Raw genomic sequence first — 56,174 nt, 5'->3', positions numbered from 1 at the left:
TTGGACATTGGGGCTTGGTCATTGGTCATTAAACGTTTCCGCTCTGCACTCCCGAGTCTATGCCCGACCCCTCTCCCCGCCGCGCCCTCATCACCGGGATCACCGGTCAGGACGGCTCGTACCTTGCCGAGCTGCTGTTAGAGAAGGGCTACGAAGTCTGGGGCATGATCCGACGCAGTTCTTCGTTCAACACGGGCCGCATCGACCACCTTTATCAAGACCCGCACGAGCCCGGCCGCCGGCTCAAGCTCGTCTACGGCGACCTCACCGACACGCCCTCGATTCACAAGGCGCTCGCCGAGTCGCAACCGCACGAGGTCTACAACCTCGGCGCGCAGTCGCATGTGAAGGTCTCGTTCGAGACGCCCGAGTACACGACGGACGTCGTCGGCATCGGCGTTGTGCGGCTGTTGTCGGTGATACGCGAACTGGGCCTCGACTGCCGCTTCTATCAGGCGTCGTCGTCGGAGATGTACGGCCGCGTTGTCGAGTCGCCGCAGAGCGAGACAACGCCGTTCTGGCCGCGCAGCCCCTACGCGGCCGCCAAGGCGTTTGCGTTCTACGTCACGCGCAACGTCCGCGAAGCGTACGGCCTCTTCGCGGTTAACGGCATCCTCTTCAACCACGAGTCGCCCCGCCGCGGCGAGACGTTTGTCACCCGCAAGATCAGCCGCGCGGCGGCCCGCATCTCGCGGGGCAAGCAAGAGAGGCTCTACCTCGGCAACCTCGACGCGGCGCGCGACTGGGGCTTCGCCGGCGACTATGTCGACGCCATGTGGCGGATGCTCCAAGTCGAGGAGCCCGACGACTACGTCATCGCAACAGGCGAGACCTGCACGGTGCGCGAATTCTGCGATGTCTGCTTCACCGAAGCGGGCCTGCCACTCACTTGGCAAGGCGAAGGCCTCACCGAGCGCGGCGTCGACGCCCAAGGCCGCGTACTCGTCGAAGTCGATCCCAACTACTTCCGCCCCACCGAAGTGGACCGTCTCTGCGGCGACGCATCGAAAGCGAAGCAATTGCTCGGTTGGGAGCCCAAGGTCTACGCGCCGGAGCTTGCGCGGATGATGACGCAGGCGGACATGCAGTCGCTGTAATGAGACGCTTGAAGGCAAAGGGCTGGCGGTACGCTTGGATTCTCTGAAGGCGATCAAGATTGGTCGCAGGCATCTGGCTCCTTGAGTAGACTGGGGGCTCCCTCAGCAAACGGTGGTCGCATGCGGTATCTTCTCGCCCTGGTCCTTTCGCTTTCGTCCGCACCTCTCTGCACGGCGGCTTCTTACTCCGTGACGCGCAGCGCCGCCGTCATATTTCCGTCAGGGGCGATGGCGCCAGAGCCCCAAGCTAGCCTGTTCGTTCCGCGCTTCGACCCAGCCCTCGGCGAGTTGACGGACATCAAAGTGCAAATCGGCGTCGAAATCAACGCGGACGTGTTGGTTCGTCCAAAGAATAGCGAGACCGAATTGCCCGCCGACGGAATTGTCTACCTGGCCATGCAGTACACCGTTGCGAGTAGTTTTGGAGAGCTCATCTCAGGCCAAGAGCCAGGAATGCTGGTAATTCAAGACAATGTGACTCTCCATGAAGGTGATGACTCGGCTGTCGGAGTTCTCGGAGGCGCCGACACGACGGCCTACAACTTCCCACCCGTGCCCTACGCCATCGAGCAGCAACAGGTAGAGGGATTGTGGTTTGAGCTTAGGGTTCCTTACTGGGACCTCTATGCCTTCGAACCTTCCGGAGTTGTGCCGATGGATGTCATTCTGTCCCTTCCCGAGAACCAATGGACTTTTGCGGTATCGGTGACCTACGGATACTCCATCCCGGAACCGGCGAGTTCATTGCTGGCAGCATTCGGATGCATACTCTCTTGCGATCGTCGTCGATCGGCGGACGTCCGCAACGCCGCACTGTCGGGCGGCGTCGATTGACATTGATTCCGCTTCGCTCACGCGGCGCCGCCCCTACCACCGGAGTCTTCGGCGCCTACTCCTGGTGATCTCGAAGCTCATGACGTCTCGGCGTTTTACGTCGGGGACTAGACTAGCAGCATGGCCAAACGCCCCCTGATTCTCGTCATCTCGCAGGTCTACCCGCCCGACCCAACCTCGGTAGGCCAGCACCTCGCCGACGCCGCCGAGGGCCTCGTCGCCCGCGGGTACGACGTGCGCGTCATCACCTCGGCGCGGGGCTTCGACGACCCGACGAAGAAGTACCCGCTGCATGAGATGCGCGGCGGCGCCGAAGTCGTCCGCATGCCTCTGGCGTCCTTCGGCAAGAAGACGATCGCCCACCGCCTCGCCGGCATGGTGGTGTTCCTCGCCCAAGCGCTGTTCCGCGGGCTGTTCACACCGCGCGTGGCGGGGATCCTCGTGAGCACGTCGCCGCCGCTGGCGTCGTTCGTCGCGGTGATCATCAGCGTGCTCCGCGGCGCGCCGATCACTTACTGGGCGATGGACCTCAACCCCGACCAGATGATCCAGCTCGGTAAGATCAAAGAGACGGCTCTGTCGGCCCGGGTCTTCGACTGGTTCAACCGCCGCATCCTCCGCCGCGCCGCCGCGGTGGTGGCGCTCGACCGCTTCATGGCCGACCGGCTCAACCGTAAGACGAACATCGACGGCAAGCTGACCGTGATGCCCCCGTGGCCGCACGGCGAGAGCGACCGCCCGCTGCCGCACGACGAGAACCCCTTCCGCCGCGAGCACCACCTCGCTGGCAAATTCGTCGTCATGTACAGCGGCAACCACGCGCTCACCAACCCGATCGAGACAATCCTTGACGCGGCCGTGCGGATGCAGGACCGCGAAGACCTGGTGTTCATGTTCATCGGCGGCGGCGTGCGGAAGAAATCCGTCGAAGAGACGATCGCCAAACACAAGCCGACGAACATCGTCAGCCTGCCGTACCAGCCGCTGGAGACGATCCGCTACTCGCTCTCCGCGGCGGACGTGCACCTGGTGACGCTCGGCCAAGAGGTGGTCGGCTGCGTTCACCCGTGCAAGGTTTACGGCGCGTTGGCGCTTGGCCGCCCGATCCTCTATGCGGGGCCGCGGCCCAGTCACGTCACGGACCTGTTGAACGAGGACGACCCCGCGCAACGCGTCGGCTGGAGCATCGAACACGGCGACATCGACGCCGCGATCCGGGCGATCGACGAGATCCGCGCCCAGCCACAGGCGGAGCTAGCCGCCATGGGTGAGCGCGCCGCCGCGCTAGTGCGAGAGCGCTTCGACACGAAGCAGATGATCGACCGCTTCTGCGACGTGATCGAGGGGACTCTGAAGAAGCCCCAATGACCAAATCCCAATGACCAGTGGGGTGCTGCCGCACTGGCGATGTAGCACCAGTCATTGGTCATTGGGTCTTGGTCATTGGTCATTTAGAATTTCTTCATGGACCAGCATTGGCGGATCGGCGTGGACGAAGCGGGGTACGGGCCCAACTTGGGGCCGCTCGTCGTCGCGGCGACGGCGTGGCGGGCGCCGGTGGGGTGCGATCTTTACGAGTTGTTCGCTGAGGCGATCACGGCGGCTTCGACGCCGGGCGATGCGAGGCTGTTCATCGCTGACTCGAAAGCCGTTTACGCGCCGGGCGGTGGACTCGCGCTGCTAGAGCGAGGCGTGTACGCGGTCCACGACGTGCCGAGTTGTTGGTTGGACTTTGTCGAATCGTTGGGCGCGGACGGCGATGGTTGGATGTCGCGGCTAGCTTGGCACGATGGCTTCAACCCGAAGTTGCCCCTGGATGCCTGTAGCGAGAACATCGCGTCAGCCGCTCGTCGGCTTAGCGGCATGATCGCGGCGCATCGTGTCGGCGCGACGCGGATCGCGGCGCGGATGGTGCATCCCGCCGAGTTCAATCGCCTCGTCGCCGAACACGGGACCAAGGGCGCGGCGCTGTCGCACCTCTCGATCGGCCTCGCGCGCCGGCTCTCTGAGCAAGTCGCGAAGGACGAGGATCCCGTCGCGTTCACCTTCGACAAACACGGCGGACGCAATCGCTACGGCGCCTTGCTGCAAGAACACTTCCCCGAGGGCTGGATCGAGACCCGCGACGAAGCCCGCGCGGTGAGCCGCTATCGGCAGGGCGAACGCTTCTCGTTCACGTTCCGCACCAAGGGGGAGGCCGAGCTGCCGGTCGCGCTGGCGTCGATGACGGCCAAGCTGCTGCGTGAGCTGTCGATGAAAGCCTTCAACGCCTACTGGGCAACGCACGTCCCAGGAATCAAACCGACGGCGGGCTATCCGCTCGACGCCCGGCGCTTCAAAGCGGCGATCGCGGCGAAGCAAGCCGAACTCGGGATCGACGACGATGTTCTTTGGCGGAGCCGGTAGGTGGGAGAATGACCAATGAACAAGCCCCAATGACCAATGACAGGTTATGCTTCGCACTGGTGCGGTGGCGCCTCATTGGTCCTTGGGACTTGGACATTGGTCATTCTCTGTAATGCTTATCTACATCGCGCGTCACGCTTGGGCTGGGAATTATGGCGATCCCAACTGGCCCGATGACTCCGAGCGGCCGCTGACCGCCGAGGGGATCGAGCGTTACCGCGACGTTGTCGCCGCGCTCGCCGCGCGGGACTTCGCGCCCGAGCGCATCGCGACGAGCCCCTACGTCCGCTGTGTGCAGACGGCGGAACTGATCGCGACGGGGCTTGAGCACTCGCCGGCGATTGATGAACTCGAGGACCTAGCCGTTGGCGCCGAGTTAGAGCCGCTCCTCGAATGGTCCATTGCAACGGGCGCCGAGAGTGTTTGCTGGGTGGGGCACAATCCCGATGTCGAGCGGATGACCGCGTCGTTGATAGGCGAGGGGTATGCGTCGGTGCGATTCGCGAAGGGCTCCGTAGCGGCGATCCGATTCGATGAAGAGACGCCCCGCGCCGGCGAGGGGACACTCCTTTGGCACGCGACGGCGAAGCTACTGGGGGTGTGATGGCTGCAACATCACCTGTGGAAGCGGTAACTGTGGGAGGGGTCTCCTGACCCCGATTACGGTATCCATGCCGATTCGCATTGGTGCGCGTAATCGGGGTCTGGAGACCCCTCCCACAACTATCAACCCATAGTGTTCGCTCTTGAGTCCGCCATCCGCCCTCGGCTACCGTCGCTAACCATGCACAACCCCGCTGCTAGCGACGACGCCGAGGGCCCCGTGACGCTGCCGATGTCGCGGCTGCGGGCGGCGTTTGCGCGGATGCTCGACAACCCGTCGGCGACGGTCGCCACGCCCGACCCCGACGCGGTGACCCCCGAGGGGATCGTCGAAGCGATTCTGTTCGTCGGGCGGGCCGACGACAGGGCGATCACAGCCGAGGAGATCGCCGCCGTCATTCGCGACGTTTCGGCCGACGAAGTCGCGGGGCTGGTGGATCGCTTGAACCAACGATACGAGGACGACGGCGGCGCCTGCCGGATCGAGCAGAACGAGCAGGGCTTTCGACTGGCGATTATCGAAGAGCACGACGGGGTCGTTCAGCGCCTGGGCGGCAAGGCCCGGGCGGCCCGGCTGTCGTCAGCGGCCCTGGAATGCCTGGCGGTGGTGGCCTACCGCCAGCCGATCGCCGCCGTGGCCATCGACGCCCTCCGTGGGGCCCCCAGCGGCCCCACGCTGCGACGTTTAGAACGCCGCGGCCTGATACGTGCCGACGCCTCGCAAGACGCGCCAGAGGGCCCTTTGTACGCCACAACGGCCCGTTTCCTGGAAGTCCTTGGACTCGCCAACCTCCGGCAGCTTCCTAGGGTTGAAGAGTTGGATGACTGAACGCGGTAGTTAGCTCCGTCTACTGAGCGGAGCGTCAGGCGTCCCCCTCCCCTTGGTGGAGAGTGGAGCCAGGGCGTGCGGCATACCGCACCTCGGGGCTTGCTTCCGGGCCTCTCGCATGACACAACGGGAGCCGATTTTGGCGCGTTCGCCGTCGTGGCGTCGCGCTGTGCCTCCGTTGGTTCGGTCGGCTGGTTCGGTCGGCGTACGAGCGCCGACTCGTCATCGTCGCATTTCTGTCGTCAAGGTTTCGTCGCGATGCCCGGGCCAACGAACGCCGCGGAACTGCGTCGGCTCACCCTGCGTAACGGCGTGGCGGTGGCGCCATCAGTGCTAGCGTGCGACTTCGGCCATTTGGCCGACGAGATTGCGGCGATCGAAGCTGCTGGCGCCACGGTGCTGCATCTCGACATCATGGACGGGCACTTTGTGCCCAACCTGTCGATCGGTGTCCCCGTGGTCCAGGCGATCCGCCGACTTACCGACCTGCCGCTCGATGTGCACCTGATGCTCGACAACCCGGCGGACTACGTCGAACCCTTCCGCAAGGCGGGCGCCGACAACCTGACGGTCCACGCCGAGGTGCTGCCCGACCCGCGGCCGCTGCTCGATCGGATCCGGTCGCTCGGCGCCACCGCGGGGCTGTCGATCAACCCGCCGACGCCGGTCGAAGTTCTCGAACCTGTAATCGAAGCGGCCGATCTGGTGCTCATTATGAGTGTCATGCCCGGTTTCGGCGGGCAGGCGTTCGACCCCGTGGCGCTCGATAAGCTGCGTTGGCTTAGCGACCACCCGCGTTGCGAAGCCGTGCTCGAAGTCGATGGCGGCGTCAACGAAGAGACGATCGCCGCGTGCGCCAAGGCAGGCGCGGAATTGTTGGTAGCGGGCACGGCGGTGTTCGGCGCCGAAGACTATGCCGAGCGGATGGCCGAGCTCGCGCGACTGGCGGAAGCCGGCGCCGACGGGGCGTGATATCCGTCCTTTTGCAAAGCGTTGTATGCTCACGTTGCTACTAGTTCGTCCGGGCGCCACCGAGTTCGACCAGCAGGGTCGGATCCAGGGGACCCTCGATTTGCCGCTGTGCGACAACGGCCGGCGCCAGACCGAAGAGGCCCTCCCCGGCATCGCCGCTCACAAGCCGACGGTCGTTTACACCGCGCCGTGCCAGGCCGCGCGCGAGGCAGGCGAGATGATCGCCGAGGCCACCGGCGCCAAGCAGAAGACGATCGACAAGCTCTGCAACCTTAACCACGGCCTCTGGCAGGGCATGCTCGTCGAGGAGGTCCGCACCAAGCAGCCGAAGGTCTACCGCCAATGGCAAGACCAGCCGCACACGGTCTGCCCCCCCGGCGGCGAGACGCTGCTGCAAGTGAAGGCGCGCGTCGCCGACTCGCTGCGGAAGGTGCTCAAGAAGCACAAAGAAGGGACGATCGCCCTGGTGGCGCCCGAGCCGCTGGCGAGCGTCATCCGCCACGTGCTGCACCAAGACGAAGTGACCGGACTCTGGAAGGGCTCGGAGCGCTGCGGCGTCTGGGAGACGATCGAGGTGCCCGATGAAGTCGGCGCGACCGTGGCGTGAGGGGAGTGGGCGGTTAGCGGTCAGCTCAATCGAGACGACTCTTTAGTCGTGCCTGTCAGCAGGCGCAGCGGCACGCGATCAACAAAGCCGCGTAGCCATGGGCGCAAGCCCCTGAAGCATTCGACGCGAGAATAAAAAGCCCCGGAGGGGTGACAGAAACTCTGCGAGTCGAATTGCTGTCGTCCATTCCGGGTATCGTTCTCTTATGTGAAACGTGGACTTCTCGCATGCAGCCCGGCTATCACAACACTAGACGCGTTAAGCAGGATAGGGGCCTGCGCGAATCTAGTGTACAGTGGGTGATTTGCTTACAAGCATAAAATGATTGTTTCGTCCGTCGACAATCAGTATCGATGCAGTAACCACTTTCCCATCGATACTCGCCTCAAAAGAATAAGTGTCTGCTGCTCTTATCTCGATGACGAAATCTGTATCGACAGCTATTTCTACCTTTTGCCTCCCATCACCCGATGCAACTATCTGACTTTCCTTGGTAGCATCCCGACTATACAACTCGCAGCGCGAGATCGTTACGGCTTTTCCCTCTCCGTGCTGCTCGACGTGATGCCCTTTCTCAATTACGAGGCCTGATGTGTCTTGCACGTCGAACGTAATGCCGCCATCGAGCTTCGGCGCTGACACTATCACTACAGTCTCCGGCGTCGGGCTCGTCTTAGTGCATCCAGTCAGGCCCATTGTTCCGAAAATAATACCAACGATAGCAAGTCTGCATACCACGTTAGATCCCCGCATTTTCCAGAGCATCGCGAATGGAAGCGGAAGTCTTGCTAGTACATAGTTCATGTGACCGCGGCAGATCCTCATTTCCATCCTCTTGATAGACCGTTACATAAACAGCAACCAACTCGCTCTACTCCCTGGGACGCGAACACGTCTCGCCTCGGCGGCGAAAAGCTTGCACAGCAAGGGCTCGCAGCAATCGGGAGCAGGTGTTGCTTCAAAGGCAACATGGGGCATGCGTCTGAGTAACTGCTGTAGACCCTAGTGCTCTAAAGAAATTGCTGACCGCTCTCTCCCTCACGCCGCCGCGTACGCCTCCGCGTAATCCAGCACCCAGCGATCGATCAGCGACTTGAAGTCGTCTTCGTCGAAGTCGGCGATCGGTTTGTGGTGGGTGCGGCTGAAACTTTCTTTGTTGCGGATCGCGCCCTTGGCGGTGGCGTCGATCACGTGGAACTCGTTGAAAGCGCCGACAAGGATCTGCAAGCGGCTGTAAAAGTTCCGGCGCTTGCCGCGGACGACGACGAGGTCGTCGCGGTGGATGCCGCCGCCCCAGCCGCGTTCCTCAACGAGGTTCTGGTACTTGAAGCCCGGCAGGTTGTCGGCGAGCTCGCGCAGCCGCATCTCGACGTGGTCGGTCAGCGCGAGCCGGTGCTGCGAGTGCAGCCGGCGCTGCTCCTCTTCGGTGAGCGCGTCGGCGGCGGCCTCGAGTTCCTTCTCGGCCCGGGCGCTGTGGCCGCGCTGCGTGGCGCGTTTGAGTCGTTCGCTGAAGTCCATGCGTTATTCGTGTTCGGGGGGATCGAAAACGATCCTGCGATAAAGGTCCTTTAGCCGTATGCGAGCTTCGGTTGTAACGAGCTGGACTTCGCCGTCGAGTCCTTCAACGGGATTGAACCGCCAAGCGCCATCGTCGAGTCTCACGAAGTGCTCTACGGCTGGAGCATCTTGTGAGACCAGGACGTACTCCCGCAGTGAGGGGAGGTTGCGATAGCTGGTGAACTTCTCGCCACTGCCGTAAGCCGCCGTCGTTTTGCTCAGGACCTCGAAGATAGCGTTTGGGTTGAGCAACGTATCGAAAATGCCGTCCTCGAACTCGGGGCCACCGCAGACCACACTTGCATCGGGATAGGTGTAGACACCGTTGGCGGCAATCTTGACCCGCATGTCAACGATATACGCTTCGCAGCGGCGGTCATGGAGCTCGTCGTGAAGGATGCTTGCTAGATTGAACACGATGAGGTTGTGTTCGCGCGAGGCGCCGCTCATCAGACGGATTTCGCCGTTGACGAGTTCATGCCGTTCCTCGCTCTCGCGCTCGAAGGCGAGGTACTCGGCAGCGGTCGATTTGGGGATGGGCTGGGTGCTCATCGCTACGTCCTCGGAAGTGGGTGCGTGCTTCCATCGTAGCACGATAGGCGCCCCGGGGGGTACGCTGCTCCGATGGCCCACGACGCCGCGACTTTCGACGTTCTCATCCTCGGACAAGGCCTTGCCGGCTCGACGCTGGCATGGCGGTTGGCGGAGCGGGGCCTCTCGGCAGCGGTGATCGATCGCGGCGGCGTTGACGGGGTCAGTCACCCCAGCGCGTCGCGCGTCGCCGCGGGTTTGATCACGCCGGTGACGGGCAAGCGGCTTGCGGTCGCCGACGAGTTTGACGAGCTGTGGCGTTCGGCTCAGGCGTTCTATTGCGGCGTTGAGAGTCGTTGCGGCGAGTCACTGCTTGAGGTCGCGCCCGCGGTGCGGGTCTTTGCCGACGCCGACGAGCGTCGCGCGTTTCTCGACCGGCTCGAATCGGGCAAGCTCGGTGGTCACGCCCGCCTTGCCGACGACAACGAACTGCCTCGCGACCTGGCGGCCGCGCATGGCGCCTTGGTGATGCCCGCTGCCGCTCGGCTGCGTGTCGCGGCGTACCTCGATACAACCCGGCAATGGCTCGAGGCCGAAGGCCGTTACACGGAGGCTAACGTCGATCCCGATAGCGACATCGAACACACTCCCGACGGCGTTGGCTTACCAAGGCTCGGCGTCTCGGCCAAGCGCCTCGTCCTCTGTCAGGGCTTTACGCCGTGTCCGCCACGGTGGCTGATGGGCGTGAAGTTTCGACCCGCCAAGGGAGAGGTCCTGACGATCGAGTCGCCGAGTTACTGTGAGCGTCGCGTCGTGCACCACGGCGTTTGGCTGGCGCCAGAAGACGCCGCTGCCGGGCGCTATCGAGTGGGATCGACAACCGAGTGGAGCCAACTCGATTCCGCGCCAACGGATGCCGGTAAGAGCGAACTACTCCAGCGGTTGGCCCAAGCCGGCGTCAGCTCCGCCCGCGTCGTGGAGCATCTCGCCGCCGTGCGACCCGCGACAATCGACCGCCAGCCGGCGCTCGGTTTCAGCAGCGAGGCGCCTGCCATCGGCTGGCTGAATGGCCTCGGCGCCAAGGGCTCGCTGGGGGCGCCGTTCTACGCCGACGAGATGGCGGACTGTGTCGTCGCTTCGCTTCGCTAAACCACCGCGAAAAGCGTCATGTGAGCCCCGCGACGTCAGTCCGGGGAGGAACGATCCGTTTCATTAGCAACAGGGGGCGCTACACTCCCCGGACTGACGTCGCGGGGCTCGCAAGTGACGGTTTCGGAAGTCGCGGTTTCAGGGAGTTTTGCACGGCTATTGGTCGCTGGGTTTCCGGCCCCAAAACGGGTAAACTGCGGGGCTCACCGAGACCCCGCTTCGGGACGCTTTCCGGCGCCCCGCCGGGGGCCCGAAAAAGCAGCAGCGACACGACCAAGGAACCCGCCGCGTGGCCGACGACGACCTGCCCAACGACGACACGCCCAACGAAGGGCAAGACGACGCCTTCATCCCGCCGTCCGATGGACTTCCGGGCGAAGGGCAGCCAAACGACGGCCCGCCCGAGGGCGGCCAGCCGGCGGGCATTCCCATGGCGGATCGCCAGCCCGGCTTCGACCCCGTGACCGAGGCGATCGCCCTGCGCCTCGTGGACCTGCCGATCGAGGACGAGCTCAAGCAGTCGTACCTGACGTACGCGATGAGCGTCATCGTCAGCCGCGCGCTGCCCGACGTGCGCGACGGGCTCAAGCCCTCGCAACGTCGCATCCTCGTGGCGATGAACGACCTGGGCCTCGGCCCGGGAGGCAGCACCAGCAAGTGCGCCGGTATCGTCGGCGAGACGATGAAGCGTTACCACCCGCACGGCGACGGCGCGATCTATCCGACGCTCACACGCATGGCGCAGTGGTGGTCGACGCGCAACTTGCTGATCGACCCGCAGGGGAACTTCGGTTCGCTCGCCGGCCTCCCCCCGGCGGCCATGCGTTATACCGAGGCGCGGTTGTCGAACGTCGCCGCGATGATGCTTGAGGACATCAAGCTCGACACGGTCGATTATATCCCGACCTACGACGAGAAGCAGACCGAGCCGACGGTGCTGCCGTCGAAGTTCCCCAACCTGATCGTCAACGGGTCGGGCGGCATCGCGGTGGGCATGGCCACCAGCATCCCGCCGCACAACCTGGGCGAGGTCTGCCGCGGCGTCATCGCGTTGCTCGAGAACCCCGAGATCACCGTCCTGGAGTTGATGGAGCACATCCCGGGGCCCGACTTCCCGACCGGCGGCGTCATCTGCGGCCGCAGCGCCATCCTCCGCGGCTACCAGACGGGCCGGAGCACGATCGTCCTCCGCGCGAAGGTGACGATCGAAGAGGACAAGAAGAAAAAGCGGATCATCGTCAACGAGCTGCCCTATCAGCAGACCCGCGACGCGATGGTCCTGAAGATCGCCTCGCTGGTGAACGATGGGAGGATCGCCGGCATCAGCGCCGTCAACGACGAGTCGGACCTGAACGAGCCCGCGCGGATCGCGATCGACATCAAGCGCGACGCCGACCCCGAAGTGGTGCTCAACCAGCTCTACAAGTTCTCGCCGCTGCAAGACTCGCAGAGCGTCATCTTCCTGGCGTTGGTGGACGGCAAGCCGCGGGTGCTGAACCTCAAGGAAATGCTGCAAGAGTTCGTCCGCCACCGCGTGACGGTGATCCGTCGGCGGACCCAGTTCCTCTTGTCGCGCGCCCGCAAGCGGAAGCACACGGTGCAGGGCCTGTTGCTAGCGCATGCGAACATCGACGAGGTGATCCGCGTCATCCGCGCCAGCAAGACGCAGCCCGAGGCGAAGATCGCCTTGATGCAGATCAAGACGCCCGGCGCCCTGCTCAAGCGCGCCCTGGGCGACGACGGTTACGGGCAGTTCCAGAGCGAGCGTGGCGTCGCCGAGGAGTACTCGCTCACGCCGGTGCAGGCCGACGCGATCCTCAAGATGACGCTCGGTCAGCTGGTGAACCTCGAGCAAGAGAAGCTCGCCGACGAGCACGCCCAACTGTTGATCGAGATCGGCGACTACCTCGACATCCTCGCCAACGAGTCCCGCATCTTCGGGATCATCCGCGCGGATATGGAGGAGCTGCTGCGGAGCCGGCTGATTGACGAGCGGCGCACGCGCATCGAGCGCGACGAGGCCGCCGACGTCGGCATGGAGGACCTGATCGAGGAAGAGACGATGGTCGTCTCGATCACCCACAACGGCTACGTCAAACGCACCGCGGCGAGCACCTACCAGGCGCAGAAGCGGGGCGGCAAGGGGATCAAGGGCGCGAAGACCGACGAGGACGATCCCATCGAGCACGTCTTCGTCACCAGCACGCACGACTACCTGATGTTCTTCACGAACCAGGGGCGGGTCTACTGGCAGAAGGTCTACAACCTGCCGGAGCTGGCGCGCGACGCGAAGGGCCGGGCGCTCGTGAACCTGCTCAGCCTGTCGGAGGGCGAGCGGATCGCCGGCTGCGTGGCGGTGCGCGACTTCAAGCTGCCCGACCACTACCTGATGATGGCGACTCGCAACGGCCTCGTGAAGAAGACCGACCTCGTTGCGTACAGCCGGCCGCAGAAGAACGGCATCATCGCCATCGCGCTCCGAGAGGGCGACGAGCTAGTGGCGGTCGAGATCGTCGAGAAGGGGGACGAGGTGCTGCTCGCCACCACCGAAGGCATGGCGATCCGCTTCAATGAGTCCGACGTCCGCTCGGTCGGCCGTCAGGCCTTCGGTGTGAAGGGGATCCGCTTCAAGAAGAAGGGGGACTCGCTCGTCGGCATGGTCGTCGCCGACCCCGACGCCACGCTCCTCACCGCCACCGAGAATGGCTACGGAAAGCGGACCCCCTTCGGCCCCAACGCGGCGCCGGGCGAAGTGACCGACACGGAAGAAAACGGCGAGAACGGCGACGACGGCGAAGCCCTCACCGCAACGGACGCCGCAACCACCGACAGCCCCTCTGCCGACGACGCGACCGCCGGCGTCGAGGCGTCGGACGACTCCACTTCCGACCGGAATTCCGGTTTGCGCTACCGCACGCAGAGCCGCGGCGGCGGCGGCGTCTTCGACATCAAGACCAGCGCGCGCAACGGCCGTGTGATCGGCGTGGCGAGCGTCACCGACGCCGACGAGCTGCTGCTGATGACCTCCCGCGGCAAGCTGCAACGCATCCGCGCGGCGGACGTCAGCACGATCAGCCGCAACACGCAGGGCGTGAAGATCATGACGCTCACCGAGGGCGACACGCTGATGGCGATCGTGCGGTTGCCGCTGGAGGAGACGGATGACGTGGAAGGCGAGGAGGTCGAGGGCTAAGACACGTTGACGGCGAGCCGGCGACGCAAGTCGTCGGAGGTGAAGTCGGCGCCCGCTTCCCTCCCACGACTCGCGTAATGGGCTCTCCCTCGGTCGTGACGAGTCTTGGCTAGACGATCGACTCTTTCTCGAAGGCTTCCTTCTCAAACGGGTTGTCGAGATACGCCCGGCCGCCGGCGAGCCAGACGACGATCGACGCGCCCACGTACGCCGGACCCATCAGCGGGCCCCAACGCTCGAACTGGCGGACGTGCACCAGCTCGTGGTGGTGGGCGAAGTCGAGGATCGCCTCGGTCTGGCCGATGACGGTGTGGCCGAGCGTAATCGCGCCGCAGTTCTCACCCAACGGCGAGTGACGCACGACCCAGCGGGTGAACCCGCCGTGGAACTCGGCGACGCCGTCGCGGACCCGCCCGCCGCCGCCGGTGGCCAGGCCGATGGCGCCGATCGTTAAGCCGATCGCCGAGTAGGGCGAGGCCCACAGCAAGACCGCGGTGCGACGGAGAGTCTTCATTCAAGCAGGCCAGAGCCAGGCGAACGCGGCGCCGGTCGCCAACGCGTAAGCCAGGCCGTCGAGTGTGTCGAGCAGGGATTTGCGACGGAACCAGATGATATGCGGCACGCCTGCGGCGACGTGGGTCAGCACGCCGGCCGTCGCCGTGAAGCGGAAGACGTCGACCAGCGACGTCTCTCGGTGAAGCCCGATGGTCGCCAAGTAGCCGATCGTCAGGGCGGCCGCGAAGAAGAAGGCCAGCGTCAGGCCGATGTTGGCGCCCATGTTCGGCTTGTGAGGCCAGTAGATGAGCATGCCCCGGCACTTCGCCGGGTCTTTGCACGACTCGATGTCGTCGGTGAGAACGTACTGCCCGTCCGGCTTGGCGCCGATGGCGTTCGCGGCTTCGTTGATTGGTGCGAACTCAAGGTGGCTCCATTCCGACCGATGATGCGGAAGCACGGTCCACGCCAAGGTGCTGAGGATATGCGTCGCCAACCCCGCAACAAGGATCGGCAGCCAAAGATCGGCCAGAGTGATGGGGGTCATGTCGCGGTCTCCGAAAAGGGAAGAAGGACGCCTCACTTTCAGATCGTAACCGAGAAGCCCCGTTCCGTTGGCGACCTCACGCAGCCGCGACGGTCGTTTGTCCCAGCCCTGTGGGCGGTCTAGGATCGGGCTTACGCGTCGGCCCCCTCGGATGGGGTCGCCATTTCTTCAAGGAATAACGCCCTCAGGAGCCCTCCGATGAGCACGCAGCCCGAGACGATCCCGACTTCCTCCACCAGCCGCCGGCAGTTTCTCGCCACCGGCGCCGCGACGGTCGCCGCTGGGGCGGCGCTCGCGATGGCGCCCGGTCGGGCCTTCGCTCAGCAGCCGGGGGCGTCGGGCTTCACGCTGCCGGAGTTGCCGTACGGGTACGACGCGTTGGAGCCGGTCATCGACAAGCAGACGATGACGATCCATCACACCAAGCACCACCAGGGCTACGTCGATAAGCTCAACGCCGCGCTCGAGGGACACGATGACCTCAAGGGGAAGAGCGTCGAAGAGCTGCTGTCGGACCTCGACGCGCTCCCCGAGTCGATCCGCACCGCGGTCCGCAACAACGGCGGCGGGCACGCCAACCACTCGCTCTTCTGGACCGTGATGCGTCCCGCCGGCGGCGCCACGAAGCCCAACGGTAAGCTCGCCACGGCGATCGACGCGACGTTCGGATCGCTCGACAAGTTCAAGGAGAAGTTCGCCTCCGCGGCTGGCGGGCAGTTCGGCAGCGGTTGGGCGTGGCTCGTGGCGGATGGCGGCAAGCTTGAGGTCCTCTCGACCCCCAACCAAGACTCGCCGATCTCGCAGGGCAAGCAGCCGATCCTCGGACTCGACGTGTGGGAGCACGCCTATTATCTGAAGTACCAGAACCGCCGGCCGGAGTACGTCGCCGAGTGGTGGAAGGTCGTCAACTGGGACGAGATTTCAAAGCGCGTTAGCTGAGTTCTCGCTAACTGCATTTCGATTGTGGGAGGGGTCTCCAGACCCCGATTACGGCATCTATGCCGTTGGGTGATGGTGCACGTAATCGGGGTCTGGAGACCCCTCCCACAGTCTTAATTCCTACAGTGCTCGTGCCTCGGCGGCGAGCGCCTCGGCGATCCAACCAACGACCCGGTCGGCGACGACCGGGTCGTTGGCGTTGGTAGCGGGCGCCTCAAGGTCGCACTCGTGCGGCACGCCGAGCGCCGTGAGTTTCATCCGCAGCCGATCGGCGCCGTCCCACCACGCATGGCCCACCGGGCAGCCGAACCATTGCCGCTTCGGCCAGCCGAGCGGATGGATGTGCAGCACGGCCGAGTCCTGCCGGCACTGCTCCGCATCGCGATAGCGCGCGGCAAGCATACGAACCGCCTCACGATCGACCTCAGCCGGTGGCGGCAGCCCCCGGCCGAGCAACTGGTGACAATCCACCGCCGGCTGCCAAGCCGCAACGACGGGCAGCTCCCGTGCGCGCTGGTAAGCCATCCGCAGCGCGCCATGCCCCCCGGCGCCGACGCCGGCAATCGCCACCGGGACGCCCCAGCGCTCGCGCGCCCACGGCAGGATCGTATTGAAGACGAGCGCCTCCGCCGACGGCCCCGCTTCGCCCTCGGCGAGCCGATCGGTCCACCAGCGATCGGCAGAGGTCGGCGCCACCACGGCGAGCCCGTGGCGGTCCAACGCCGCCGCCCACGCCGGCTCGTCGAGTGGCGACACGCCGTCCGCGTCGGTCAGCAGCACGACGGCGCCGACGACTGGAGTGGCGGGTTCGCGCCGCCAGCGATCGGTCTCATGGTTCCAGCCAAGTTCGTTCAGATTCACCATCGCTATGCATCGGAGCCGCGGTCGCGAGCCCTCGGAGAGCGCCGCCAACAAACATCCTATCCGGGTCGCGTCACTCCGGACGCTGACGCTGACGGCTCGCCTTCTGCGGTCGCGTCGCACAAGCTAGCCTCACAGTCTCCCCACCGCGATCCTCCACTGCCCCGAAGCCTGCTCCGTGTCCCACGTGCTGCATGTCATCCACGACCTCGACCATAGCGGCGCCGCGACACAATTGCGGCTGTTGACGGCGGCGGCCGTGGCGCGGGGCGAGGACGTGGCCGTGGCGTCGCTACGACGGCCGGGACCGCAGGGCGAGCGGTTCGTCGCGGCGGGGGTTCCAGTCATCTGGACGGCCAAGCGATTCCGCCTGGACCCCTTCGCTGTTGAGGCCCTCAGGAGGCTCGTAGAGCGTCGCGGCGCTGGGGGGGGTCTGATTACCTGGGACCACGATTCGGCGCCGCTAGGACGCATCCTGAAGCGTCTGAAGGGGGCCTGGTGGGCACATGTCCATCGCGGAGGGGCGCCGCCGAAATTGACCGGCGTGGACGCCGTCATCGCCGCCGACCTAATCGCCGCGCAGTCGGCGAAAGCCGTGACCTCGGCGCCGGTCACGATCGCGCCGAACGCCTACGACCCGTCACTCGTGCCGATGGGGGACACCGAGAAGCTCGCCGCGCGGGCGCGGCTGCGGGCGGCGGGCTGGGACATCGCCGATGGGGCGCCGGTGGTGGTCTGCGTGACGCGGATCGACGACGCCGTCGCCACGAAGGAGCTGGCCTGGGCGAGCGACTTGGTGCGGGTGATGCGGCCGGGGTTGCGGCTGCTGGTCGCGGGCGACGGGGCCGGGCGGCTGGCGTGCGAGCGCTTCGCCGTTAAGGCGGTCGAGCGCGGCACGGTCGAGTGGCTCGGCCCGTGCGACGCCTTGGCGACGCTCTACGCCGCCGCGGACGTGGTCTGGGTCGGCCGCGGCGCCGGGGCGACGCCGACGCCGGCGGTCGAGGCGATGGCCGCCGGCAAGCCCGTCGTCATGGCCGACGGGCCGGGGCGCGAGACCCTGCTGCCACAAGACACCCCGCCAGCGCCGCCGGTCTGCCGGATCGCCTGGAACGACCGGCCCGGGTGGGCGAAAGCGACGATGCGTTTGCTGGCGGAGCCGGCGTTAGCGGCAGAGATCGGCGCCGCCAACGCGCAGCGAGTGCGCGGGTCGCACGACGTTGGGCACACGATCGAAGCCTGGCGCGCCGCGCTGGCGATGGGAAGCCGTTCGTGACGCCGTTCAGATGCCCGCTTCGACGCCGCGAGACGCGGCCATGCGGAAATGCGACGTGTCGATCACCGGCGGACGCCAGGCGCTGTCGGGCTCGTCGGGCATCAGGTCGCCGACGAACCGGCGACGCTTCTCGCTGAGGGACCAGGCCGAGCGGATCGACGCACAGGCGTCGGCGATCTCGTCGGGGCTGGGGAGATAGTCGATCCGACGCAGGTCGTCGGTGATCAACTCGTCGTCCTCGAAGGGCTTCAAGCTCGCTCGCACAGCAGGCCTCCGTTGTTCCGTTGAGTCGCCGACTTCAGGCCCCCGGCCAGTTGCGGCGTCGCTTGCGTCGGGCCGCCTCGTTCCGGCGAGGGGGGCCGATCGCTCGTTCGATCAGTGATGAGAAGGATGTCAGCCGAGTGTGTGGATCGTGAGTAGATATTACGGAGGAGTCGATGAAAGTCTCGGAAATTATCGCGGGCGGCGGAAAAAGCCGTCGAAGGATGGGGCCGGAGCGACAGCTGTTTGTCACTCTCGGCGGGGGGTCCCCCTCAGCGGCGCCGGTCTATCCCGGCGGGCCCGTCGCGGTAGACTGGTGACTTGCCAGCCGCACGATTCGCGCACGCCCTCCAGGCTGCGCCCACGGACCGCGCGGCCCCTTTTCATGCGACGCACGCGATTCCCACGGAGCGGGGTACAGGATGAAGGACGTTTTGGCGGTGGTGTTGGCGGGCGGTAAAGGCGCGCGGCTCGAGCCCCTGACGCGCGACCGGGCCAAGCCGGCCGTGCCCTTTGCCGGCAACTACCGGATCGTCGATTTCACGCTTTCCAACTGCCTCAACAGCGGGATGCGCCGCATCCTTGTGTTGACGCAGTACAAGGCGATGAGCCTCGATCGGCACATCAACCTCGGCTGGCGCGACTACTTCTGCCGCGAGCTGGGCGAGTTCGTCGATGTCGTGCCGCCGCAGCAGCGGATCGACGAGCAGTGGTACCAGGGGACCGCCGACGCGGTGTACCAGAACATCTACACGCTCGAGAAAGAGCGGCCGAGCCATGTCGTGATCCTCGCCGGCGACCACATCTACAAGATGGACTACGGCAAGCTCGTGCAGTACCACGAGCAACAGAAGGCCGACCTGACGATCGCCGCGCTGACGGTGAGCAAAGCCGAGGCGACCGCCTTCGGCGTGATGCAGGTCGATACCGACCAGCGGATCATCGGCTTCGAGGAAAAGCCCCAGAACCCCAAGACGGTGCCCGGCGATCCGGACAACTGCTTGGCTTCGATGGGCATCTATGTGTTCAACGCGGCGTTCCTCTTCGACGAACTGTGCCGCGACGCGACGTTGCCCGAAAGCGCCCACGACTTCGGCAAGAACATCATCCCGTCGATCATTGACACGCGGCGGGTGTTCGCGTTCCCGTTCCGCGACGAGAACCAAGGGGAGCAGGCCTACTGGCGTGACGTCGGCACGATCGACTCGTACTACGAGGCGAACATGGAGCTGACCAACGTCGAACCGCAGCTCAACCTGTACGACGACCGCTGGCCGATCCGCACGCACCAGCCCAACTTGCCGCCCGCGAAGACCGTCTTCGCGCAGGAGGAGGGCAATGACGGCGTCCGCCGCGGCGAGGCGCTCGACAGCATCGTCTGTCAGGGAGCGATTCTCTCGGGCGGCGTGGCGCGCAAGTGTGTGATCGGGCCTAGTTCTAGGATCAACAGCTACGCCCACGTCGAAGAGTCAATCCTCATGTCGCGCGTCAACATCGGCCGGCGCTGCCGGATCCGCCGCGCGATCATCGACAAGGGCGTGCACGTGCCCGAAGGAACAGAGATCGGCTACGACCACGAAGCCGACCGCGCGCGGGGCTTCACGATCTCGCCCGGGGGGATCGTGGTGATCGCCAAGGCGGACGGCGTGCTGCCGATGGGCTGAGTGCTAGCACGCCCTGCGTCGTTCTCACCGCATTTAGCCCCCGGTCATTGACCGGGGGTCAATTGTGAGACCGGGCGTGAAGCGCGATGGGCCGATGCGCGAGCAACTTCCCTCCAATATCGACACGTTTTCCCCAATCGCGGCGAGCCCTACTGCTTGCCCGTTTTGCCGTGGCGCGTAAAACGAACGGATAGCGGCGTGCTGAATGAAGAGGCGATGCGTCGCCCCCGCTGAAACAAACAAGTACGGAGCTTTGGAACACCATGCGACTTCTCACCCTCACGGCGGTCGCCGTCTCGATCGCGACGGCGGCGCCCCAGGCCGAGGCGTTCTCGCTGTCCTCGATCTCGTCACTACTGTCGAACTACGGCGTCAACGTGACGCTGCCGGACCGTGAGATCAACTTGCCGCCGCGGGTCGAAGAGGTCGCCGCCCGCGCGCTCGGTCGGGCCGAGTCGGTGCTCGATCACGTGCTGGGGGATGGCGGCGTCTTGGACCGCCTCGATATCCCGGACATCGACCTGTCACACGTCAACCTCCCCGACATCGACCTCCCCGAGATCAACCTGCCGGGCTTCCCGGAGATTGAACTGCCGGACTTCAGCAACCCCGATCTCGATGCGATCCTCGATAACGCACGTGACCGAATCGCGGAGGCCCGGGCCAAGGCCCGGGAGCGTGTCGACGCCGCGCTCGACAAGGTCGCCGACCGTATCGACAGCGTGCGGGACCGCCTCGAGGAGCGTTTCCCGGACTACGAGTTCCCCGACTACGAACTGCCGATTTCGCTCGAAGGCCTGATCGACGAAGCGCACGGCGTGCTCGATGACATTCTCGACGATGAGACGCCGAGCGTCGCGTCGCTGCTGTCGTCGGAAAGCCTGCCGCCGGTTGTCGCCCCGACCTTCCAATCAGCCAGCAGCAGCGCGAGCTACCTCACGCTGCCGGCGACCGCGTCGGTTGCGGTCCCCGAGCCAACCTCGGCGCTGCTTGGCGCTGCGGGCCTGCTAATGGCGGGCGTCACCCGCCGCCGCTAAGCGGCTTCTGGCGTCCGTCGCCGTAGATGAAATGGCGACCGCAAGAACCGGACGCTAAGGCGTGCCGGCTGATCTTGCCAGCAACGACTTATCAGCCGCGGGGCCTTAGCCCCCGGTTCTTGCCATCGAGATTATCGACGAACCGCGGTCGCTTCGGCGGCCGCGGTTTCGCTTGGCGCCGTGACCGGGCGGACCGATTCGATCAACCGCCGTACGGGCGTGTCGTCCGCCGCGCCCGCTTCGCCAACGCGGAGTGTCGTCGTGGCCGACAGCGCTGCGTCGGCGGACGCCAGGCGGTGGTGGCGCCAAGCGACGGGCTCTTCTTCCACTTTGCCGATCGAAGCGACCGTGAGCCGCGCGACCCCGTTGTCGTCGGGAGTGACCTGCGACTGGACGATCTGCGAGAGGTCCCTGCCGAGGGCGTAGCGGACCTCGCTTTCAAACGCGGGCAAGCCAAGGTCGCGCGGCGAGTCGGAGACGATCGTCGTGACGGCGGCGATCTGGTCCCCCTCGAGGCGGCGGAGCGTCGCCGAGCGGCGATCCTCGGCGACGACGAACCAGTCGCGTTCCGCCAACAGTGTCCAGGCGCCTGCGGCGAAGCGGACGAGCAGGCGGTCGTCGAGCTGACGCTTCTCAGCCAGACGGATGTCGTCCGAGTCGATGGGGCTTTCGTTTTCCCCCTCGGCGATCGTGACGTTGAGTTTGGCGGTCGCTTCGACGGCCGGCGTGGCGGGGCCGAGTTCGCGGTTCTCTTTCCAAGCGAGGTTCAGCTTCGTGAGCCGGCCAGCGCCGCGGTCGAAGAGGGCGACGCCCCGCAGCTCGATCGCCACCTTTGCGCCGTCGGCGACGCCCTCGATCGTGCCGGCATACCGGAGCCGGGCGTGCGTCGGGGTGATGTCGCTGACGATGCCAACCAGCTCGCAGTCTTCGCCGGGCGCCAGCCGCATCAGCCGGCCGACCATCGCCGGATCGACTTTCCAGGTGCCGCCGTCGCGGACCTCGCCGCCGGGCAAGAGCTCGTCGATGTCGAGCGGATCGGCCGCGGCTTGCACCACGTCGAGCTCGGCGCGCGTGAGCGGGCCGTTGGCGCCAACGACCTTCGCGCCCAAGGCGTCGGCCTCGGCGACGAGCAGACGGGCTTCGGCGCGCAGCTCGGCGCCCGTGACGCGATCGACGCGACGGATCACCCGCGGCGCGCCCGACGGGCCGCTAGCGAGCTCTTGTTGGGTGTAGGTGAGCGAGAGCTCGCCTTGGACGGGCACGGCCTGGGTCGTTTCTTCGGCGGTGACCTTGGCCGCGTAGCGCAGCGAGGTCTCGACGGTCAGCGGCCCGCTGCCGATGTTCGACCACGGCGTCAGGTCGACGGTCTCGTCGGCCGAGGCGGCAGCAACGCAGGCAAAGAGAGCGATAAAGCAGCGGCAGATGGTCATGGCGCGATCAATCCCTTGAATCGTGCCCCGCCAGGTTGAACCTCGTGGCGGGATGGTACGTCAGATACATGATCGACCCCTCGGCGGGTCGGCATGACGCCAAGGCGGCCGCGGGAGGCGGCGATCCCGCGTTTCGTTTGCCTCGAGGCCACTGCCGAATCCCGCTAGGAAAAGCGTTCAACGCCCAAAGGAGGGCTTTGGGTAAGTTGGGGAGACCTTGCGGGGGTTTAGGGCCCGGTTTTTGCGGCTAGTTGTCGGTAAGAAACGAGGTTTCCCTCGACCAAATCGAAAAATCCCGCGTACAACTATCAGCCGCACGCGACCGGGGTACCGGCGCGTAACCGCAAGCGGCTGAACGGCTAAGGTCAATCCGCTAGCAGCGAAGTGGATGACGCGGCCGTCCCTAATCGTTCGCAATCCGCTTGAATTCGCCATGCAACGCACCTATCGCATCGACGCTATCGAGGAGATTCGCCGGCAGCAAATCCGCCGGTCGAGTGTGGATGAGCGTCTGCGCCACCTCGAAGAGGTCGAGCGCGCCGTGGCGGAGCTCGATCCATCCCGCGACTACGCCGTCGATCGTGTGGTAAACCGCATCGGATGCCGCGGTTGGGTCCGTCCCGACCGCGACAAGGCGCCGGGGATCGACCTGATCCACGACCTCCGCCTGTTGGTGGAGGACCTCAGCGACTCGGTCGATCTGCCCGCCGACGCCGTCGGCGAGCAGGTGCTCACCGTCGAGGACCTCGCCAAGCAGTTCAACGTTTCGACCAAGACGATCGCCCGCTGGCGTGAGGCCGGCCTCGTGAGCCGTAGGCTGGTGTTCGACGGCCGGAAGCGCGTTGGCTTCTTGCGGAGCAGTGTCGATCGGTTCGTCCGCGCCAATCAGGAGCGGGTCGAGCGCGGCGCGCGGTTCCGCCAGCTCACCGTCGAAGAGCGGGCCGAGCTGATCGACCACGCCCGCCGTCTGGCGGACGAGGGCCACAGCCGTCCCGAGGCGATCCGTCTGCTGGTGGACCGCACCGGCCGCACGGCGGACACCGTGCGGGCGACCCTGGCGACCCACGAGGAGAAAGAGGCGATCTTTGCCGAGACCGGCGGTGTGCTGACCGACCGGCAGAAGGAGCAGATCCTCGACGAGCACCGCAGTGGAATCTCGGTCGAGAAGCTGATGAAACGCTACGCCCGCTCGAAGACCACGATCTATCGCCTGGTGGCCGAGGCCCGTTACGAGCGGATCCAGCGGCTGCCGCTGGACTTCATCGCCAACGACCGCTTCCGCCGTCGCGGCGCCGACGCGGCCTGCCTGGGCCCGATGCCTGAGGCCGAGACGACCCCGCGGAAGGTCCGCCGCCCGAGCGACTTGCCGGCCTACTTGGCGAGCCTGTACGAGGTCCCGCTGCTCACCCGTGAGCAAGAGGCCCACCTGTTCCGCAAGTACAACTACCTCAAGTTCAAGGCCGCGCGGCTCCGTGACACGCTCAACGCCGAGCGTCCGCAGACGGCCGTGATGGACGAGATCGAGGACCTGTACGCCCAAGCGGTCGAGGTGAAGAACTACCTGTCGCGGGCCAACCTGCGGCTGGTGGTGTCGATCGCCAAGAAGCGGATGACCCCCAATCAGAGCTTCTTCGAGCTGGTCAGCGACGGCAACGTCTCGCTGATGAAGGCGATCGAGAAGTTCGACTTCGCCCGTGGCAACAAGTTCAGCACGTACGCCACCTGGGCGATCGTAAAGAACTACGCCCGGACGATTCCCGGTGAATACAAGCACCAGGACCGGTTCCGGACCAGCTACGACGAACTGTTCGACGCCACCGAAGAGCACCGGGCGAACCCCGTGCTGCGCGAGGCGGCCCAGGCCGACCGGGTGGAAAAGATCCGCAAGATCCTCCGCCGGCTGGACGACCGCGAGCAGCAGATCGTGATCCGCCGCTTCGGCCTCGACCACAACCGCGAGCCGCTGACGCTCAAGGAAGTGGGCGCCGAGATGGGGGTCACCAAGGAGCGGGTCCGGCAGATCGAGGCCCGGGCGTTGACGAAGCTGCGGAAAGCCGCAGCCGAGGATCGGATCGCGCTGGAGCTCTAGGGCCGACGAACTTCGAGATTCAAGAGCATCGATCAAGCCATTGGGCGGGGTGACCCTGCTCAATGGCTTGCATTCTGCGCAGCCGGCCGAAGCGATACATGTGTCCACTTCTAGCGCAGGTGGCCGCTATGACGCATCCTGGGCGATCTGGCGCGGCTCTGGCGCCGTGGGCGGAGGCGTCGCGTCGGCTTCGGCGAGCAAAGTTTTTTTTGGGGCCTCTCGCCGAATGCCCCAGTTGGGCCGCGAAATCTTTGCGGAAACCGCCACGAATGCCATGGGTGGTGGGGTTGCGGGGTACAGGCCCCCCGCTATATTGGGCGATTCCCACGACTTTCCGGCTTCCGGTACGGAGTGAGGTTACCCGGGGCAGGCGCCGATAAAGGCTTGTCCAGGGTGAACTTGATCCGTCGCCAGCAGTCGGTTGATCTCAGAGCGAGCTGAAAGGTTAGTTTCTCGAGACCGCCGGAGTGCTGGGCAGGCCCGCTGACGGCGGGTGAGGCCTGGGGCGTCACTTGTGTTGCTAGCGTAGCTCAATTGGCAGAGCAGCTGATTTGTAATCAGCAGGTTGTGGGTTCAAGTCCCTCCGCTAGCTTTGGCCGGCGACGGGCGGCAGCCGATGGGCTTGCCGTCGGTGGTTGGCGGATGTTGCGGCGGGAGCGGCGAAGGCGGCCGCTTTGGCGGGCTGGCCTTGGTCGGCTGCGAGCCAAGGGGTCGGGTTGCCGGGGGCGAGAGCCCGCAGGCGACGCGAAGGCAGGGCGGCGACGCCGAAACAAGGTGGGTTACCGAAGTGGTCAAACGGGTCTGACTGTAAATCAGATGGCTTACGCCTTCGCAGGTTCGAGTCCTGCACCCACCACTGTGCTTATGGGCGGCTCCACCTGGCTATCGCCAGGATGTCGCTCGCCTAGATTGATTGGGCGGCTTTGCTTGGCTTCGCCAGGGTGTCGCTCGCAAGAGAAGTGATTGAGAAGCGAAAGCGGAGGCGACACGAAGGTTTCGTCAGTTGGTGAAGGTGGAGGACCGTTGGGCTACTCGCCTTTCCGCATTCCACTTTCGCCTCTCAGCTGCGGGTGTAGCTCAATGGTAGAGCAACAGCCTTCCAAGCTGATGACGAGGGTTCGATTCCCTTCACCCGCTTAAGGAAGCTGGCGGCGATTGGCTGTCGGCTTTCGGCTAAAAGAGTTAAACGCGGTAACCACAATCGAACGGAGTTGCAACGCTGCGAGCTGTTGGCTGAACGCCCATTTTCCTTGTGGGAGGGCGCTGACAGCTGAACGCTCAACCCCCTGCTGCTGTAGCTCAGTTGGTAGAGCGCGTCCTTGGTAAGGACGAGGTCACGAGTTCAAGTCTCGTCAGCAGCTCTGCGGCGGCCGCCATTGAGAAGGGCGGTTGTCGAAAGCCAGCCCCGTTGCGATTGGAACGAGTACAGAGAGCGGCTTTTCAAACAAGCACCCCTTCCAGCAACTACCTTAGCGAGTTCAGAGAGCAAAGATGGCCAAGGACACCTTCGCGCGGACAAAACCGCACGTCAACGTCGGCACGATCGGTCACATCGATCACGGCAAGACCACGACCACCGGCGCCATCGTCGCTGTGCAGGCGGCCAAGGGGCTTGCCAAGTTCAAGTCGTACGCCGATATCGCCAAGGGCGGTACGGTCCGTGACGCCACCAAGACCGTGACGATCGCGGCGGCCCACGTCGAGTACGAGACCCCCAATCGGCACTACGCCCACATCGACTGCCCGGGCCACGCCGACTTCATTAAGAACATGATCACCGGCGCCGCCCAGATGGACGGCGCGATCTTGGTCGTGTCGGCTCCGGACGGCCCGATGCCGCAGACTCGTGAGCACATCCTGCTCGCCCGTCAGGTCGGCGTGCCCAAGATCGTTGTCTATCTCAACAAGTGCGACCTCGTCGATGACGAGGAGTTGCTGGAGCTGGTCGAGCTCGAGATCCGCGAGCTGTTGACCAAGTACGACTTCCCCGGCGACGACGTCCCGCTGATCCGCGGCAACTCGAAGCGTGCCTACGAGAACCCGGACGACCCCGAGGCGCAGAAGTGCATCACCGAGCTGATGGAAGCGATCGACTCGTACATCCCCGAACCGGTTCGTGAAGTCGACAAGCCGTTCCTGATGGCGATCGAAGACGTCTTCTCGATCGAAGGTCGTGGCACCGTCGCCACCGGCCGTATCGAGCGCGGCACGGTCAAGGTTGGTGAGGAAGTCGAGATCGTCGGTCTGGCCGAGGCCCCGACCAAAACGACCGTCACCGGCGTCGAAGCCTTCAATAAGACGATGGATCAGGGTCAGGCGGGCGACAACGTCGGTTGCCTCCTCCGTGGCGTCAAGCGTGAGGACATCCAACGCGGTCAGTGCTTGGCCAAGACCGGCTCGATCAAGCCGCACACCAAGTTCGAGGGCGAGGTTTACATCCTCAGCAAGGAAGAAGGCGGCCGTCACACGCCGTTCTTCAGCGGATATCGCCCGCAGTTCTACTTCCGGACGACCGACGTCACCGGCACCGCCAACCTGGCGGGCGACGCCGAGATGTGCATGCCTGGCGACAACGCCAAGCTGGTGGTCGAGCTGTCCAAGCCGATCGCGATGGACGAAGGCGCCCGTTTCGCTATCCGTGAGGGTGGCAAGACGGTCGGTTCGGGCATCGTGACGAAGATTATCGAGTAGTTGTAATGACGAAGCACGAATGACGAATGACGAATAGGCGGCGGTAGCCCCTTCGTCATTCGGAATTCGTCATTCGGGCTTCTGTTATTAGGGGCGTAGCTCAATTGGCAGAGCACCGGTCTCCAAAACCGGGGGTTGTGAGTTCGAGTCCCACCGCCCCTGCTGACCGGCGGCCGACCGGTCGCGATTGAAAGTTGATCGACGGATGCGACACAACCGCAGGATGCACGCCGCCGGCTAAGGGATGGCCAGCGGGTACGAGACAGGGCGGGCATTGACCGCCATCGCGACGAAGGCAAACACGGTGACCGCTTACCTCCAAGAACTGTTCCAGCTCAGGCTCTTCAAGCCGAAGCAAGGGCGCTACGCCCGGCAGTGGACGTTGATCGCAATCGGCGTCGTGCTGGCGTCAGGCGCCTGGTCGCTGCGGAATTGGCTTGAAGGAGAGGGGTTCGGCGACAACGTATCGATCGGCGTCCCCTTGGCCTTCCTGGCCGTTACGGGCTGGGCGGCGTTCCGCTTGATCCAGTTCCCCAAGTTCGCCGAGTTCCTCATCGCCGTCGAGGCGGAGATGGGCAAGGTGAGCTGGCCGACTCAGAATGAGTTGTTCAAGGCGTCGGGCGTTGTGATCTTCGTGATCTTCGGCCTAGCGGCGCTGCTGTTTCTGTACGACTGGATCCTGAAGTGGGTGCTGTCGGGGCAGATGCTTACGGATATCGCCGGTCTGTTCGGTTGAGCGGTGTCTGACATCATCGGGCCCGCCACGAGCCGGCCCACCGAGACGAGGTTACGTTGAGCGACGAAACGCTACCTACCGACTCCAAGCAGCCCGAAGCCGTGGACGAAACGTCCGCTGCCGCTGATGGCGGCTTGCCGGATGCCGATGCGGTCGACACGACGCCCGTTGAAGAGGCGGCCCCGGACGAAGCGGCCCTGGCGAAGGCGGCGTTGATCCGCGAGCTCGACGAGCTCGAGGCCCAGATGGACGACGACGAGCCTGTCGAGGAGTCCCCCGCCGGGCCCATCGAGGAGCTCGGCGCCGGCGAGTTCGACGAGGATATCCAGCTTGAGTGGTACATCCTCAAGGTGCAGAGCAACCGCGAGCGGACCGCGTCGGACGCGCTAAGGCGCAAGGTGGCCATCGAGGGGATCGACCGCTATTTCGGCGAGATCATCGTCCCGACCGAGAAGGTCACGGAGTTCAAGAGCGGCAAGAAGAAGACCGTCGAACGAAAGATCTGGCCGGGCTATATCGCCGTCCAGATGCACGTCAACGACGACACGTGGTTCGCGATCCGCGAGACGTCGGGCATCGGTGACTTCACGGGGGCGGCCGGCAAGCCGATCCCAATGAGCCCGGCCGACATCGCTAAGATCCTGCCCAAGGACGAGGGCGAGCAGGGCGAAGACGACGCGCCAAAGCTGAACATCAAGTTCGCCGAAGGCGACAAGGTGAAGGTCATCGACGGAAACTTCGAGAACTTCGAGGGCGACGTCGACACGATCGATCAGCAGAGTGGCAAGATCACGGTAATGATCAGCATTTTCGGCCGTTCGACGCCCGTCGAACTGGAATACTGGCAGGTAGAAAAGCTTTAGCAAGCGGGCTTACGCCTCGAGGGGCGGCGGCCTGAGGAAGAATCAAAGATGGCGAAGCAATTAGTCGGACAAGCGAAGTTCCAGATCCCGGGCGGGCAGGCCACGCCGGCGCCGCCGGTTGGTACGGCGCTCGGTAAGTACGGCGTGAACCTCGGCCAGTTCGTGCAGGCGTTCAACGACGCCACGCGCGAAGCAAACGGGATGATGATCCCGGTCGTGGTGAGCGTTTACAACGACCGCTCGTTCGAGTTTATCACCAAGAGCCCCCCCGCAGCCGTGCTGCTGAAGAAGACGGCCGGCTTGGCCAAGGGGTCCGGCGTGCCGAACAAGACCAAGGTCGGCAAGGTGACCCAGGCCCAGCTGGAAGACATCGCCAAGATGAAGATGAACGACCTCAACGCCCGCGACCTGGAGCACGCGTCGCGGATGATTGCCGGCACGGCCCGCAGTATGGGGCTTGTGGTCGAGGGCTAAAAAGCGCAAATTAGTCGATTCGAGTTAAGCGACGCACCGAAGGTGGGACGCCGGACCCCGTGAGCCGGCGGTTTGGACCACACTTCCCCCCTATCGCCCCAACGCGGCTTGGCAGCTGGCGCAGGGCCTTTCACCCGTCACCGGGGAGTGAAGCAGCGATGCCTAAAGTAAGTAAGCGGTTGAAGTCCGCTAATAAGAAGCGGCCGGCCGACGCGCTGCCGCTCAGCGAAGCGGTCGCGACTCTGAAGAGCTTCGACGCCGCGAAGTTCGACCAGTCGGTCGAGGTGGCGATGCGTCTAGGCGTCGACCACACGCAAGCGGATCAGATTGTCCGCGGCTCGATCGTGCTGCCTAACGGCATCGGCAAGGTTCAGCGGATCGTCGTGTTCGCGAAGGGTCCCGCCGCGAAAGCGGCCGAGGCAGCCGGCGCCGACCATGTCGGTGATGACGAGCTAGCGAAGAGGATCATGGACGGCTGGACGGACTTCGACGTCTGTATCGCCACCCCCGACATGATGAAGACCATCAGCCCGCTGGGTCGGGTGCTTGGCCCGCGTGGCTTGATGCCATCGCCCCGTGCCGGAACGGTGACGCCCGATCCGGCCACCGTTGTTAATGAATACAAGGCCGGTAAGGTCGAGTTCCGCAATGACAAGGGCGGGAACGTCCAGGCGATTGTCGGCAAGCTGAGTTTCGACAACGACAAGCTCGCCGCCAACATCGCCGCCTTCGTCGATAAGGTCGTCGCCATGAAGCCGTCGGCGGTAAAGGGCATCTACGTCAAGAGTGTTTACATCTCGGCGACGATGAGCCCCAGCGTTCGTCTGGCGGTGTAATCGGTTCTGCTTTTTCGCCGCAGTCGAGACGACGCGGCTCACCGGGACTCGCGTCCCTTCAAGCCTACAGCCCCAAGACTCAGGCCCCTCGCCATGAGCAAGTACGTCAAAGAGTTGATGACCGACGACCTCGCGTCCAAGTGGGACGGCGTCGGCGAGCTGATGCTCGTGAGCATGGTCGGCATGGAAGCCAACGACACGGTGGCTTTGCGCAAGCGGCTTCGTGATAAGAACATCCAGATGATGGTGGTCAAGAACAGCTTGGCCCGGCGTGCGACCGAAGGGACCACGCTGGCGCCGGCGTTCGAGGGCGCGAAGGGCGCTCAAGCCGTCGTCTGGGGCGCCGAGGATGTCGTGGCCCTGGCCAAGGAAGTGATGGCGGTCGCCGAGACGCCGCAATTCAAGCTGTTCGCCCCGACCGGCGGCGTGCTCGACGGCTCGAAGCTGTCCGCCGACGACGTGAAGGCCGTCAGCAAGTGGCCGAGCCGCGCTGAGATGCTGAGCATCATTTCGGGCCAGATCATGGGCCCGGCGATGACGCTATCCGCTCAGCTGCTCGGTCCAGCGAAGATGCTCGCCAGCCAAATCAAACAGAAGGGCGACGAAGAGGGTGGCGAGGAGTAATTCTCCGCAGCCTCTGCCCGCTAGAGACTTGTCGCGGCGCCGTCGGTGAAGGTGGCGCGGCGGCGAAGAATGAATGACCGGCTCGGCTTGTGGCGCAGCCTCAGCAGCGATTGCCACATCCGGACGACGAGAGACGCGACGAACCCCCGTTCGACCTTACGAGGCCGATCTGACCAGCCTGGGCCGGCCGGCCCGTAGCAACGATTTTTAAGAGAGAAGCAAAGATGAGCGAAGAAGCCGTGGCGGAAGCGCGTGAGTTTGCCGGCGCCATCAAGGAGATGGGCGACAAGATCGTCGGTCTGACCCTGAAGGAAGCCAAGGAGCTGAGCGACTACCTGAAGGAAGTCCACGGCATCGAGCCGGCCGCTGGTGGCGGCGCGGTGGTGATGGCCGCTCCTGCCGATGGTGGTGGCGCCGCCCCCGCTGAGGAGCAGACCGAATTCGACGTCGTTCTCGAGTCGTTCGGCGACAACAAGATCGGCGTGATCAAGGTCGTCCGCACCGCGACCGGCCTGGGCCTCAAGGAAGCCAAGGACGCCGTCGAAGGCGCTCCGGCGAAGCTCAAGGAAGGCGTTTCGAAGGACGAGGCCGAGAAGCTCAAGAAGGAACTGGAAGAAGCGGGCGCGAAGGTCTCGATCAAGTGATCGAGGCTTTGCTCTCTCGGATTCGGAGTGGCGCCGCTTCGGCGGCGTCGCCGCCTAGTCGCAGCGACTCCGTTCCGAGATACTGAAGCCCACTGGCGCGACGCGCCCGCTCCGGCGGCGCGCGCGCCCGGTGGGGCTTTCCAGCCCCCCGCTTCCTCACGTTGCCAGGGATGAGATTCGATTCTCGCACGCCAAAAGCTCCAACCCCGTGCCGTGGTCCGGCCGAACGCTTCGCCAGAGTGGCGAGTTGCGACTCGGACCGGTCAGGGCTCGGGGTACGCGCTTTTGGCGCCCTGGCTGCTGGTCGAGCCGCTTCCAGTTCCGTCGCTTCTAGATTCGTCGCTTAGGTCTCTGCTTGGCGATCGGTTGAAGCTCATTGCGAGTGGACGCCCTTCGCCCCTAGTTTCCATCCGCCATCCCCGCGTGAACGCTTCCGATTGAGTCGCCCCGCAGAGAAGGGGCTGCCCTTGGAGATGAGTGGTCGCCCCTGCTGAGGGGGACGACCGCTTGTAGTGGGCGCCGACTCTTGATGTAAAGCCCGTTCCGCAAGGAGCCGCCACCATGGCCGTTACCGCCCAGCGCCGCCTCTACACGCCCGAAGTCCGCACGTTCGGCAGCGAGCGTACCGGGTACGAAGTGCCCGACCTGACGGCGATCCAAACCGCCAGCTACGCCCGCTTTCTGCAGTACGACGGGTCGAATCCCGACAAGCGGAAGGACGAGGGCCTCGAGGCGGTCTTGCGCGAAATTTTCCCGATCGAGAGCTACGACAAGTCGATCAGCCTCGACTACGTCCGCTACGAGCTCGGCAAGCCGCGCTACACGCCCGACGAGTGCCGTCAGCTGCGTCTGACGTATGGCCGGCCGCTACGGGTGTGGCTGCGCCTGAACCGCGAGCAACCGATCGAGGAAGAAGTCTACCTCGGCGATCTGCCGGTGATGATGGGCGGCGGCGAGTTCATCATCAATGGCGCCGAGCGTGTCGTGGTGAGCCAGTTGCACCGCTCGCCGGGCATCGACTTCGTCTCGGAGATCGAGGCCGGCGACCGCAAGGTCTACTCGTGCCGCGTGATCCCCGAGCGTGGCAGTTGGATCGAGGTCAACACGACCAAGAAGGACAGCATCACCGTCCGCATCGACCAGAGCGGTAAGTTTTCGGTCGTGACGCTGTTGCGGGCGATGGACTCGAAGATGGGTCTCGATTCGGAGATCCTCAAGGCGTTTTACGAGGTCACCAAGCAAAAGATCGTCGACGGCCGTAGCGTCGTGAAGATCGAGGGCAAGATCGCCGTCGAGGACATCGTCTACCCGGTCGGCAGCGACCGTGCGGGCGAGATCATTCTCGAGGCAGGCCAGCGGATCACCAAGAACACGGCCGAGGTGATCTGCACGTCGGGCGTGAAGGCGGTCGAGGTGATGGACCCGCCGCCGTCGCCGCACCTGCTCAATGCGATGGCCGACGACGTCACGGCCAGCCACGAAGAGGCGCTGCTGCGGATCTACCAACGGCTCCGCCCGGGCAACCCGCCGCAGCTCGAGAAGGCACGGACGCTGTTCGCCGAAAAGTTCTTCGACACCAACCGTTATCGATTGGGTCGCGTCGGCCGGTTCCGCATGAACCGCAAACTGGGCATCGACGTCCCCGAGGACGAGATGGTGCTGCGGGCCGAGGACTTGGTGAACGCGGTGAAGTACGTGCTCGGCCTGGCGTCGGGCAGCTCGGAGACGTACGTCGATGACATCGATCACCTCGGCAATCGCCGTCTGCGGACGATCGACGAGTTGGCCGCTGACGAGATGCGGAAGGGCTTCCTCAAGCTCCGTCGCACCGTCCAAGAGCGGATGAGTCTGAAGGACGCGGAGGACATGACCCCGCGCAGCCTGATCAACCCCAAGAGCATCTCCGCGGCGATCGAGTACTTCTTTGGTCGTGGCGAGCTGTCGCAGGTCGTTGACCAGACAAACCCGTTGTCGATGTTGACGCACGAGCGTCGTCTCTCGGCGCTTGGCCCGGGCGGTTTGAATCGCAAGCGCGCCGGCTTCGAGGTGCGTGACGTCCACATCAGCCACTACGGCCGCATCTGCCCGATCGAAACGCCGGAAGGCACGAACATCGGTCTGATCAGTTCGTTGGCGATGTATGCGTCGGTGGATGAGTACGGCTTCCTGGTGACGCCCTACCGCAAGGTGAAGGACGGCAAGCTTCAGGACGAGGTCGTTTGGCTCCGCGCTGACGAGGAGCACGAGGCCTACGTCGCTTCGGCAGACGTCCCCGTGAAGGGGGGCGTTATTCAAGGCGACATGGCCGGCTTGATCGTCGCCCGTACGCGGGCGGACTTTTTGCTCTGCCCGGTGGACAAGATCCAGTACATCGACGTGGCGCCGAGCCAGATGATCGGCGTTTCGGCGGGTCTGATCCCGTTCCTCGAGCACGACGACGCGAACCGCGCGTTGATGGGTTCCAACATGCAGCGCCAGGCGGTGCCGCTGTTGGTGGCCGAGCCGCCGATCGTCGGCACGGGGCTCGAGAACGAGGTGGCGAAGCACTCGGGCATGCTCGTTCGCGCCGGCCACAAGGGGACGGTCACGTACGCCGACGCCAACCGCATCGAGATCGGCCCCGAGGTCCACGTGCTGCGTAAGTTCGTTGGCCTCAACGAGCGGACCTGCCAGAACCAGAAGCCGATCGTCAAGCCGGGCGACAAGGTCGAGAAGGGCCAGGTGATCGCCGACGGCGCCGCCACCTGGCAGGGCGACCTGGCGTTGGGACGCAACGTGCTCGTCGCGTTCATGTCGTTCGACGGCTACAACTACGAGGACGCGATCATCCTCTCGGAGGAGCTCGTCCACAAAGACACGTACACCTCGATTCATATTGAGGAGTTCGACGTCGAAATCCGTGAGACGAAACTCGGACGCGAAGAGTTCACCCGCGACATCCCGAATGTCAGCGAGAAGATGCTCCGCAACCTCGATGAGGGTGGCGTGGTCCGCATCGGCACGTTCGTGCGGCCCGGCGACATCCTCGTCGGCAAGGTCTCGCCGAAGTCGAAGACCGAGTTGACGCCGGAAGAGAAGCTGCTGCACGCGATCTTCGGTCGCGCCGGTGAGGATGTGAAGAACGACTCGCTCGAGGTGCCGTCGGGCGTCGAGGGCATCGTCATCGACACGCAGAAGTTCAGCCGCCGGATGAGCCTCTCCGAAGAAGAGCGGAAGGAGTTCGAGCGTTCGCTGAAGACGGCCGAGGCCGACGGCGCCGCGAAGATCGCCGAGGCGTTCACCGCGATGGTCGCGGAGATCGAGGGCGTTCTTAAGAAGAAGCTGACCGACGACGACGGCAACAGCATCGTCCACGAGCGGGACCCGAAGAGCGTCGCCGAGCAGGCGGCCATCTTCCGGCTCGATCGCCTGGACGTCCGCAGCCCCGAGCGTTCGAAGGATGTCGAGAAGATCTACAAGCAGATGTGGCCGGCGGTCGAAGAAGCGATCGACGCCCGCGACCGCACCCTCAACAGCATGAAGCGCGGCGACGAGCTGCGGAGCGGCGTGTTGCAGATGGTGAAGGTTTACATCGCCACGAAGCGTGTGATCTCGGTCGGCGACAAGATGGCCGGGCGTCACGGCAACAAGGGTGTGATCTCGAAGATCATGCCCGTCGAGGACATGCCCTTCCTGTCGGACGGCACGCCGGTGCAGATCATGCTGAACCCGCTGGGCGTTCCGAGCCGTATGAACGTGGGGCAGATCCTCGAGACGCACCTCGGCTGGGCCGGTTCGAAGCTCGGCTTCCGTTCGATCACCCCGGTGTTCGACGGGGCCACCGAAGAAGAGATCAACGACTGTCTGCAAGAGGCGGGCTTGCCGCGTCACGGCAAGGCGCGTCTGACCGACGGTCGCACGGGCCTTCCGCTCGAGCAGGAGACGACGGTTGGCTACATCTACATGTTGAAGCTGCACCACTTGGTCGACGACAAGGTGCACGCGCGCAGCACGGGGCCCTACTCGCTCATCACGCAGCAGCCGCTCGGCGGCAAGGCGCGGTTCGGCGGGCAGCGGTTCGGCGAGATGGAAGTGTGGGCCCTGGAGGCGTATGGCGCGGCGTACATCCTGCAGGAGTTGCTCACCGTGAAGTCCGACGACGTTGAAGGCCGGACGAAGATTTACGAGTCGATGGTCAAGGGCGAGAACACCCTCGAAGCGGGCACCCCGGCCAGCTTCGACGTGCTCACGAACGAGATCCGCGGCCTGGGTCTGAACATGCAGCTTGAGAAGCGTGGACTGTAGATCAGGCGGGCGGAATCGATTTGAAGAAAGGAGAGAGGGAGATATTTGCTGATAAGGGGGATGGCCGTTCGGTAGGGCGTCGCGAATGAGCGAGTCAGAGATTACTGAACGGATCATCCAAGCCGTGATCAAGGTGCATCAGGTCCTCGGACCGGGGTTTCTTGAGCGGGTCTATCACAACGCGATCTCCTTCGAGCTGCACCGACAAGGCTTGACGGCGGAGTCGGAAAAAGAAGTCACGATTTATTACGAAGGTGAGGTGGTTGGCTGTCATCAACTCGATCTCGTGGTGGAAAACCGCGTTATCGTCGAGTTGAAGACCGTCGAAGAGCTGGCTGGTATCCACTATGCCCAGCTCCGTTCGTACCTGCGAGCGACCAAGATGCGGGTTGGGTTGCTCGTCAACTTGGCGAAAGAGAAGGCGGACTTCCGCCGCGTCGAATTGACGAGTTACTGAGAACTGCTGCGGCCCCGCAGGGGGTCATCTCCCCTATCACCAACATCCCCCTCATCCCCTTCCCAGCGAAACATCGCCACGGAGTGAAGCATGAGCCTGCTTGAATCTTCCAACTACGACCGGATCAACGACTACGCGTCGGTGAAGATCAGCCTGGCGCGGCCGCACGATATCCGTAGCTGGTCGTTCGGCGAGGTCAAGAAGCCCGAGACGATCAACTATCGGACGTACCGGCCTGAGAAGGACGGTCTGTTCTGCGAGCGGATCTTCGGCCCGGAGAAGGACTGGGAGTGCGCCTGCGGCAAGTACCGCGGCATGAAGTACAAGGGGATGATCTGTGACCGTTGCGGCGTGAAGGTCACGCACAGCCGCGTGCGGCGCAAGCGGATGGGGCACATCGAGCTGGCGGCGCCGATCGTCCACATCTGGTTCTTCAAGGCCATGCCGAGCCGCCTGGGCTCGCTGTTGGCGATGAAGACCACGAGCCTCGAGAAGGTCATCTACTTCCAGGATTACGTCGTCGTCGAGCCGGGCGACACGCCGCTGAAGCACCAGCAGCTGCTCACCGAAGAAGAGTACCGCACCGCCCGCGAGCAGTACGGCGAGGGCTCGTTTGACGCCGACATGGGCGCCGAGGCGGTCCGCAAGCTACTCATGCAGCTCGACCTGGTGAAGCTGTCGGAGACGCTCCGTGAAGAGCTCAAGACCACCGGCAGCAAGCAGAAGGCGAAGGACCTCATCAACCGGCTGAAGACGGTCGAGTCGATCCGCGACTCAGACAACAAGCCGGAGTGGATCGTCATGGACGTGATCCCGGTAATCCCACCGGACTTGCGTCCGCTCGTGCTGCTCGATTCGGGTAACTTCGCCACGAGCGACCTGAACGACCTCTACCGCCGGATTATCAACCGCAACAACCGGCTCAAGAAGCTGGTGGACCTCAACGCGCCCGAGGTCATCATCCGCAACGAGAAGCGGATGCTGCAGCAGTCGGTCGACGCGCTGTTCGACAACAATCGTTGCAAGCGGCCGGTGCTCGGCAGCTCGAACCGCCCGCTCAAGTCCTTGACGGACATGATCAAGGGTAAGCAGGGCCGGTTCCGTGAGAACCTGCTCGGCAAGCGCGTCGATTACTCGGCGCGGAGCGTGATCGTCGTCGGCCCGACGCTGAAGTTGCACCAGTGCGGCCTGCCGAAGAAGATCGCGCTAGAGCTGTACCAGCCGTTCATCATCCGCCGGCTCAAGGAGCTCGGGCACGCCGACACGATCAAGTCGGCGAAGAAGATGCTCGAGCGCAAAGACGAAGAGGTGTGGGACATCCTCGAAGAGGTGATCACCAACCACCCCGTGCTGCTCAACCGGGCGCCGACGCTGCACCGCATGGGCATCCAGGCGTTTGAGCCGATCCTGGTGGAAGGCAACGCCATTCGGTTGCACCCGCTGGTGTGTAAGGGTTTCAACGCCGACTTCGACGGCGACCAGATGGCGGTCCACCTGCCGCTGTCGATCGAGGCGCAGGTCGAAGCGCACACGCTGATGATGTCGACGCACAACATCTTCAGCCCCGCCAACGGCCAGCCGATCATTAGCCCGTCGCAGGACGTGGTGATGGGTTGCTACTACGTCACGATGGACGTGCCCGAGGCGCCCGGCGACGGGATGGCGTTCGGTTCGTTCGCGGAGGTCGAGATGGCGCACGCGGTGGGCAAGGTCCACACGCACGCCCGGATTAAGGTTCGCCTGCCTAAGGGCCGCTGCCTCCGCGAGGAGATGGACGACCCGAAGAAGCTCGGCCGCGTAATCGACACGACCGTGGGCCGCGTCTTCTTTAACGAGATGCTCCCGCAGGGGATGCCCTTCTACAACCACTCGATGCGTTCGGGCGCGTTGTCGAAGGTGATCAGCGACTGCTACGAGTTCCTCGGCCGCCGCCAGACGATCACGCTGCTGGACGACATGAACCAGCTCGGGTTCAAGCGCGCCACGGCGAGCGGGCTCTCGTTCGGCACCGACGACCTGGTGACGCCCGACACGAAGGGCAAGATCCTCGCTAAGGCGGAGAAGGAAGTCCTCAAGCGGAACAAGCTCTACCAACGCGGCATCATCACCGAGGGCGAGCGTTACAACGGCGTCCTCGACGCCTGGACGCACGCCCGTGAAGAGATCACGGCCGAGATGATGACGGCGTTGGAGAACGACTACCGCGGCAACCAGTACGTCAACCCGATCTTCCTGATGGCGCACTCCGGCGCCCGTGGTGGCGTCGAGCAGATGCGTCAGCTCGGCGGCATGCGTGGCCTGATGGCGAAGCCGTCCGGCAAGATCATCGAGACGCCGATCAAGGCGAACTTCCGGGAAGGCCTCACGGTGCTCGAGTACTTCAGCTCGACGCACGGCGCCCGCAAGGGTCTGGCCGATACGGCGCTGAAGACGGCCGACTCGGGTTACCTGACGCGTAAACTGGCGGACGTCGCCCAGAACGTCGTTGTGACGACCGATGACTGCGGCACCACGCAGGCGATCACCAAGGGCGTTCTCTACCGCGGTGAGAAGGTCGAGGTCGGTCTGGCCGACATCATCAAGGGCCGTGTCAGCCGGCAGAACATCGTCAACCCGATCACGGACGAAGTGATCATCGCCGAGAACGGGATGATCACCGCCGACATCGCCCGCAAGATCGAGGCCCTGGGCTTGGAGAAGCTCCAGGTCCGCAGCCCGATGACCTGTCGGGCGGCGCTGGGCGTCTGTCGCAAGTGCTACGGCATGGACATGTCGACCGGCTCGATGGTCGAAGAGGGCATGGCCGTTGGCATCATCGCCGCCCAGAGTATCGGCGAGCCCGGCACGCAGCTGACGATGCGGACGTTCCACATCGGCGGCGTGGGTAACCGCGACGTCGAGCAGTCGGACATCAAGGCCGCCAAGGGCGGCATCGTCCGCTTCGCCAAGCTCAACGCGGTGAAGAACGAGGAGGACAACCTCGTTGTTCTCGGCCGCAACGGCGAGCTCGCGCTGGTGGACGACCGCGGCCGCGAAATCGAGAAGTACGAGGTCCCGACCGGCGCCGTGATCGCGTTGGAAGAGGGTCAGACGGTCAAGGCCGGCGACGTGCTTTGCGAGTGGGACCCGCACTCGATCCCGATTCTCGCCGAGGTCGGCGGCAAGCTCCGCTACGAGGACCTCGTCGAGGGCGAGACGATCCGCGCCGAGAAGGACCCTTCGGGCCAGATGCGGTACATCGTCATGGAGCACAAGGGCGACCTGCACCCGCAGTTGGTGATCGAAGATCCGAAGGACGGCAAGGTCCTCGACTTCTATTACATGCCGGAGAAGGCGCACCTCGTGGCCCGCGAAGGAGACTTGATCAAGGCGGGCGCCGTCATCGCCAAGACGCCGCGTGAAGCGGGCGGCACCCAGGACATCACCGGCGGCCTGCCCCGCGTGACGGAGATCTTCGAAGCCCGCAAGCCGAAGGACCCTGCCGTGATCGCCGAGATCGACGGCACGGTCGAGATCCTCGCCGAGAAGAAACGCGGCAAGCGTTCGATCATCGTCCGCAACGAAGCCGGCATCGAGCGCGAGCACCTAGTGTCGCACAACAAGCACCTCCGGGTGCACACCGGCGACATCATCAAGGCGGGCGACTCGCTGGTCGATGGACCGCTGGTGCCGCACGACATCCTGATGGTCTCCGGCGAAGAGGCGGTGCAGCAGTACCTGTCGCGGGAGATTCAGAACGTCTACCGCAGCCAGCGTGTCGAGATCAACGACAAGCACATCGAGATCATCGTTTCGCAGATGCTGCGGAAGGTGAAGATCGACTCGCCGGGCGACACAGACCTGCTGCCTGGTTCGGTGCTCGACAAGTACGACTTCCGCCGGGCGAACGATCGCATCAACGAGTGCCTGAAGATCACCGACAAGGGCGACAGCGAGTTCGAGGTCGACGCGATCGTTCCGAAGACCGTGCTCGAGCAGGCGAACGCCCAGATCGAGGCCCTCGGCGGCGAGCTCGCCAAGGGCGCGAAGCCGAAGAAGGCGACCGCCTCGACCCAGCTCTTGGGCATCACCAAGGCGTCGGTCCAGAGCTCGTCGTTCATCTCGGCGGCGAGTTTCCAGGAGACGACGAAGGTGCTGACCGAGGCGGCGCTTGCCGGCCGGACCGACCACCTGGTTGGTCTCAAGGAGAATGTGATCCTCGGGCACTTGATCCCAGCGGGAACGGGTTTCCGGGCCACGAACGAGTCGGAAGTCCGCATCCGCCCCGAGGCCCTCGAGGCCCTCTCGGTCGAGACGGCGGGCGTTATGGACCGTTCGTTCCCGCTGCTGGATGGCGGCTCGCAGCCACGCCCCGCTCAGGACCCGGCCGCCCCGTCGAGCCTCGACGCCCTGCTGGGCGGCGGCGGTTCGGACGAGTGAGAGAGAAAACGCCGGCGTTCTCCGGCCCATCGCGCCAACGGACAAGTTGGCAAAATGGGTCGGGGAACGCCGATTGACAATCGGCCGTGATCCCCTAAGATGCGGGGCTCGCGGCGCGGACCGGGGAAGAGTCCCCGTTGCGCCCACCCTTACAGTCTTGCTGCTAACCAGCGCTCCGCGATGCCAACGATCAATCAGCTCGTCAAGAAGAACCGCAAGAGTAAGCGGTACAAGAGCAAGTCGCCGGTCCTCGAGCGATGCCCGTTCAAGCGGGGCGTCTGCCTTCAGGTCCGGACGATGACGCCGAAGAAGCCGAACTCGGCTCTGCGGAAGATCACGCGTGTGCGGCTGTCGAACGGCAAGGAAGTCACCGTCTACATCCCGGGCGAAGGCCACACGCTGCAGGAGCACTCGATCGTGCTGGTGCGTGGCGGGCGTGTCCGCGACTTGCCGGGCGTTCGTTACCACGTGGTCCGTGGCGCCCTCGACTCGCTGGGCGTTAGCGGTCGCAAGCAGTCTCGCAGCCTCTACGGCGCGAAGAAGGACGGCGGCGGTCCCGCAAAGAAGAAGTAATAAAAGCCTTTAGCTGTTAGTCGTTAGCTAACAGCCCGCTATCGCTTTGCTAACATCTAACCGCTAACAGCTATCCATGGCCCGCATCACCGCCAGCCGCAAGACCCTCAAGCCGGACCCCGTTCACGGGTCGCTCCTCGCGAGCAAGTTCATCAACTGCTTGATGTACGACGGCAAGAAGAGCACCGCCCAAGAGGTGTTCTACGACGCCCTGGAAGTGATTCGCGGCCGGATCGAAGACCAGGAGCCGATCGACGTCTTCACGCAGGCCCTGGAGAACGTGAAGCCGGCGATTGAGGTCCGCAGCAAGCGGGTCGGCGGCGCCGCGTACCAGGTGCCGATGCAGGTCAACCGCAACCGTCAGCAGGCCCTGGCGATCCGCTGGATCCTGGCCGCCGTACGCGACAAGAAGGGCCGCCCAACCGCCCAGAAGCTCGCCGACGAGCTGGTCGCCGCCTTCAACCGCGAAGGCGCCGCGATGACCAAGCGTGAGAACGTCCACCGCATGGCCGACGCCAACAAGGCGTTCGCCCACTTCGCGTGGTAGTTTGAGAGACAATCGGGGCGAGGGGTTAGGGACGAGGGTTCTCAGTGTAGAATCCTGGTCTTCGACCCCTCGCCTTTTTTTATGCGCGGACGCTGCTAGCCCGAGAGTCTGCAAACCCTCTTGCCCAACGAAAGGTAGCGCTATGCGAAGCTCACGACACAACTGGGGCGTTGTCGTTAGCATTTTAATGCTGACCACGTTGGCGCTAGCTGTCCCGGCTCGCTCGCAGGAGCGTCTTCCTGGCGCTGTCTCAATCGATGAAGTTGTACAGCGGAAAGGGTGGGCGATATGGTCGAGTAAGCACCATGAATTTGGCATTGCTTGGAAGCCACCGCTATTGTTCTACGCAGCTAAAGACACTGTAGATACCGAGAAGGAGATTAAGGTCATGCTCATGGATGAGGAGACCGGTGTTGGTCTCGTCGCCATGGTCGGTCCCGATGCACCGGGGGATGACTCTTTGACTGCCGGAATGTTGGAAAGCTTTAAGGAGTTCTATCTAAAGCAGCCCGAGGCTGAACTGATCGATGAAGGAAAGGCAAGCTTCAGTGGTAAGGAGGCCAGCTTCTTCGAAACAGCCTGCATTGGCACCAAAGGGAACAAAGTCGCTAGTCGAGTCCTGATCGATCGTGACGGAAAGTCGGCTCGTATTTACATCTTTAACTTTCCAGCAGACGCAGCTCGCGACGAGAAAACCCAGCTCCCTCCATCACTCGCAAACATACGAATTAAGCGATAGTGTCCTATCCAGCGAACGCAGTTAGCAGCGAGATTCACTGACAGCCGATAGCCGACAGCCTCCCATGCCCGCTGACTTAACCAAGCTCCGCAACATCGGCGTCATTGCCCACATCGATGCGGGCAAGACGACCGTTACTGAGCGGATGCTGTTCGTCAGCTCGGCCAAGCACCGTGTCGGCGAGGTCGATAAAGGGACCACGACCACCGACGACGACGCCGAGGAAGCCGAGCGCGGCATCACGATCTACTCGGCGTGCGTGCAGTTCCCGTGGAAGGACGTCCGGGTCAACCTGATCGACACGCCGGGGCACGTCGACTTCACGGCCGAGGTCGAACGCAGCCTGCGGGTGCTCGACGGGGCGGTAGTCGTCTTCAGCGCCCGCGAAGGGGTCGAGGCGCAGAGCGAGACGGTCTGGCGGCAGGCGAACCGTTACCACGTGCCGCGGATCGCGTTGATCAACAAGATGGACCGCGAGGGCGCCAACTGGGAAGAGGTGTTGAGCGAGATCGAGTCGCGGCTCGGCGCCAAGCCCGTCGCGATCCAGATCCCGGCGGGACAGGGGCCGCCGCACGTCGCCAACCCGTTCCGAGGGATCATCGACCTCATCAAGCAGAAGCTGATCACGTTCCCCGGCGGCAAGGACAGCCGCGAGGTGGTCGAGTCGCCGATCCCCGACGAGTTCGCCGACGACGCGGCCCTGTACCGCGACCAGATGCTCGAGCAGCTTTATGGTTACTCCGATGAGCTGATGGAGCTGGCGCTCGGCGGCGAAGAGATCCCCGAGGCCCTGATCCGCAAGGTGCTGCGCTCGGCGACGGTTCACTTGCAGATACAGCCCGTGCTGTGCGGCTCGGCGCTGCACGGCATGGGCGTCGAGCCGCTGCTCGACGCGGTCGCGGCGTACCTGCCCCATCCGCTAGAGATGCCGCCCGTCGAGGGCGTTGATCCCACGGGCAAAGCGGTCAAAGGGAAATCCAAACGGCGAGCCGGGAGCGTCAGCGACCGGAGTTCCGGAGGCGAGGAAAGCCCCGAAGGGGGTGAGCCCGTGAAGAAGCTCGTCCGCAAGCCCGACATCGCCGAGCCATTCTGCGGGTTGGTGTTCAAGATCCTGCCCTACAAGACGGGCGACCTTTATTGGGTCCGCGTCTACTCGGGCGAGCTCAAGCCCAACAGCCGCGTGCTGAACCCGGGGAAGGATCTCAAGGAGAACGTCGCGCAGATCTGGCGGATTCATGCGTCGAAGAAAGATGAGCAGCTCGACCACGCCGAGGCGGGCGATATCGTCGCGCTGTTGGGACTGCGGGACTCGGTGACGGGCGACACGCTCTGCGACACCCGCACGCCGATCCTGCTCGAGTCGATTGAGTTCCCCGACACGGTAATCTCGATGGCGATCGAGGCCGAGAACTCCGAGGAGAAGAAGAAGCTCGCCGGCGTGCTCGAGATGCTCCGCAAGCAGGACCCGACGTTTCGTGCGATCGAGAACGAAGAGACCGGCGAGACGCTGATTTCCGGCATGGGCGAGCTGCACCTGGAGGTGATCCAGCACCGCCTAGCCCGCGACTTCGGCCTCAAGTTCCGCGCCCGCCAGCCGCGCGTCAGCTACCGCGAGTCGGTCGCCCGAAAGGTCGAAGTCACCGGCGAGTGCAACCGCAACACAAACGGCGTGCAGCACACGGCCGCTGTGCGGCTACGCGTCGAGCCGTTCACGCCGACCGGCCCGCTCGCGCACGTCGCGCCGCCGGTGGTGGTGTCGGTCGATCCCGCGGCCGCGACGACGGGCGGCCTGACGAGCGAGTTCGTGAATCTCGTCGTCGAAGAACTCGAGAGCGCGACCGAGGGGGGCGGCACGCTGGGCTTTCCGCTGTTGCGGCTCAAGGTGACGGTGCTGGGCGGCGAGGTCCACGAGACCGACTCCACTGACATCGCGTTCCGCACCGCGGCGTCGCTGGCGTTCGACAAGGGCCTGCGCGAAGCGGGCGTTGTGATGCTCGAGCCGATCATGGCCCTGCAGATCACCACGCCCGACGAACACATGGGCGATCTCGTGGGCGATCTCCAGCAACGCCGCGCGATGATCGAGCGCACCGAACAACGCGGCGGCGCGACCGTCATCCACGCCCAAGCGCCGCTGGCGAACCTCTTCGGCTACTCCAGCGCGATGCGCTCGCTGAGCCAGGGCAGGGCGGGTTGCAGCATGACCCCGAGCGACTACGCCCCCGCGCCCGACGACGTGGTGCAGAAGTTCCTCGGGGAGTGAGCGACACGCTCGCGCCAATCGCTCCCGATTATAGCGTACTTCATTCTTCCGTAGCGTCTCGCGCGGAGACGCGGAGACGCAGAGGGCAGGCAGCGAAGACTCACGCCAAGCCGCCAAGGCGCAAAGACAAAGTGATTGAGAAATGAGCGTAGCCGCAAACGATCGCACAGCAACGCGTTCTTTGCGGCTTAGCGCCTTGGCGTGAGTCTTGAAGGCATCTAACTCTGCGCCTCTGCATCTCTGCGCGAGACTTCCCCACGTTGCTCCGTGGATCAGAGCGAGGCTAGAAACGCTACGGCCAAGTGAAGCATGCTCTAGGCGTGATTGATCAACAAGCGATTCAAGCCCACGGGGTGACGGGGAGGCGGAAGCGTGAGCGCCAGGAGTTGAACCCTAGCGCCCGGTGCAACTCCGAGCGTTCACGCTTCGGGGCTCTCTAAATGCAAAGCGTGGCGGGAACTCTTTGCGTCATGTGGCGGTCTCATCCGAATGGCGTTCTCTAGGATTGCGACGACGAAGCGTTGGGCGCGAATCGTCGCGGTAGTGGTCGCCCTTCTTGTTGCGCTCGGCTTCGTTGCCATTTGGATCGCGGGCGGGAGGATCGCGGCGCCGGCTCAGCGTGAGGTTGGTCCGCCGCCTGCGGGTTTTGTGGAGCGGACGACGGTCTTCACTAGTGGCACGGCGCCGTCGATGGCGGGGTGGTGGTTTCACGCCGACGAGCCCCGGGCGACGGTGCTGTTGTTGCACGCGTTGCGGGGAGATCGCCGGGCGATGGTCGGGCGGGCTCAGTTGCTCGTCGATGCGGGCTACGACGCCGTCGTCATCGACTTACAAGCGCACGGCGAGCGTCACGGCGGGGCGATCACTTTCGGCGCTAAGGAAAGGGACGACGTTATCGAGGCGGTTCAATTGATCCGGCGCACCGCGCCCGGGCGCCCGATTGCGATCATCGGCTGGTCCCTGGGTGGGGCGGCCGCGGTCTTGGCGGGCTCCCTGGGTGTCGATGCGATGGTGCTCGAGTCGGTTTACCCTACGATTGACCGAGCCATTGCGAATCGCTTGAGCATGCGGGCCGGGTCGTTGGGGGCAGCGGCTGCGCCGCTGTTCACCTTGCAGTTGCCGTTGCGGCTGGGGATGTCGGCGGCGGAGCTCAGGCCGATCGATAAGATCGGCGAGATAGGCTGCCCGCTCTTGGTACTCTCGGGCGAAGCGGACCCAAGGACAACCGCGAAGGAAACGCGATCACTCTTCGCCGAAGCGGCCGAACCGAAGCGGCTGGAGCTATTCCCGGACGCGGGGCACGTGGACCTGCTGGAGAGCGATCCAATGCTGTGGAAGGCGGCCGTCTTGTCCTTTCTTGAAGAGTTTTTGACACATGAAGGCCATTCAAACCTCTAGGGCAGAGACCCTAATCGCTACGCCCGGAGCTGAATCCGGGATGAATCTCGGCGCGCGCTACAACGCCGGGCGTTCACGCTTCGGGGCACTCCGGAGCTTTCGGGGGATCAGCTTTATCCGCAAGGCTCCGAATGACGAATTTCGTCCCTGATCCGGCTGGCCCGGTCCCGGTGGGTTTGCGGCGCACACCGAGGATTCTTCGCCCTGTCGCGGATAACTTGCCGATTTCCCCCTGACCCCGTTGACACCCGGCTGGACCTTCCGTAACCTTTGCGATTCTCCGCCCAGCGCGACGGAGACAGTAGGGGGTGGTTGGCCCAGCGGTCCAGTGGATTTGTCCACGTGGGGGGTCGCGGCGCCGGGCCTCCCCTCAGCAGGACTAAACATCTGCCGAAGCGGTTCGCCCCGTCCCTGGCGGCGAGCCTCCCGCAGTAAGCAAGCATTCCCGCTCGGGGCCCTACGGGTCTTCCTGGTGGGCAAACGAGGTAGTCAGCGTGGCTGATCAGGTTATTCGCATTCGCATGGAGGCGTACGACCACTCGGTCCTCGACCAGAGTGCCGCCGACATCGTCGACACCGCGAAGCGGACGAACTCCGTTGTTCATGGCCCGATCCCGCTGCCAACTCGCATCGAGCGGTACACGGTCATTCGTGGCCCGCACATCGACAAGAAGTCCCGTCAGCAGTTCGAGATCCGTACGCACAAGCGTCTGATCGACATTGTTGACGCGACCGCCAAGACGATCGAAGCCCTGAACAAGCTCAGCTTGCCGGCGGGTGTCGATATTAAGATCAAGGCCACTGCCGGCTGACGCCGGTGGGGTGCTGAGCCAATTTTTCTAAGAAATGCCTGGAAGCAAGCTGGGTAAGCCGCTTTCCTCTCTTGGTTGAGGGGGTCGAGCGAGTCTCCCGGCCGCAACGGACCGCAACACGAACCACCGGCCGACCGCCAAAGCCGCTCGCGGCTTAGCGATGGCCCTGCCGACCGACTTCGCTATGTCAGCAAACAACCCCACTGCCGGAATCCTGGGCCGAAAGGTCGGGATGACCCAGGTTTTTGACGAGTCGGGCTCCGTGGTTCCCGTGACGGTTGTCCAGGCGGGCCCGTGTCACGTGTTGCAGGTCAAGACGCTCGATCGGGATGGCTACGAGGCTATTCAGGTCGGCTTTCTCGACAAGCCGCGTCGGCTTGCCAGCCGCAGCGAGCGGGGCCACGTCGCCAAGCTCGAGAGTAAGCGTGCTAAGAAGCGTGCCGAAGGCGGCGTCGAAGCCATCGCCAAGCCCGGCTGCGAGCCCAAGCGGCTCGTCCGCGAGTTCCGCGGCCCGGCTTCGGGTTTCGCCGGCGGCGTTGAGCTCGGCGGTGAGATCACCGTTGCGTCGCTCGAAGGTGTCGCGTCGGTGGACGTGACCAGCACCAGCAAGGGGCGCGGTTTCTCTGGCGCCATGAAGCGTCATAACTTCGCCGGCCAGCGTGCGACGCACGGCGTTAAGAAGTGCCATCGCCATCTTGGTGGCACGGGTTGCAGCACCTACCCGGGTCGTGTCTTCAAGGGGAAGAAGATGCCGGGCCAGTATGGCAATGCTCGCACAACCGTCCGCAACCAGAAGCTGGTTGGCGTCGACGTAGAAAACAATCTGCTGCTGATCCGCGGCGCCGTCCCGGGCCACAAGAACGCGTTTGTTGTCGTCCGTACCGCGAATATGTTGAAGTAACTAGTGGGCTGTGGGCAGTCAGCAGTGGGCAGTTTCTTGCTTCCTGTCCACTGCCCACTGCCGACTGCTCACTCACTGCCATGCCTAAACTCACCATTCACGATCGCAAGGGCGCCAAGGTCGGCACGTATAGTGTCGAGGCCGAGGATTTCGCTCCGTCGATCAATAAGCAGCTTCTGCACGACGCCGTGGTCATGTACCAGGCCAATCAGCGGCAGGGCACGCACAAGACGAAGACCCGCGGCCAGGTCTCGGGTTCGAAGAAGAAGCTTTACCGTCAGAAGGGTACGGGCAACGCTCGCGCCGGCCATAAGCGGTCGGGTACGCGTCGTGGCGGCGGTCATATCATGGCTATCGCTCCGCGTGACTACAGCTACCGGATGCCCCGTAAGGCTTTGCAGCTAGCGACCCGCATGGCGTTCGCTTCGAAGGTGGCCGATGATGAGCTGATCATCGTCGATGACCTGGCCTTCGAGACGCCGAAGACCCGCGACATGACGGCCGTTATCAAGGCGTTGGGGTGTGACTCCAGCTCGCTCTTGATCACGACTTCGGGCATCGACACCAATATTTACAAGAGTGCTCGCAACATTCCCCGTGTGGAAGTTTCGCCGGCTTCGGACCTCAATGCTCTGAACCTGCTCTCCGCAAAGCGGGTGCTGATCACGAAGGCTGCCCTCGACCAGCTCAAGGAAGCGGCCGCGAAGCACAAGAAGAACAAAGAAGCCGCTGCCGCTGAGTGAACTCCGGCGTCGGCCGGATTCTGACGACAAACGTCGCTGGCTCGCCAAGAGCCAACTGCTAACCGCCAACAGCTACGATGCCCCGTCACATCCCGCAAAAGACGTCGCTCACGCTTGAGCCGCACCAAGTGATCTTGCGTCCCTTGGTGACCGAGAAGGGCGTGCACCGATCGACTCGCAACAACGCCTACTCGTTCGAGGTGAACAAACTGGCGACGAAGCTCGACGTGCGGACGGCGATCGAAAAGTTGTTCGACGTGAAAGTCGTCAAGGTCGCCACGATGAACCGCAAGGGCAAGTACCGCCGCACGCGGTTCCGGATGGGCAAGACCGCCGACTGGAAGAAGGCTGTTGTCACGTTGCACGACGATAGCCGGATCGATTTCTTTTAATAGTTAACCCCCGGTCAATGACCGGGGGTTAAATGAGACGCGACGCGAAAGCCAACCGCACAAAAGCTAACCGCTTCATTATGGGCATTCGAGTTTACAAGCCGACCTCCGCTGGACGACGCAATGCGTCGGTCAGCGACTTCAAGGAGCTGACGCGCGGCGCCAAGCCCGAGAAGTCGCTGCTGCGTCCGATCAAGAAGACGGGTGGTCGCAACAACCAGGGCGTCATCACCTGTCGTCACCGCGGCGGTGGTCACAAGCGACGTTACCGTCTGATCGACTTCCGTCGGAACAAGGACGGGATGATCGCCGAGGTGGATTCGATTCAATACGACCCGAATCGTTCGGCGCGCATCGCGCTCTTGAAGTACGAGGACGGCGAGAAGCGTTATATCATCGCTCCCGTTGGCCTGACGGCCGGCGATAAGGTGATGTCGGGCGAGGATGCTCCGGCGAAGGTTGGCAACTGCCTGCCGCTGGCGAAGATTCCTCTGGCGACCGTTGTGCATAACGTCGAAATGCGGCCCGGCCGCGGCGGCGTCATGTGCCGCGCCGCCGGCACCAGCGCCACGCTGATGGCACGCGAAGCGGGTTGGGCGCAGATCTCGCTCCCCAGCGGTGAGATCCGCCGTATTCCCGCGAACTGCCGGGCGACCGTTGGTTCGACCAGCAACCCCGACCACAGCGCCGTCCGCATGGGCAAGGCCGGTCGTGTTCGTTGGTTGGGGCGTCGTCCGCACGTCCGCGGCACCGCGATGAACCCGATCGACCACCCTCACGGTGGTGGTGAAGGCCGAACCAAGGGTGGACGTCACCCCGTGAGCCCGACGGGCAAGAGCGCCAAGGGCGGCATGACGCGTCAACGTCGCAAGCCGTCGAACGCTGCGATCGTCCGACGTCGCAAGAGCCGCCGCTACGGCGTCCAAAAGTTGGTGAAGAAGTAACACTCCGTTCATTTAACCCCCGGACAATGACCGGGGGCTAAGTAAAAGACACATGAGCCGTTCGCTTAAAAAAGGTCCGTTCGTCGCCCCGAAGCTCTACCGCAAGGTCGAGAAGCTGAACGAGGCTGGCAAGAAGGACCCGATCACAACTTGGGCCCGCGCCTGCACGATCGTTCCGGAATTCGTCGGCCACACGTTTATGGTCTACAACGGCAAGCAGCACTTGAAGGTATTTGTCACCGAGGACATGGTCGGTCACAAGCTCGGCGAGTTCTCACCGACACGCAGCTTCCGAGGTCACGGCGGCAAGGGCAAGAAGTAAAGGATAGAGGTTAGAGGCCAAAGGTTAGGAGTCGCCTAATTGAGCGATTCGCCAGCACCAGCCCTAACGACTAACCGCTAACCGCTAACAGCGACTATGGCTTACCGAGCAACACACAAACACGCCCGCATCAGCGCCCAGAAGGTTCGCCCCTTGGCGGACCTGGTCCGGGGCAAGCGGGTGGATGACGCCTTGGCGATCCTGAAGTACCAGCCGCACCGGGGCGCCCGGATGTTGGAGAAGGTGATTGCGAGTGCGTTTGCCAACGCCGAAGATCGGGGCGCGCCCAACCGCGCAGGCCTCAAACTCGTCGAGGTCAAAGTCGACGGAGGGCCCATGTTCAAGCGAGTCCAGGCGGGTTCGCGGGGTATGGCCAAGATCATCCGCAAGCGATTCAGTCACATCACAGTTGCTGTTGAGTAGCGTGCCACGCGAGTAATCGGCACCGGCTCGCAATCGACAGCACACACGACACGATTCCTCCGGCTTCAAGCCCTCAGACTCCCGCTTAAACAATGGGTCAAAAGGTTAATCCGATCGGCTTCCGCACCGGCATCATGCTGGATTGGAAGAGCCGTTGGTACGCGTCGAAGAAAGAGTTCGCCGACCTGCTGATCGAAGATCAGAAGATTCGCGCCTACATCAGCAAGAAGTACAAGTCGGCCGGCATCCCGTCGATCGAGATCGAGCGTACACGTGACGAGGTGAAGGTCGTCATGCACGCCGCCCGTCCGGGCGTGATCATCGGTCGCAAGGGTTCCCACGTCGAGCAGCTCCAGGACGAGCTGCAGGCGCTGGTGGGCCGCCGCATCAACTTGAAGATTGAGGAGATCTCCCGCCCCGAGTTGGAAGCCCATCTCGTTGCGGAAGATATTGCCGAGCAACTCGCCAAGCGGGCGGCCTTCCGCCGCACGATGAAGCGGGCGCTCGAGCAGACCATGGAAGCCGGCGCCAAGGGGATTAAGATCCAGATGGCGGGACGGCTAGGCGGCGCCGAGATGGCCCGTCGCGAGAAGCAGATTGCCGGGTCGATGCCCTTGAGCACCTTGCGGGCCAAGATCGACTACGGTTTTGTTGAGGCGATGACCCCGCAAGGCCACATCGGCATTCAGGTGTGGATCAACCAAGGCGAATACGAGGACCAGAACAATGGCGCTGATGCCCAAGAGGGTCAAGCACCGAAAAAGCCAAAGAGGGCGTATAAAAGGTAACGCCACACGCGGCAATCGCGTGATCTATGGCGAATTCGGCTTGCAGGCTGTCGAGGGTGGCTGGATCAGCGCCCAGACAATCGAGGCCGGTCGTATCGCGGCGCAGCAGTATGTGCGTGGCGAGGGACGCCTTTACATCCGCATCTTCCCGGACAAGTCGGTAACGTCGATCCCGCTCGAAACCCGTATGGGTAAGGGTAAGGGTGAACCGGATTTCTGGGCGGCGGTGGTGAAGCCGGGCACGGTGCTGTACGAAGTGGCCGGCATTTCGGAGGCGGCGGCGAAGATTTGCTTTGCCCGCTTGGCTCACAAGATGCCCGTCCGCGTCCGGATGGTCCGTCGCGAAGCAATCTGACCAATGGCGGTCGGCTGTTAGCCATCGGCTATCGGCCGACGGCAAGACCAGTCGACAGCCAAAAGTCCCGTGCCGGCCAACAGCCGGCAGCTGATAGCCGACAGCCAAAACATGACCAAAGCCAACGAACTTCGTGAGATGAGCGACGAGCAGCTCGCCCTCACGGTTGAGGAAGCGGCCGACAAGCTCTTCCGCCTGCGTATTCAGTCGCAGACGGAGAAGCTTGACAGCCCGAGCGAGATTCGCCGCAACCGTCGGTTGATCGCGCGTTGCAAGACGCTCCAGACTCAGCGAGAAAAGGCCGCCGCAGCTAAGTAGTCGCGGCCTAGTAACAGCTAACCATAGCTAGCAGCTCCAACCATGCCCAAGAAGCAAGTCATCGGCGTCGTCACCAGCGACCGGGCCAGCAAGACCCGTCGCGTGGAGATCGATCGTTTGGTGAAGCACCCGAAGTACGGCAAGTTCATCCACCGGCGCACGGTCTGCCACGTCCACGACGAGCAGAACGAGTCGGGCGAGGGGGACACCGTCGAGATTATCGAGTGCCCGCCGAAGTCGAAGCTGAAGCGCTGGGAGCTGGTGCGAGTGGTCGCCAAGAACCAAGCGGTGGACCTCGTCGCGCTGCGTGCGGCGCAGAAGGCTCAGCTCGCTGCCGAAGCGTCTTCGGGTGCCGAGGGGCAGCAGGCGGCTGATAGCCAGCAATCCGGCGCCGAGGGTTGAAAGCGGAACGATTCCCGTCGTTGGTAGCGCTCTTTGTGAGTCGCTCGCCCCGACGATCCACCGAGCGGACAACGCGGTAAACGAGAAGTCACGATGATCCAGATGCAGTCGCGGCTGAACGTCGCGGACAATACCGGCGCCAAGGAAGTGATGTGCGTGAAGGTGCTCGGCGGCAGCCGACGCCGCTTCGCGGGCTTGGGCGACGTCATCGTCTGCAGCGTTAAGAGCGTCATTCCCGGCAGTGAAGTGAAGAAGAAGGCGGTTGTCCGTGGCGTGATCGTCCGGACAAAGGCGCCGACGCGCCGCACCGACGGCAGCTACGTCCGCTTCGACACCAACGCGATCGTCTTGATCGACAAAGATAACAACCCGCGTGGCACGCGGATCTTCGGCGCTGTGGCCCGCGAGCTCCGCGACCGCAAGTTCATGAAGATCGTCAGCCTCGCAAACGAAGTCGTTTGACCCAACATGAGGTTAACCCCCGTTCGTTGACCGGGGGTTAAATCAGCGGAAAGCAACCATGCTTATTAAAACAGGTGACACCGTCGAAGTGCTTGCCGGCGCCTCCAAGGGCGTTCGTGGCAAGGTGATCAAGGTCGACCGTGAAGCCGGCAAGGCGCTCGTCGAGGGCGTCAATAAGGTGTTCAAGCACGTCAAGCGGAGCCAGAAGCACCCGCAAGGCGGCCGCTTGAGCAAGGAGATGCCGATCGACATCTCGAAGGTGCAGTTCTGCTGCGAAAGCTGCGGCAAGCGCGCCCGCCTGGGCCTCCGCTACACCGACGAGGGCGCGAAAGAACGCTTCTGCAAGAAGTGCGACACGACGGCCGGCGAGATCGCCCCGCCGAAGGCCGCCTACGCCAAGAAGCCAGTCGCCGCCAAGAAGTGAGCCCGATCTGAGTGAGCACAGCCTGGTGCTCACGCCAGGCAGTCAGCAGAACCAAGAAGTCAGCAAGAACAAGCCACGTCCAGCCGCCGGAAGTTTCCCGGCTAGCCAAGCAGAACGAAGATGATCGCCACCGCCCGTCTCAAAGACCGCTACGAGAGCGAAGTCCTGCCGCAGCTCAAAGAGCAGCTCGGACGGGAGAATCGCTTGTCGCTGCCGCGTCTGGATAAGATCGTCGTCAGCATGGGCGTCGGTTCGGCCATCAGCGACAAGAAGCACATCGAGGAAGCGACGTCGGCTCTGGCGGACATCACCGGTCAGAAGGCGATGGTCTGCAAGGCTCGAAAGTCAGTGGCGGGTTTCCGCCTCCGCGAAGGGATGGCGATCGGCGCCAAGGTGACGCTCCGCGGTGTGCGGATGTACGAGTTCCTCGACCGCCTGATCTCGATCGCTCTGCCGCGGGTCCGCGACTTCCGTGGCGTGAAGAAGAAGGCGTTCGATGGGCAGGGGAACTACAGTCTCGGCCTCACCGAGCAGCTGGTGTTCCCAGAGCTCAACCCCGACAAGTACACCCGCCCGCAGGGCATGAACATCGCGATCTGCACCCGTGGTGCGACGGACGACGAGGCCCGGCTGATGCTGGAGATGCTCGGCTTCCCGTTCCAGCGCGAAGAGAACAACTGAGCATCGAGTGGCAAGCCGAGGCGCGATAAGCGGCCTTGATTTCAATCCAACTGAAGAACCTTGGCGTCGCAGACGCCCAACCCACTAGCCGGCCCAGTATGGCAAGCAAGTCGAAGATCGCCAAAGCCGAGAGGAAGCCGAAGTTCAGCACACGGCGTGAGTGCCGTTGCAAGCTTTGCGGACGCCCTCGCGCTGTGTACCGCAAGTTTGGCATTTGCCGGATTTGCTTCCGCAAGTTGGCCGACCGGGGATTGATCCCAGGCGTTCGCAAGGCGAGCTGGTAACCGATTGTTCGACGGCTAGAGATTAGATCGTCGAGCGAAGCTGCGAGTTTTACGTATCCAATTCACCCCGATGTTTTCTTCGCGGCGCCGTCCGCCGGCCCCCTGAGGAGTCCCTCCCGCGATGTTGACCGACCCGATCGCTGACATGCTCACCCGCATCCGCAACGCGGTACGCGTCGAGCGTTCCGCCGTGCAAATGCCGATCTCTAAGGTGAAGCGCGGCCTAGCCGAAGTGCTCAAGCGAGAGGGGTACATCTGGGACTGGACCGAGGAGGAGGTCGAGGGCCAGCCCGTCAAGCAGCTCCGCCTAGACCTGAAGTACGGTCCCAATGGCGAGCGTGTGATCCAGACGATCCGCCGTGTGAGCAAGCCTGGTCGCCGCGTTTATCAGCAGGCGAAGGGTTTGCGTCCGGTGCTCAACGGCCTAGGGATCTCGATCGTTAGCACTAGCCGCGGCGTCCTGAGCGACCGCGAAGCGCGTCAGAAGAACCTGGGTGGCGAAGTGCTCTGCGAACTGTGGTAAGAAGGTAGCGTTTAGCTGTCAGCCATCGGCTTTCAGCCTTATTAGATACACGATTCCATCCTTGAGCTGACCGCTGACAGCTGACCGCTGACAGCTCTTAAGCAATGTCCCGACTCGGCAAGAAACCTGTTGCGATCCCCAGTGGCGTCAAAATCGACGTTGCCAATGACCGCACCATCACCGTCGAAGGCAAACTCGGCAAGCTGACCTATCAGCATCGCCCCGAGGTGTCGATCGCCGTTGAGGACAATGAGATCGTCGTGACGCGTGGCGGCGAAGACCGCGCCGACCGGGCCTTCCACGGCCTGACCCGCGCGCTGCTCGCGAACATGGTGGTCGGCGTTTCGCAGGGCTACGAGAAGAAGCTCGAGATCCAGGGCGTCGGCTACCTCGGCGCTATCTCGGGTGACACGCTCCAGCTCCGCGTCGGCTTCGCCAACGAGATTCAGAAGAAGATTCCCGGCGACTTACAAGTCACTTGCCCGGACCAGACCCACATTGTCATCAAGGGGCTGGATAAGCAGCGTGTCGGCCAGTTCGCCGCCGAAGTCCGTGCGGTGCGTAAGCCGGAGCCTTACAAGGGCAAGGGCATCCGCTACGAAGGCGAGCAGGTCCGTCGTAAGGCCGGTAAGGCAGCGAAGTAACGTCCGTCACCCTGCTAAGCGACAATCCGCTCGCGGCCACGCGGCGCCAAAATACAAAACCATCCGATCGCCAACGATCCGATCGATACCATGGACAAGCAAAAAGCCCTCAACAAACAGCGCACGCGACGCAAGTTCCGTGTCCGCAAGCGCCTCCTCGGAACGGCAGAGCGGCCGCGTCTCTGCGTCACCCGCACGCTGCGTAACATCGCGGTGCAGTTGGTCGACGACGATGCCGGCAAGACCCTGGCCGCCGTTTCGACGCAGGACAAGCAGCTGGGCAGTACGGTGAAGTACGGCGGCAACGCCGACGCCGCCGCCGCCGTGGGCAAAGCGATCGCCGAGAAGGCGACCGCCGCTGGCTTCAAAGCGGTCTGCTTCGACCGCGGCCCTTACAAGTACCACGGCCGCGTCGCGGCCCTGGCGGACGCGGCCCGCGAAGCCGGTCTCGAGTTCTGATCCAACGCAACATGCCGGCTAGCCTTCAGGTCTAGCCCCTTACCTCTAGCATCTAGCCTCTCCCCATGGCCCGCGAACGACGCGAAAAGACCGAACGCCAGCAGGGCGAACTGTCCGAGAACGTGGTGAAGATCAAGCGCTGCAGCGCCGTCGTGAAGGGCGGCCGCCGCTTCAGCTTCGCCGCGCTCGTGGTGGTCGGTGACAACAAGGGCAAGGTCGGCCACGGCTACGGCAAGGCCAACGAAGTCCCGCCCAGCGTCGAGAAGGCCCGCAAGGCCGCGATGCGGAACATGATCGCCGTCCCGATGCAGGGCTCGACGATCCCGCACACGGTGAAGGGCACCTATGGCGGCGCCGAGGTGATCCTCGTGCCGG

57 protein-coding genes and 5 tRNA genes (1 of these 62 cut by a window edge) are annotated in these 56,174 nt (G+C 64.0%); 54 read left to right on the top strand and 8 right to left on the bottom strand.

What is annotated here, in order from left to right; genetic code table 11:
- Nucleotides 1–59 precede the first annotated feature (59 nt).
- From gmd to Spa11_RS21940, 8 genes are all read left to right on the top strand, one after another.
- Nucleotides 60–1,097 carry a GDP-mannose 4,6-dehydratase gene (gene gmd, locus Spa11_RS21975; RefSeq protein WP_145116736.1) on the top strand — a complete coding sequence of 346 codons (1,038 nt, stop codon included), beginning with the start codon at nt 60–62 and terminating at the stop codon, nt 1,095–1,097.
- A gap of 120 nt (nt 1,098–1,217) precedes the next feature.
- Nucleotides 1,218–1,931, top strand: a complete 714-nt coding sequence (locus tag Spa11_RS21970; RefSeq protein ID WP_145116735.1) for a hypothetical protein — start codon at nt 1,218–1,220, stop codon at nt 1,929–1,931.
- A gap of 120 nt (nt 1,932–2,051) precedes the next feature.
- Complete coding sequence (locus Spa11_RS21965) at nt 2,052–3,299, top strand: glycosyltransferase family 4 protein (protein ID WP_145116734.1); 1,248 nt, start codon at nt 2,052–2,054, stop codon at nt 3,297–3,299.
- A 96-nt stretch (nt 3,300–3,395) separates the two neighbouring features.
- Entirely contained in the window at nt 3,396–4,337 is a 942-nt protein-coding gene (locus tag Spa11_RS21960; protein WP_145116733.1) for a hypothetical protein, read from the top strand.
- 112 nt (nt 4,338–4,449) lie between these two features.
- A complete protein-coding gene (locus Spa11_RS21955; protein WP_197529587.1) occupies nt 4,450–4,941 on the top strand; it encodes a SixA phosphatase family protein in 492 nt (163 codons plus the stop codon).
- Nucleotides 4,942–5,121: 180 nt separating this feature from the next.
- Nucleotides 5,122–5,769: an SMC-Scp complex subunit ScpB gene (gene scpB, locus Spa11_RS21950; RefSeq protein ID WP_145116731.1), complete on the top strand. Its 648-nt coding sequence runs from the start codon at nt 5,122–5,124 to the stop codon at nt 5,767–5,769.
- 258 nt (nt 5,770–6,027) lie between these two features.
- A complete protein-coding gene (rpe, locus tag Spa11_RS21945; RefSeq protein WP_145116730.1) occupies nt 6,028–6,741 on the top strand; it encodes a ribulose-phosphate 3-epimerase in 714 nt (237 codons plus the stop codon).
- Between the two features lie 25 nt (nt 6,742–6,766).
- Entirely contained in the window at nt 6,767–7,348 is a 582-nt protein-coding gene (locus Spa11_RS21940; protein WP_197529586.1) for a histidine phosphatase family protein, read from the top strand.
- Between the two features lie 285 nt (nt 7,349–7,633).
- On the opposite strand, the gene Spa11_RS21935 is transcribed toward Spa11_RS21940, so the two are convergent.
- From Spa11_RS21935 to Spa11_RS21925, 3 genes are all read right to left on the bottom strand, one after another.
- Nucleotides 7,634–8,152 carry a hypothetical protein gene (locus tag Spa11_RS21935; protein ID WP_145116728.1) on the bottom strand — a complete coding sequence of 173 codons (519 nt, stop codon included), beginning with the start codon at nt 8,150–8,152 and terminating at the stop codon, nt 7,634–7,636.
- Between the two features lie 234 nt (nt 8,153–8,386).
- Nucleotides 8,387–8,866: a hypothetical protein gene (locus Spa11_RS21930; RefSeq protein WP_145116727.1), complete on the bottom strand. Its 480-nt coding sequence runs from the start codon at nt 8,864–8,866 to the stop codon at nt 8,387–8,389.
- A 3-nt stretch (nt 8,867–8,869) separates the two neighbouring features.
- Nucleotides 8,870–9,457, bottom strand: a complete 588-nt coding sequence (locus Spa11_RS21925; protein ID WP_145116726.1) for a Uma2 family endonuclease — start codon at nt 9,455–9,457, stop codon at nt 8,870–8,872.
- A gap of 72 nt (nt 9,458–9,529) precedes the next feature.
- Here Spa11_RS21925 and Spa11_RS21920 point away from each other — a divergent pair, with 72 nt between their 5' ends.
- Nucleotides 9,530–10,585, top strand: coding sequence for an NAD(P)/FAD-dependent oxidoreductase (locus tag Spa11_RS21920; protein WP_145116725.1), 1,056 nt, complete (start codon nt 9,530–9,532; stop codon nt 10,583–10,585).
- 430 nt (nt 10,586–11,015) lie between these two features.
- The gene (gene gyrA, locus Spa11_RS21915) at nt 11,016–13,778 is read left to right on the top strand and encodes a DNA gyrase subunit A (protein WP_145117104.1); all 2,763 of its coding nucleotides are present in this window, start codon (nt 11,016–11,018) and stop codon (nt 13,776–13,778) included.
- 109 nt (nt 13,779–13,887) lie between these two features.
- Here the strand turns inward: gyrA and Spa11_RS21910 are convergent, their stop codons facing one another.
- Nucleotides 13,888–14,292 carry a hypothetical protein gene (locus Spa11_RS21910; protein ID WP_145116724.1) on the bottom strand — a complete coding sequence of 135 codons (405 nt, stop codon included), beginning with the start codon at nt 14,290–14,292 and terminating at the stop codon, nt 13,888–13,890.
- Entirely contained in the window at nt 14,293–14,820 is a 528-nt protein-coding gene (locus tag Spa11_RS21905) for a hypothetical protein (protein ID WP_145116723.1), read from the bottom strand.
- A gap of 297 nt (nt 14,821–15,117) precedes the next feature.
- Between Spa11_RS21905 and Spa11_RS21900 the strand changes: the two genes are divergently transcribed.
- The gene (locus Spa11_RS21900) at nt 15,118–15,759 is read left to right on the top strand and encodes a superoxide dismutase (protein ID WP_145117103.1); all 642 of its coding nucleotides are present in this window, start codon (nt 15,118–15,120) and stop codon (nt 15,757–15,759) included.
- 120 nt (nt 15,760–15,879) lie between these two features.
- On the opposite strand, the gene Spa11_RS21895 is transcribed toward Spa11_RS21900, so the two are convergent.
- Nucleotides 15,880–16,623 carry a hypothetical protein gene (locus tag Spa11_RS21895; RefSeq protein WP_145116722.1) on the bottom strand — a complete coding sequence of 248 codons (744 nt, stop codon included), beginning with the start codon at nt 16,621–16,623 and terminating at the stop codon, nt 15,880–15,882.
- Between the two features lie 175 nt (nt 16,624–16,798).
- Between Spa11_RS21895 and Spa11_RS21890 the strand changes: the two genes are divergently transcribed.
- Nucleotides 16,799–17,893, top strand: coding sequence for a glycosyltransferase (locus tag Spa11_RS21890; RefSeq protein WP_145116721.1), 1,095 nt, complete (start codon nt 16,799–16,801; stop codon nt 17,891–17,893).
- A gap of 6 nt (nt 17,894–17,899) precedes the next feature.
- Here the strand turns inward: Spa11_RS21890 and Spa11_RS21885 are convergent, their stop codons facing one another.
- Nucleotides 17,900–18,157 (bottom strand): hypothetical protein, encoded by a 258-nt coding sequence (locus Spa11_RS21885; RefSeq protein WP_145116720.1) that lies wholly within the window; start codon nt 18,155–18,157, stop codon nt 17,900–17,902.
- A gap of 419 nt (nt 18,158–18,576) precedes the next feature.
- On the opposite strand from Spa11_RS21885, the gene glgC reads away from it, so the two are divergent.
- Both glgC and Spa11_RS21875 read left to right on the top strand, forming a co-directional pair.
- Nucleotides 18,577–19,818: a glucose-1-phosphate adenylyltransferase gene (gene glgC, locus Spa11_RS21880; protein WP_145116719.1), complete on the top strand. Its 1,242-nt coding sequence runs from the start codon at nt 18,577–18,579 to the stop codon at nt 19,816–19,818.
- Nucleotides 19,819–20,081: 263 nt separating this feature from the next.
- A complete protein-coding gene (locus Spa11_RS21875; RefSeq protein WP_145116718.1) occupies nt 20,082–20,855 on the top strand; it encodes a hypothetical protein in 774 nt (257 codons plus the stop codon).
- A gap of 131 nt (nt 20,856–20,986) precedes the next feature.
- Here the strand turns inward: Spa11_RS21875 and Spa11_RS21870 are convergent, their stop codons facing one another.
- Nucleotides 20,987–22,285, bottom strand: a complete 1,299-nt coding sequence (locus Spa11_RS21870) for a hypothetical protein (protein ID WP_145116717.1) — start codon at nt 22,283–22,285, stop codon at nt 20,987–20,989.
- A 433-nt stretch (nt 22,286–22,718) separates the two neighbouring features.
- On the opposite strand from Spa11_RS21870, the gene Spa11_RS21865 reads away from it, so the two are divergent.
- The 40 genes from Spa11_RS21865 to rpsE all read left to right on the top strand — a co-directional run.
- Entirely contained in the window at nt 22,719–24,374 is a 1,656-nt protein-coding gene (locus Spa11_RS21865) for a sigma-70 family RNA polymerase sigma factor (protein ID WP_145116716.1), read from the top strand.
- 519 nt (nt 24,375–24,893) lie between these two features.
- A tRNA-Thr gene (locus Spa11_RS21860) sits at nt 24,894–24,966 on the top strand.
- Nucleotides 24,967–25,147: 181 nt separating this feature from the next.
- Nucleotides 25,148–25,230, top strand: a tRNA-Tyr gene (locus tag Spa11_RS21855).
- A gap of 210 nt (nt 25,231–25,440) precedes the next feature.
- Nucleotides 25,441–25,511: transfer RNA gene (locus Spa11_RS21850), tRNA-Gly, on the top strand.
- A gap of 151 nt (nt 25,512–25,662) precedes the next feature.
- A tRNA-Thr gene (locus Spa11_RS21845) sits at nt 25,663–25,735 on the top strand.
- Between the two features lie 130 nt (nt 25,736–25,865).
- Nucleotides 25,866–27,065 carry an elongation factor Tu gene (gene tuf, locus Spa11_RS21840; RefSeq protein ID WP_145116715.1) on the top strand — a complete coding sequence of 400 codons (1,200 nt, stop codon included), beginning with the start codon at nt 25,866–25,868 and terminating at the stop codon, nt 27,063–27,065.
- An 89-nt stretch (nt 27,066–27,154) separates the two neighbouring features.
- Nucleotides 27,155–27,227 (top strand) — tRNA-Trp (locus tag Spa11_RS21835).
- A gap of 142 nt (nt 27,228–27,369) precedes the next feature.
- Nucleotides 27,370–27,801, top strand: a complete 432-nt coding sequence (gene secE, locus Spa11_RS21830) for a preprotein translocase subunit SecE (protein WP_231933077.1) — start codon at nt 27,370–27,372, stop codon at nt 27,799–27,801.
- 56 nt (nt 27,802–27,857) lie between these two features.
- Nucleotides 27,858–28,664 (top strand): transcription termination/antitermination protein NusG, encoded by an 807-nt coding sequence (gene nusG / locus Spa11_RS21825; protein WP_197529585.1) that lies wholly within the window; start codon nt 27,858–27,860, stop codon nt 28,662–28,664.
- A 48-nt stretch (nt 28,665–28,712) separates the two neighbouring features.
- Nucleotides 28,713–29,138, top strand: coding sequence for a 50S ribosomal protein L11 (gene rplK / locus Spa11_RS21820; protein ID WP_145116713.1), 426 nt, complete (start codon nt 28,713–28,715; stop codon nt 29,136–29,138).
- A gap of 158 nt (nt 29,139–29,296) precedes the next feature.
- Entirely contained in the window at nt 29,297–29,974 is a 678-nt protein-coding gene (rplA, locus tag Spa11_RS21815; RefSeq protein ID WP_145116712.1) for a 50S ribosomal protein L1, read from the top strand.
- Between the two features lie 93 nt (nt 29,975–30,067).
- Nucleotides 30,068–30,598, top strand: coding sequence for a 50S ribosomal protein L10 (rplJ, locus tag Spa11_RS21810; RefSeq protein WP_145116711.1), 531 nt, complete (start codon nt 30,068–30,070; stop codon nt 30,596–30,598).
- 224 nt (nt 30,599–30,822) lie between these two features.
- Nucleotides 30,823–31,242, top strand: coding sequence for a 50S ribosomal protein L7/L12 (rplL, locus tag Spa11_RS21805; RefSeq protein ID WP_145116710.1), 420 nt, complete (start codon nt 30,823–30,825; stop codon nt 31,240–31,242).
- 561 nt (nt 31,243–31,803) lie between these two features.
- Nucleotides 31,804–35,526 carry a DNA-directed RNA polymerase subunit beta gene (gene rpoB, locus Spa11_RS21800; protein ID WP_145116709.1) on the top strand — a complete coding sequence of 1,241 codons (3,723 nt, stop codon included), beginning with the start codon at nt 31,804–31,806 and terminating at the stop codon, nt 35,524–35,526.
- A gap of 85 nt (nt 35,527–35,611) precedes the next feature.
- A complete protein-coding gene (locus tag Spa11_RS21795) occupies nt 35,612–35,983 on the top strand; it encodes a GxxExxY protein (protein ID WP_145116708.1) in 372 nt (123 codons plus the stop codon).
- A 90-nt stretch (nt 35,984–36,073) separates the two neighbouring features.
- The gene (gene rpoC / locus Spa11_RS21790) at nt 36,074–40,402 is read left to right on the top strand and encodes a DNA-directed RNA polymerase subunit beta' (protein ID WP_145116707.1); all 4,329 of its coding nucleotides are present in this window, start codon (nt 36,074–36,076) and stop codon (nt 40,400–40,402) included.
- 180 nt (nt 40,403–40,582) lie between these two features.
- Nucleotides 40,583–40,975 (top strand): 30S ribosomal protein S12, encoded by a 393-nt coding sequence (gene rpsL, locus Spa11_RS21785; RefSeq protein WP_145116706.1) that lies wholly within the window; start codon nt 40,583–40,585, stop codon nt 40,973–40,975.
- A gap of 76 nt (nt 40,976–41,051) precedes the next feature.
- Complete coding sequence (rpsG, locus tag Spa11_RS21780; protein WP_145116705.1) at nt 41,052–41,522, top strand: 30S ribosomal protein S7; 471 nt, start codon at nt 41,052–41,054, stop codon at nt 41,520–41,522.
- A gap of 142 nt (nt 41,523–41,664) precedes the next feature.
- Entirely contained in the window at nt 41,665–42,261 is a 597-nt protein-coding gene (locus Spa11_RS21775) for a hypothetical protein (RefSeq protein WP_145116704.1), read from the top strand.
- Between the two features lie 64 nt (nt 42,262–42,325).
- Nucleotides 42,326–44,524 (top strand): elongation factor G, encoded by a 2,199-nt coding sequence (locus tag Spa11_RS21770; protein WP_145116703.1) that lies wholly within the window; start codon nt 42,326–42,328, stop codon nt 44,522–44,524.
- Between the two features lie 489 nt (nt 44,525–45,013).
- Entirely contained in the window at nt 45,014–45,922 is a 909-nt protein-coding gene (locus tag Spa11_RS21765; protein WP_145116702.1) for an alpha/beta hydrolase, read from the top strand.
- A 494-nt stretch (nt 45,923–46,416) separates the two neighbouring features.
- A complete protein-coding gene (gene rpsJ / locus Spa11_RS21760) occupies nt 46,417–46,734 on the top strand; it encodes a 30S ribosomal protein S10 (protein WP_145116701.1) in 318 nt (105 codons plus the stop codon).
- Nucleotides 46,735–46,966: 232 nt separating this feature from the next.
- A complete protein-coding gene (gene rplC, locus Spa11_RS21755) occupies nt 46,967–47,635 on the top strand; it encodes a 50S ribosomal protein L3 (RefSeq protein WP_231933075.1) in 669 nt (222 codons plus the stop codon).
- Nucleotides 47,636–47,715: 80 nt separating this feature from the next.
- On the top strand, nt 47,716–48,378 hold the full coding sequence (rplD, locus tag Spa11_RS21750) for a 50S ribosomal protein L4 (RefSeq protein ID WP_145116700.1): 663 nt from the start codon (nt 47,716–47,718) through the stop codon (nt 48,376–48,378).
- 77 nt (nt 48,379–48,455) lie between these two features.
- Nucleotides 48,456–48,770, top strand: coding sequence for a 50S ribosomal protein L23 (gene rplW, locus Spa11_RS21745; RefSeq protein WP_145116699.1), 315 nt, complete (start codon nt 48,456–48,458; stop codon nt 48,768–48,770).
- An 80-nt stretch (nt 48,771–48,850) separates the two neighbouring features.
- On the top strand, nt 48,851–49,714 hold the full coding sequence (gene rplB / locus Spa11_RS21740; RefSeq protein WP_145116698.1) for a 50S ribosomal protein L2: 864 nt from the start codon (nt 48,851–48,853) through the stop codon (nt 49,712–49,714).
- Between the two features lie 52 nt (nt 49,715–49,766).
- Nucleotides 49,767–50,036: a 30S ribosomal protein S19 gene (rpsS, locus tag Spa11_RS21735; RefSeq protein WP_145116697.1), complete on the top strand. Its 270-nt coding sequence runs from the start codon at nt 49,767–49,769 to the stop codon at nt 50,034–50,036.
- Between the two features lie 96 nt (nt 50,037–50,132).
- Nucleotides 50,133–50,459, top strand: a complete 327-nt coding sequence (gene rplV / locus Spa11_RS21730; RefSeq protein ID WP_145116696.1) for a 50S ribosomal protein L22 — start codon at nt 50,133–50,135, stop codon at nt 50,457–50,459.
- Between the two features lie 92 nt (nt 50,460–50,551).
- The gene (gene rpsC / locus Spa11_RS21725; protein WP_145116695.1) at nt 50,552–51,247 is read left to right on the top strand and encodes a 30S ribosomal protein S3; all 696 of its coding nucleotides are present in this window, start codon (nt 50,552–50,554) and stop codon (nt 51,245–51,247) included.
- A complete protein-coding gene (rplP, locus tag Spa11_RS21720) occupies nt 51,186–51,602 on the top strand; it encodes a 50S ribosomal protein L16 (protein ID WP_145116694.1) in 417 nt (138 codons plus the stop codon). Before rpsC ends, rplP begins: the two co-directional genes overlap by 62 nt.
- Nucleotides 51,603–51,713: 111 nt before the next feature.
- Entirely contained in the window at nt 51,714–51,920 is a 207-nt protein-coding gene (rpmC, locus tag Spa11_RS21715) for a 50S ribosomal protein L29 (protein WP_145116693.1), read from the top strand.
- Nucleotides 51,921–51,962: 42 nt separating this feature from the next.
- A complete protein-coding gene (gene rpsQ, locus Spa11_RS21710; RefSeq protein ID WP_145116692.1) occupies nt 51,963–52,322 on the top strand; it encodes a 30S ribosomal protein S17 in 360 nt (119 codons plus the stop codon).
- 93 nt (nt 52,323–52,415) lie between these two features.
- Nucleotides 52,416–52,784, top strand: coding sequence for a 50S ribosomal protein L14 (rplN, locus tag Spa11_RS21705; RefSeq protein ID WP_145116691.1), 369 nt, complete (start codon nt 52,416–52,418; stop codon nt 52,782–52,784).
- A 58-nt stretch (nt 52,785–52,842) separates the two neighbouring features.
- Nucleotides 52,843–53,208 carry a 50S ribosomal protein L24 gene (gene rplX, locus Spa11_RS21700; RefSeq protein ID WP_145116690.1) on the top strand — a complete coding sequence of 122 codons (366 nt, stop codon included), beginning with the start codon at nt 52,843–52,845 and terminating at the stop codon, nt 53,206–53,208.
- Nucleotides 53,209–53,328: 120 nt separating this feature from the next.
- The gene (gene rplE, locus Spa11_RS21695) at nt 53,329–53,889 is read left to right on the top strand and encodes a 50S ribosomal protein L5 (protein ID WP_145116689.1); all 561 of its coding nucleotides are present in this window, start codon (nt 53,329–53,331) and stop codon (nt 53,887–53,889) included.
- Nucleotides 53,890–53,987: 98 nt separating this feature from the next.
- The gene (locus Spa11_RS21690) at nt 53,988–54,173 is read left to right on the top strand and encodes a type Z 30S ribosomal protein S14 (RefSeq protein WP_145116688.1); all 186 of its coding nucleotides are present in this window, start codon (nt 53,988–53,990) and stop codon (nt 54,171–54,173) included.
- Between the two features lie 121 nt (nt 54,174–54,294).
- Nucleotides 54,295–54,696 (top strand): 30S ribosomal protein S8, encoded by a 402-nt coding sequence (rpsH, locus tag Spa11_RS21685; RefSeq protein ID WP_145116687.1) that lies wholly within the window; start codon nt 54,295–54,297, stop codon nt 54,694–54,696.
- Between the two features lie 104 nt (nt 54,697–54,800).
- A complete protein-coding gene (gene rplF, locus Spa11_RS21680) occupies nt 54,801–55,340 on the top strand; it encodes a 50S ribosomal protein L6 (protein WP_145116686.1) in 540 nt (179 codons plus the stop codon).
- Between the two features lie 90 nt (nt 55,341–55,430).
- Complete coding sequence (gene rplR / locus Spa11_RS21675; RefSeq protein ID WP_145116685.1) at nt 55,431–55,799, top strand: 50S ribosomal protein L18; 369 nt, start codon at nt 55,431–55,433, stop codon at nt 55,797–55,799.
- A 65-nt stretch (nt 55,800–55,864) separates the two neighbouring features.
- On the top strand, nt 55,865–56,174 hold the 5' portion of the coding sequence (gene rpsE, locus Spa11_RS21670; RefSeq protein WP_145116684.1) for a 30S ribosomal protein S5. Its footprint extends 194 nt past the window's final position; only the first 310 of its 504 coding nucleotides appear in the window; its start codon is at nt 55,865–55,867; its stop codon lies beyond the right edge, outside the window.

The sequence above is a fragment of the Botrimarina mediterranea genome, assembly GCF_007753265.1.
In the GTDB taxonomy this organism is placed as follows: Bacteria; Planctomycetota; Planctomycetia; order Pirellulales; family Lacipirellulaceae; genus Botrimarina; species Botrimarina mediterranea.
The sequence above is the reverse complement of the archived record's forward strand: the minus strand, read 5'-3'. Positions and strand labels throughout refer to the sequence as shown.

Bases quoted from the DNA above. Each gene is read 5' to 3' on its own strand.
- Spa11_RS21770 (WP_145116703.1), top strand. From the start codon at position 42,326: ATGCCCGCTGACTTAACCAAGCTCCGCAACATCGGCGTCATTGCCCAC.
- rplP (WP_145116694.1), top strand. From the start codon at position 51,186: ATGGCGCTGATGCCCAAGAGGGTCAAGCACCGAAAAAGCCAAAGAGGG.
- rpoC (WP_145116707.1), top strand. From the start codon at position 36,074: ATGAGCCTGCTTGAATCTTCCAACTACGACCGGATCAACGACTACGCG.
- rpsL (WP_145116706.1), top strand. From the start codon at position 40,583: ATGCCAACGATCAATCAGCTCGTCAAGAAGAACCGCAAGAGTAAGCGG.
- Spa11_RS21905 (WP_145116723.1), bottom strand. From the start codon at position 14,820: ATGACCCCCATCACTCTGGCCGATCTTTGGCTGCCGATCCTTGTTGCG.
- rplV (WP_145116696.1), top strand. From the start codon at position 50,133: ATGGCTTACCGAGCAACACACAAACACGCCCGCATCAGCGCCCAGAAG.
- rpe (WP_145116730.1), top strand. From the start codon at position 6,028: ATGCCCGGGCCAACGAACGCCGCGGAACTGCGTCGGCTCACCCTGCGT.
- Spa11_RS21955 (WP_197529587.1), top strand. From the start codon at position 4,450: ATGCTTATCTACATCGCGCGTCACGCTTGGGCTGGGAATTATGGCGAT.
- Spa11_RS21865 (WP_145116716.1), top strand. From the start codon at position 22,719: ATGCAACGCACCTATCGCATCGACGCTATCGAGGAGATTCGCCGGCAG.
- rplA (WP_145116712.1), top strand. From the start codon at position 29,297: ATGCCTAAAGTAAGTAAGCGGTTGAAGTCCGCTAATAAGAAGCGGCCG.
- rplR (WP_145116685.1), top strand. From the start codon at position 55,431: ATGGACAAGCAAAAAGCCCTCAACAAACAGCGCACGCGACGCAAGTTC.
- Spa11_RS21910 (WP_145116724.1), bottom strand. From the start codon at position 14,292: ATGAAGACTCTCCGTCGCACCGCGGTCTTGCTGTGGGCCTCGCCCTAC.
- rpsQ (WP_145116692.1), top strand. From the start codon at position 51,963: ATGCCCAAGAAGCAAGTCATCGGCGTCGTCACCAGCGACCGGGCCAGC.
- Spa11_RS21690 (WP_145116688.1), top strand. From the start codon at position 53,988: ATGGCAAGCAAGTCGAAGATCGCCAAAGCCGAGAGGAAGCCGAAGTTC.
- gmd (WP_145116736.1), top strand. From the start codon at position 60: ATGCCCGACCCCTCTCCCCGCCGCGCCCTCATCACCGGGATCACCGGT.
- glgC (WP_145116719.1), top strand. From the start codon at position 18,577: ATGAAGGACGTTTTGGCGGTGGTGTTGGCGGGCGGTAAAGGCGCGCGG.
- rplN (WP_145116691.1), top strand. From the start codon at position 52,416: ATGATCCAGATGCAGTCGCGGCTGAACGTCGCGGACAATACCGGCGCC.
- rpsG (WP_145116705.1), top strand. From the start codon at position 41,052: ATGGCCCGCATCACCGCCAGCCGCAAGACCCTCAAGCCGGACCCCGTT.
- Spa11_RS21775 (WP_145116704.1), top strand. From the start codon at position 41,665: ATGCGAAGCTCACGACACAACTGGGGCGTTGTCGTTAGCATTTTAATG.
- rplD (WP_145116700.1), top strand. From the start codon at position 47,716: ATGCCTAAACTCACCATTCACGATCGCAAGGGCGCCAAGGTCGGCACG.
- Spa11_RS21965 (WP_145116734.1), top strand. From the start codon at position 2,052: ATGGCCAAACGCCCCCTGATTCTCGTCATCTCGCAGGTCTACCCGCCC.
- Spa11_RS21920 (WP_145116725.1), top strand. From the start codon at position 9,530: ATGGCCCACGACGCCGCGACTTTCGACGTTCTCATCCTCGGACAAGGC.
- rplE (WP_145116689.1), top strand. From the start codon at position 53,329: ATGATCGCCACCGCCCGTCTCAAAGACCGCTACGAGAGCGAAGTCCTG.
- Spa11_RS21895 (WP_145116722.1), bottom strand. From the start codon at position 16,623: ATGGTGAATCTGAACGAACTTGGCTGGAACCATGAGACCGATCGCTGG.
- rplW (WP_145116699.1), top strand. From the start codon at position 48,456: ATGCCCCGTCACATCCCGCAAAAGACGTCGCTCACGCTTGAGCCGCAC.
- Spa11_RS21900 (WP_145117103.1), top strand. From the start codon at position 15,118: ATGGCGCCCGGTCGGGCCTTCGCTCAGCAGCCGGGGGCGTCGGGCTTC.
- rpmC (WP_145116693.1), top strand. From the start codon at position 51,714: ATGACCAAAGCCAACGAACTTCGTGAGATGAGCGACGAGCAGCTCGCC.
- rplF (WP_145116686.1), top strand. From the start codon at position 54,801: ATGTCCCGACTCGGCAAGAAACCTGTTGCGATCCCCAGTGGCGTCAAA.
- tuf (WP_145116715.1), top strand. From the start codon at position 25,866: ATGGCCAAGGACACCTTCGCGCGGACAAAACCGCACGTCAACGTCGGC.
- gyrA (WP_145117104.1), top strand. From the start codon at position 11,016: ATGGCGGATCGCCAGCCCGGCTTCGACCCCGTGACCGAGGCGATCGCC.
- rplB (WP_145116698.1), top strand. From the start codon at position 48,851: ATGGGCATTCGAGTTTACAAGCCGACCTCCGCTGGACGACGCAATGCG.
- rplX (WP_145116690.1), top strand. From the start codon at position 52,843: ATGCTTATTAAAACAGGTGACACCGTCGAAGTGCTTGCCGGCGCCTCC.
- Spa11_RS21970 (WP_145116735.1), top strand. From the start codon at position 1,218: ATGCGGTATCTTCTCGCCCTGGTCCTTTCGCTTTCGTCCGCACCTCTC.
- Spa11_RS21940 (WP_197529586.1), top strand. From the start codon at position 6,767: ATGCTCACGTTGCTACTAGTTCGTCCGGGCGCCACCGAGTTCGACCAG.
- Spa11_RS21795 (WP_145116708.1), top strand. From the start codon at position 35,612: ATGAGCGAGTCAGAGATTACTGAACGGATCATCCAAGCCGTGATCAAG.
- scpB (WP_145116731.1), top strand. From the start codon at position 5,122: ATGCACAACCCCGCTGCTAGCGACGACGCCGAGGGCCCCGTGACGCTG.
- rplJ (WP_145116711.1), top strand. From the start codon at position 30,068: ATGAGCAAGTACGTCAAAGAGTTGATGACCGACGACCTCGCGTCCAAG.
- rplK (WP_145116713.1), top strand. From the start codon at position 28,713: ATGGCGAAGCAATTAGTCGGACAAGCGAAGTTCCAGATCCCGGGCGGG.
- rplL (WP_145116710.1), top strand. From the start codon at position 30,823: ATGAGCGAAGAAGCCGTGGCGGAAGCGCGTGAGTTTGCCGGCGCCATC.
- rpoB (WP_145116709.1), top strand. From the start codon at position 31,804: ATGGCCGTTACCGCCCAGCGCCGCCTCTACACGCCCGAAGTCCGCACG.
- Spa11_RS21935 (WP_145116728.1), bottom strand. From the start codon at position 8,152: ATGAACTATGTACTAGCAAGACTTCCGCTTCCATTCGCGATGCTCTGG.
- Spa11_RS21930 (WP_145116727.1), bottom strand. From the start codon at position 8,866: ATGGACTTCAGCGAACGACTCAAACGCGCCACGCAGCGCGGCCACAGC.
- Spa11_RS21875 (WP_145116718.1), top strand. From the start codon at position 20,082: ATGCGACTTCTCACCCTCACGGCGGTCGCCGTCTCGATCGCGACGGCG.
- rplC (WP_231933075.1), top strand. From the start codon at position 46,967: ATGACCCAGGTTTTTGACGAGTCGGGCTCCGTGGTTCCCGTGACGGTT.
- Spa11_RS21870 (WP_145116717.1), bottom strand. From the start codon at position 22,285: ATGACCATCTGCCGCTGCTTTATCGCTCTCTTTGCCTGCGTTGCTGCC.
- rpsC (WP_145116695.1), top strand. From the start codon at position 50,552: ATGGGTCAAAAGGTTAATCCGATCGGCTTCCGCACCGGCATCATGCTG.
- Spa11_RS21925 (WP_145116726.1), bottom strand. From the start codon at position 9,457: ATGAGCACCCAGCCCATCCCCAAATCGACCGCTGCCGAGTACCTCGCC.
- Spa11_RS21960 (WP_145116733.1), top strand. From the start codon at position 3,396: ATGGACCAGCATTGGCGGATCGGCGTGGACGAAGCGGGGTACGGGCCC.
- rpsS (WP_145116697.1), top strand. From the start codon at position 49,767: ATGAGCCGTTCGCTTAAAAAAGGTCCGTTCGTCGCCCCGAAGCTCTAC.
- Spa11_RS21765 (WP_145116702.1), top strand. From the start codon at position 45,014: ATGGCGTTCTCTAGGATTGCGACGACGAAGCGTTGGGCGCGAATCGTC.
- rpsH (WP_145116687.1), top strand. From the start codon at position 54,295: ATGTTGACCGACCCGATCGCTGACATGCTCACCCGCATCCGCAACGCG.